Raw genomic sequence first — 57,671 nt, 5'->3', positions numbered from 1 at the left:
AGGTTATCTGCTGGACCATATCTATATCTTCTCCTCTACTAATTCGTGTGAGTGTGTTTCGTGACTGTGATGCCATTCAGATGAGTCTGCACTCAAGACTGCGTGCGCCGGATCTGAGAACTCATGAAGCGCAAGGGATGGAACGGTTTTGGGAGCTAGACGAAGCAGCGAGATGAGCATTACCACCAACAGTTTGAACCGAGTCGCGAAACGTGGCGTGGCTTCTGGGTTGCCGGAAACATATCGTCTCGCGATGGTTTCGTAGTCTTCGGCTTCTTTGCCTGTGACGGTACGAACGTCATTGGTTGGTGCATTGATGGCAAAGGCATTCTTCTGGTAGTCAAACGCGTATTGTTGGTACATGGCAAGCATGTAATTGGGGATGCCCATGCTTTTCATGACCTTCAAGAGCATCCCTATCGGCATGTTGATGTACCTGACCTTGCGCCCAAGGACGTTGGTGAATGTTGCTGCAATCTCTTGTGGAGACACGAGCTTTGAACTCGTAGGACGATAGGTCTTTCCAGCGTGACCTGCTGGTCGTGCGAGAATTTCAGCTGCCACTCGAGCCATGTCTTCGTTCGATGGAGGTGCGTTAAAGCCTGCGCCGTAGGGGAGAGGTAGAAGCCCAAATTGAGTGATCAAGGGTAAGATTTGCATTTCGTTATCTGCAAAAAAGCCAGGGTTGATGAAGGTGACAGAAGTTCCAGGCAAGAGTTCGAGCAGTCTGTCGGCGAGCCAAACCTCACGTGTGTGCAGAGCAGGGTGATTGGGATGAGAAAGCCACTGGCTCATGACGACGACTGACTCCAGTTTCTGTTCAGCGGCGACTGCTGTGAAGATCGCCGCTGCCTTGAGATTTCCCTCTGTTGGTGGCACACAAAAGTACGCACGACGTGCTCCTGCCATCGCTTTTCTCATATCGTTCACGTCTGTGAGTGAGCCGACGACGATCTCTGCGCCCTTCGCCTTGAGGCGTTCGCTACGAGCATCTTCCTTTCGTACGAAGGCGGTAACGGGAAATCCTTCGCCGAGGAGTTGAAGGGCAAGAGGCATGCCGGTTCTTCCAGCAGCCGTCAAAACGAGAATTCTAGGTGTATCCATGGACATTCGCTCCTATTCAGGAAAGTAAAGTAACTCCATTTGCAGTGTACAGTTTGACGTAACGTCAAAGTCAAGCCCCCTTTTCTGCGGCACTAACTCGCTGGAAGTGGATCACCAACCACCATTTTGTCCTCTTTACCTCGCTGAGGTGGATTGCAAAAAGAGGTACTCCTCTCCCCAAAATCCGCTCTCTCTCTGCTCACGTCTGGTACCACATGTGCTGTACCTCTGACGGAGTATCAAAAAGCCTTCGTGTTGAGAACGTGTGAAAAGGAATCACGGTGGTGCACCAACTTTATGAACAAGTGGGGCTTGACTTTGACGTTACGTCAAACTGTACACTGCAAATGTGATCAGTGAAACGATCACCGGAACACGGAATGTACCTCGTGTCTACAAAAAACTATTCGTAGAGGAGAAACATCATGAACACGCTTGAGATGCTGGAGAAGCGCAATCAGGAATTTGCTGTACATCAGTTTACGGCTGGCTTGCCCCCTGTAGGGACGTTAAAGACGATGATCATCAGCTGCGTCGATGCACGCGTCGATCCGGCTCACATCCTGGGTCTGGAGCCTGGGGATGCGATGGTCATACGTAGTATTGGTGGTCGGGTTACGCCAGCGACATTGCAGACGATCAGTATGCTGCTGTCGATAGGAGCGAATCCCGGCAACATGACCCTCATCGTGCTTCATCATACGCAGTGTGGAATTACGCGCATGGTAGGCAAACCCGACACGTTGGCCGACTACTTTCAAATCGACACGGCGGAACTGGCGACCAAAGCGATCCTCGATCCCCGAGCTGCGGTTGCCGTCGATGTTGCCGTGCTCAAGACAAACCCTTTGACGAGCGAGTGGGATATCTCTGGGCTGGTCTATGATGTGAACACTGGGCTTGTTGAAACCGTTGTCGCTCCCGATTCGCTCTAGTCGTGGAGTAGCCGTGTACAACGGCTACCTCGTAGAGGGCCGAAACTCAGAGGAAATGGGCAGAGGAATCCCGTTTCGTCACTGGAAGTTGGAGTTCCATGACCGCTTCATCCTCTTTTCCTTGAAGAGGCAGTTGCATCAGGATTTCGCGCCCCGTCCCCACGACTAGGTATTGGTTTGCCTCAAGCCACTGAGCAAGCAGGCCGTAGCTCCCGTGGCTTTCGGAGACCGGACCGGCATGCACAATCGTCGCCATCATGTCTACTGCTGGAAGTGTATGATGCGTCAGAATGTGATCCTCCGACAAGAGGACACGATCTGGAACGTTTCCCGTGAGCAAATATCCCACTTCAACATCGATTGCTTCGGGATCATACACGGGCGAATGAATCACGATGGCAATCGTGCTCAAGGAGCTCTTTCCGATGCGATGCGGGACGACGGCGACGATATTCTCGACGCGCCGTCGTACTGCGTCCATCCCTGGCAGCACGTCTCGAAGAGAGAGATAGTCCTGGGCTGGAATTGCTTTCAGGACGACGTCGGGAACCTGGAGTCCATCGAGGTGTTGCAGTCGAGATTCAATATCGCGAAAGCGGGCCATTTCTTCTTGAACGGTGCGCTCAATTTGGGCCTTTCGTAGCGTCAGCATCCCCCGAATTTCATCGGTTGACGTTTGCTGATCGAGCAATCGGGCGACCTGTTCTAGTGATAAGCCCAATTCTTTCAGCACTAAAATACGATTCAGTCGGGGGAGTTGGTACGCACTATAATATCGATATCCAGTTTGTGGGTCGGTAAATTCGGGACTGAGTAAGCCAATCTCGTCGTAATACCGTAGGAGACGGCCTGAAACCTGAGCAATTCGAGAAAACTCGCCGATACGAAACATGTCACTTCCTCCTTGAAACGTTCTGTTCTCTACAGAGAGTGTATAGTTTGACGTTACGGCAATGTCAAGCTATTCTGTCCTGGCGAGTCTTTTCCGTAATTCCTGGGGGGCATGTACCTCCAGATGCTGTACTATGAAAATGCTCCTTTCCTCTTTTATATCCTTATGCTGGTTTTTCTTCGGTTTGAACTGCTACGGCTTCCACTGGCCTGGTAAGTTCAAGGTCAATGACAAGAGTAATTTCATCACTGGCAACCAGACCCCCACCCGCTATTACCGCATTCCAGTTCAAGCCCCAGTCCTTACGGTTCACTTGTCCTCGTAAATTGAATCCGGCCGTATAGGTGTTGAAAGGCGTCATGTTTACTCCAGCAAATTCACCCTCTAAGACGACTTCTCGGGTAGTACCGCGAATAGTGAGATCGCCAATAAGGTGTCCATGATGTGCATCGGTCATCACTACTTGTTTGCTTTGAAAGGTAATCAAGGGAAAATGCTCAACATCGAAAAAATCTGCCGAACGAAAATGCTCATCTCGTTGGGAATTGCGTGTCTTCACACTTGCCGCATCGATTTGGATAGCTATTGTGGAGCGTGTGAGATCGTGTTCGTCAAAGACCACGGTTCCTGTGAATTTCTCAAACTCTCCTCGCACAGTGGCGACCATCATATGGCGGCCTGTAAAACCAATGTAGGTATGTCCTGGATCAAATTGCCAGCTCATGGTATATTCCTCTTTCATTTTGTGTAAAAGCATCTGCAATGACGAAAAATGGCTTTGCTCTCCTTGCGGAAAGTAAGATGACGTGCCTTCTGCTAGATGCGCTTCTCCTTACTTCCTGGAAGAATCCCTGCTTTCTACAGATTGTTGTACGGCGTATAGTTGCATATGCAACTATGAAAGTATATCACAAAGTCGTTGTATGTGCAATGATTGTGCATGCAACGGATTTTATGCTACACTTTAGCGATGGACCAACGAACAGATCGAACACAACTGAGAACGTGGCAAACATTTCTCACTGTTCATGGATAGAAGCGCCTAACTGATGGTTACAGATGCATGAAGCGTGGCCTATCTATGCCCAAAGTATGGTGAAATACTTTACTGACTTTCTCCCTGACCCACATACTCGAACGGGTTCTGCTGGCAGCACAAAAGCTCTGACCCACATTTCTTCCTGATCAGATTTTGAGCCGGGCAGCACCGGAGGATCACCAATAGAGGTTTAGTATATGACTCGTGACGTGAAGATGAAACCATAAGGCTTTTCATCCAAAAACCGGTAGGATCTAAGGATCTGGGCTTTACAGAATGTTTGACAGTCTGTCGTTGTTGCTTATACAATAGAAGATATGTGCGCACTTAATATTTTTATTGGACATAGGGTGTCTATGAAGGACGTAGCCCTATGAAAAACTTGTCTGGTGCCAAACAAGTTATTTGCCATGGAGACGTATGATGCGTAAAAGAATCGGCTTGTTTTCAATGCTGCTCGTCGCATTACTCGCTACTTTCTCTATTGTTGTCACAAGTGCCAGTGCCGCGGCACGAAGTGGTCAGAACATGCAAAAAGAGAGGGCGACCTCTGCATTTCCAGCTCAAACATTTGCCAATAGCACGGCAAGTGGCATCGCCATTATTTCCTCGACTGATGTCTGGGTGGTTGGTTCCTATCGAGATGCTCAATTAGAGCAGCATATTCTCACAGAACATTGGAATGGCTCGGCCTGGAGCGTTATTCCGAGTCCCTCGGTGAACTCGAGTGAGCTCAAGGCTGTCGCTGCAGTCTCTTCAAATGATGTGTGGGCTGTTGGGAATACCGCTGTCACACACGATGACTATCCGACCGCTCTCGTGGAGCACTGGAATGGTACACAGTGGAGCGTGGTCTCCAACATTGGTTTGCCAAAAGGCTCGTATGGTAGTCAGCTTGAAGCCCTGGCAGTTGTCTCGCCCACTAATATCTGGGCGGTTGGTACAACGTATATCAATACGATTGTCCCTTTCCAGGGTCTCATCGAGCACTGGGATGGCAAGCAGTGGAGTAATGTGCCAGCTGCTGCAAATACAAAGGTACTGAACGGTGTCTTCGCGCTGTCTGCGAATAATATCTGGGCTGTGGGATCGCAAGTGGTCTCCGGTCATAGTTCACGTTCCAATACGAATATCATCCATTGGGATGGTACGCAATGGAGCAACCTTTCTGCTGGTGCATTTCCTTTTATTGAAGGAGAGTTGACCTCAATCACAGGTACTGGCGTGAACAATCTCTGGGCGGTTGGTTACCAGGTAGCCAAACAGGCCCCGATCATTGTGCATTGGGATGGCTCGACCTGGAGTAACGTTGACAGTCCATCTAGTGGAAATGGTATCCAGCAGACGCTCAGTAGCATAACGGCAGTTGCACCCAATGATATCTGGGCCGTTGGTGCGTCCGTCAAGAACTCTGTCTCGACCGGGCTGATTGTGCACCGGGATGGCGCAAAGTGGAGTATCGTGTTCTCGCCCACATCTGTAAGGGAAGCTCCCGTTGGCTCCATGTGCTCTGGCCTGATCCAGGGGAAAGCGTCAGGATGCCCAATCGGGGTTAGGCGATCCAGATCGCTCTCTCCTTCATGTATGGGCTCTCCGCGCCCTGCTCGGCGCAACGCTTTCTCTCGTCCTTGACGAATAATAAGGAGCAGGTAATGGTTTGTCAGCGTCACATGCTCAAGAATGGCTTGGATCGACCAGCCGCCATCTTGTGGATGATAGCAGTGACTCTCTTCTGATTGTTCAAACCATTTCTCCAACTCGACTAGCGCTTCCGACAACGCCTGTCGAACTACCTGGATCGTCTTTTCGTATGGCATTGTTCTCTCCCGCTCCTCCTTCTTCTCATCAACTGGCTTTCTGGGAACGCTCATGTTCTTCCACGTTCGCATCCTGTGCTTCCTTTGGTCGAGAGCAGTCAGGAGCGCTCAGTTCTTCCTGTCATTGAAGCTGTTTCAACAGTCTAGCAGGATGCTGAACTGTTGTCTATCTCTTTACACAGGAGCTTTTCTGGGCCTGCACTAAGCCATTTGAGACCTCCCCCAACCAACTTGCGCCATACAGATGTCGGAAGCCAACTTCCTGTTATCAACAAGTTCGTCAAATGTCACAGTGGCTCGATCTCATTTTGAACCATGCCTAAAGAATAAGCCTGTCATTACTGCTGTAGAGATGGCCACGAGTATCAAAACCATATTTTTAATGCTCATGAATGAAGCGGAATTTTACGGCTGGGATTGTGTGAAGATGCTGTTTGATGAAAGATGAGCCTGGGAAGCAGGAAGTGAACGCAAACGCCGTGGTGCGTCTCCTAATTCGCGACGAATGATTTTATTGAAGTGGTGGAGATCGGGTATGCCTACAGCAGTTGCGATCTGCTTGATTGGCTGGTTGGTTTGGGTCAGCAACATCTGTGCACGCTCAATGCGCCGGTGGCGAATATAGCCTGTAATAGTTGTGCCTAACGTATCGTGAAAGAGGTTGGAGAGTTGGCGGTGGGAGATATGCACGTCCTCGGCGAGTGAAGCGATACGAATAGTATCGCTCAAACGTAGCTCAATGAGTTCCAGTGCCCGGCGCAGGGCAGGATGGCGCGTGGTCGATGCATGCTGTTGAATTGGAGTACGCTCTGTCAATTGCCACAGCAGGTCCCACAGCAGCATATTTGTACGCTCGGGACTACCAGGATAAGCGCAAATAGCAGCTTCATACTGCTCCTCAAAGCGTGCAAAGTCCGTTCCCAGATCGGTTATCGCGGCAATGGGAACCTCTGGCTCACCACGCCCACCAGGGAGCGTAAGATGGGCATAATGATGTGTTGAGCGCCCCTGGTAGTGAAGGGTCAGCGTTGCGTCAGGCGGAAAGACACCGCAATAGCCTGGTTGGACAGGCAACACATAATCATCGACCGCCAATTCACCTGCATACCGAAAGAGCAGGAGCACCCACACATTTGAATGATACTGCTCCATCAATGCTTGCTCACCGTGGGTTGCGGTACCGATAATCATCACTTTTGGGGGAGATTTCAATGAAATACTCCAGCAGACCTGCTGCGCCTCTTTCCGCTGCATTGCCAAATTATACCACTCATTTCAGATAGAGGCAATTGATTCTCTACGGATTTCACGGTATGGTTTGGATAGTCATACAAAGAAGAAAGGATTCTTTTAGTGGTACAGCAAACTATTCCAACATGGCCGGTCCTGACACAGTATGAACAGGACCAACTGACTTGTGTCGCACTTCCGCTAGGCGGAATTGGGACTGGCAGTGTTGCGCTAGGCGGACGTGGAAATTTGTGCCAATGGGAAGTAATGAACCGTCCATCACACCATTTCATTCCTCTCAATACCTTTTTTGCCCTGTACACACGTACAGCAAGTGGTAAAAGTTGCACAAAAGTACTCGAAGGTCGCTTACAACCTCCATACGGAGGACCTCATGGCACACCAACACCAAATGCAGGCCTGCCACGTTTCCGTTTCTGTCAATTTGAAGCAGCGTATCCCTTTGGACAGGTTCTTCTCTCTGATCCTCATATGCCAGTCAACGTACGGCTTCAGGCATTTAATCCTTTCATCCCTACCGATGCAGAAAAAAGCGGACTCCCGGTTGCTATGCTGCGTTTTGTTCTGACAAATGCAAGTGATGAAGTTGTTACAAGCGCAATCTGTGGTAACATGCAAAACTTTGTTGGTTGGGATGGTGTTGCCGGAGCCCCTCAACAAAATAGGAACGACTATCGAAGAGGAAAGAGTATTCAGGGAATATATTTTTTCTCTCGTGGTGTCCATCCACTTGCCGAACAATTTGGATCACTGGCGCTAACAACGACAGCAAGTGAAGGTGTCAGCTATCGTACCGCCTGGGCGAAACTGGGCTGGAATGATACGCTTCTCGATTTTTGGGATGATTTCTCAACTGATGGTCAATTGGATGAGCGTGAACCGTCAGGTGTTGAAGATCCTCAGGGCTCACTTGCGATACGGCTCGATATTCCTCCCCATGAAGAACGTGCGATTACCTTTCTACTTACCTGGCATTTTCCTAATCGACAGACCTGGACACCACATATCCCGGCTGAAAATGACAAAGAATCAAGGAATGCGAATCATATTGGCAATTATTATACCACCCTCTCTCAGGATGCCTGGGATGTGGCTGTGCGTACTGCCGAACAATTACCCGTGCTGGAGGCCAAGACAGTAACCTTTGTGCGTACCTTCTGCGAAAGCTCGTTGCCTACCGTCGTCAAAGAAGCGGCCCTCTACAATCTAAGTGCCTTGCGTTCCCAGACCACATTTCGAACCGAGGATGGCTACCTCTTTGGCTGGGAAGGGTGTAATGATACCAGTGGAAGTTGTTATGGTTCCTGCACCCATGTATGGAACTATGAGCAGGCGACCGCATTTCTGTTTGGCAAGCTGGCACAAGGAATGCGAGAAGTCGAATTTCTCCATGGGACAAATGATGCGGGCCTCATGAGTTTCCGTATTAATCTCCCATTGGACCATGCAACGGAACACGGATTGGCCGCTGCTGATGGACAGATGGGCTGCATTATGAAACTCTATCGCGATTGGCAACTCTCTGGCGATCATTCCTGGTTACAGAAATTGTGGCCGAAAGCACGGCAGGCTCTCGAATTTTGCTGGCAACCAGGAGGATGGGATGCCGATCAGGATGGTGTAATGGAAGGGTGCCAGCATAACACTATGGATGTGGAGTACTATGGGCCCAATCCGCAAATGGGTCTCTGGTATCTGGGAGCATTGCGGGCGGCCGAGGAGATGGCTTATAGCCTCAAAGAACTTGAGTTTGCCAGGCGGTGCCACAAACTTTATAGTCAAGGCAGCCAATGGATCGATACGCATTTGTACAATGGAGAGTACTACGAACAAAAAGTGCACCCTCCATTGAATGAGGAAAGCATTGCACCCGGGCTACGTCTGGGTACAGGTGCACACAACCTGGCACATCCTGAGTATCAGCTGGGGGCTGGCTGTCTGATAGATCAACTGGTGGGTCAGTGGATGGCCCACATCTGTAACCTTGGCTATCTCGTTGAACCCAGCCATGTAAGAACAACATTATCCAGTATTATGCGTTACAATTTCCAAAAATCACTTGCTCAGCATCCTAACCACATGCGCACCTATGCTCTCAACGATGAGGCGGCGTTCCTGATGTGTAGCTACCCACATGGGGAACGACCCCAACAACCATTTCCATATTATAGTGAGGTCATGACTGGTTTTGAGCATACGGTCTGTACCCATATGTTATACGAGGGGTTCTCTGAGGAAGGTATTCGTGGAATAACTGCGGTCCGAGCGCGCTATACGGGAGGAAATCGTAATCCATTTGATGAAGCGGAGTGTGGTTCATATTATGCTCGTTCCATGGCAAGCTGGGCTGCAGTGCTTGCGCTTAGTGGCTTCCACTATTCGGCACTCAACGGAGGGGCAGTATATTTTGGCCAACCACAACGGGATGCAACATATTTCTGGTCAAACGGGTACGCCTGGGGCAATTGTACACTCCATCCTACTGAGAAAGAAGTAGAGGTAGTACTCAATGTTCTCTATGGGGAAATTACATTCCAACGCCTGATACTCACAGATTTTGGCGAAGGAAAGGGACCTGAAACTGGTATGCTGAAGCAAGGAGAGTCAATAGTGCTACAGGTAGCAAGAAACTAATGGCACCGACACACCGAAGGGTATACTTCATTTTTTGCAGACGTGAAAGAAAGAGCGTTGCGAGAAAAAGGTTGCCTTCTCCAACGTTTTTGCGTTTCACTATGAGTGACAAGGATGAGAAAGATGACAAAAGCGTAACCCGCCGCAAGCTGCTGTAATTGAAACCCAGGCGGAGAGGCGGGTTTTCGCCCTTGCTTGTTGCCCTACCGTCTTTTCTCCTGTATACTGCACCTAGTGCATTCTCAATAAAGGTGATCCGGGATATGGTATACTCAGAGCCATGAAAGCACACATTTTTGTCCGTGATCTGTCCGAACAGGAACAGAGGTCGCTCACCAGCGGGCTGCGTTCCTCGGATGCCTTTGTGCTTCGTCGCAGCCAGGTCTTGTTGGCCTCAGCTCGTGGGGAAACCGCTCCCGGCATCGCAAAGGCGCTCTCCTGCGACGAACAAACAGTTCGCCGTGCTATCCACGCGTTCAATCAGCAGGGGCGTTCCTCCCTGCAAGCTGGATCGAGTCGTCCCCACCATTTGCCAACTGTTCTGCGAGAAGATGTCACGGCCGAGATGTTCAAAACGGTGTTGCATCGTCCGCCTCGCGATTTTGGCTTCGAGACGAGCCTATGGACGCTCGATTTGCTCGTCCAGCAGGGTGTGCGCCTTGGCTGGATGGCACGGGAAGTCTCCATCGAGACGATGCGCCAAACGCTCTTGCGTCTGGGCATCAACTGGAAGCGAGCGAAGCATTGGATCACCAGCCCCGATCCGTTGTACCAGGAAAAAAAACGGCTCGCGACCGATTGTTGAGCTGGGTCTCGCAAGAGAAACAAGCCGCCAACTGGGCCATCGGTTTTTTGGACGAGGTGTGGTGGTCTCGTTTTGCGTTGCCTCGCACTCGTGCCTGGCAGACGAGCGATGACCCTGTTCACCTGGTGGAACAAACCTGGCAAAAGGCCGATTCCGATGCCAAAGCTCTGGCCTGTTATGGGGTCCTGTGGCAACGAGGTCCTGCCCAAGCCCCCATCCGCGACCAGATGTCCTTGCGCTTCGTCGATGGACGTCCAGTCAGTGACATCACGACGCAGTTTTTGGCCTCTTGCTGCACTGAATTGGAGCGCCTGGGCAAAACGGCGTGGTTGTTGATCTGGGATAATGCTCCCTGGCACTCCAGTAAGATCGTGCGCACATGGATCAGAGAGCAGAACCAGAAAGTCAAGAGCAAGGGCCAGGGCGTGCGTATCCTGCCACTGTTTCTGCCCAAACAGAGTCCCTGGCTCAATCCCATTGAACCCAAATGGGTCCATGGCAAGCGTGCCGTTGTGGAACCCAACGGGCTGCTCTCGGCCAAGCAACTGGCTGAGCGCATTTGCGCCTATTATCACTGCTCGTATGAAGCTCATTTATCACTCCCGGCAAAGGTCTCTTGAGAATGCACTAGGGAAAAGACAAGTGCATTGCAGTATCAGCGTGACGAGCACCGTGTCCATCTCATTATGTCTTATCTCATCTGGTGTCCTCGTCTCGGGAGGGGACAGTCAGAAAAGGAGCGACGTATGAAACCACTTATTAATTTAAGCAGGCCTGAGCACAATCGACACCTTGCTGGCTGTCTACCCTCCTTTGATGTCATCACCGCTCACGAGCAGGTGTTGTTGCTCCCCGCGCACGAAGCCTTGCATAGTTCCGAAACTCTAGCGAATCCTGACACTGTCAGGATTCGCTAGAGTTTCGGAACTATAATCACCCATATACACACTATTTCAACTATCTAGTTCCATCTCCCTCATGAGCCCAACCCCAGGGTCGCATCGCCGAGGATGGGTTGGTCACGTGGCTCTGCAACGCCCCCCAGAGGTGCGGTTTCCACCAGCGATGTGGAGAAGCACGCTTCATCTGGTTTGAGCACGCGCCCATGCAAGGTTGCTAGCCATTGCACCTGTTCGTGGGTCAAACACTTTAATCGTCTATCCAGAGGGTGCACCTGGAGCGACATGCCAGCGTGCTGCAGCCAGCGACGCAACGTTTTGGGGTCAATGGTCAACTGTTCACAACACGCAATCACAGAAAACAACGTCATGATAAAAACTCCTTTCAAATCACACAACAGACAGAGGGAATAGTCTTCAGGAATTCCCAGGGATATCCCCAGGATGCAAGGACATCACCCCACAGGGAGAAGTTGGTCCTCAAGAGCAAAGCGAGAGGATACTCTTTCTCGACGACGTTTCGTATGGTAGTAACAGGCCAAACTCCGATGGCACCTCCTCCAGCAGGACCAGGCCAACAGAAGTGGAGCATTGTGAGGGTGAGGCCAGAGAAGGTGCCCCAAAAGATGACGCACTTCTTGCCTGGTCAAGGGCAGGTAGCGTTCGTAGGGCATGGTGTTGTTTTGTCGCACCATCTGGTCCCCCTGGTTTTGGGCACAGATGCCTGCAAGAAAGGCTTGAGCGACCATCGCAAGCGTGATTGATCGGTACCATGCAGTCCAGGTCCGTACTTCATACTGATCCATCCTACTGTCTTTGGCGGTTTCAAAATCCTCTTCAACATGCCACCGGGCAGCAATCGCGTTGACCAGATCGGCTAAGGTGGTCCCGACCGGACCAAAGGCCACAGAGAAAACCGTATCCCGTGGATCGGTCACCAGGCGCCGAATGAGCATCCAGTGTTGTCCATCATCTTCACCGTGGTGTAATATCGGCAGGCAGACCCAGTCAAACCAGCGAGGCCCTTTCGTTCCGTCTCCCATTGAGAGGCGCTGCCACTCCTGAGGTTGGATGAAGCGCGCTCCTGCTTCCGCTACGGTCATGCGCATTCGTCCCGTAGGCGTCTGGATCTCGATGGGCTCTGTACACCGCACAGCCATGACAGAGAAGTAATGATGGGCCTGGAGCCAGTCCCGTAACGTTGCATTACTGCCATAGACACAATCTGCCACGACCCAGTTGACTGAGATCTGAGCCTGCCACACACGCTCAAGCATCATGCGTGCAAGTTCACACTTGGTGTGAAAACGCGTCACCTCAGGAATTCCCGCCTCACGACAGCGCTCGGGATCATCACACCACCGTTTGGGAATATACAGCTCACGATCCAACAATGTATGACCTTTTGCGCTCACGTAGGAGAGAAAAACGCCAACCTGGCAATTTTCCCGCTCGCCAGTTGTTCCACAATGTTGAATGTGCACGCCTGCTGATTTCTTGCCTCACTTGGGAAAACTGGTTTCATCGATCACCAGGATTGCTTGAGCCGTACCGATTTTCTCCAGAATGTACTCACGCAGGTCATCACGTACCAGATCAGCATCCCAGACGGCGCTGGCAAGCAAACGTTGCATGCCATCAGGTCGGAGTTCTCGAGCGTGTTCAGTCAATTGCCAGCCAGCCATTTTTGCGTGGGATATCACTCAGAAGTCCTTGGAGATAGGCGAGGACACGACGCCGGGGTTGCGGGCGGGCAAAACGAGGCGCAATACGTGCATGCAACCGTGCTAACTCTTGGGACCATCGCACCAGATCGAAAACGGTTGTTTCCTCTCCATGTCGTGTGGTATGGTGAGAATGCTTCATGATGTTCATCTTTCAGGAGTGACGCTCTGGGATGTTTTTCTACACACAGCATGTCACATATGTAAGAAGATGATTTTGGAGCTTTTTTTGTCCTCTTCAGAGTCATTCCTGCAGCGCTCAAACAAGTGCGGCTGTAGTGTGCATGGAAGCGTATCAGCATCTCTGCCTGGTGCAGGCTCAGATCTGTGAATTCTTCATGCTTTTGGTGGCATGGCGGCAATTGAACATTATATTTTACGCTGGTATCTTTGGCGATCTGGAGTGCTCCCTCTGAACGTTGTTCACTTTCTTGATGATGCTGCTGCCCATATCTTGCTCCGAAAAATCGGGGGCGGATATATATTCATGTATCGATTGTTCCTTGAATATTTTAATACTCTTCATTATCATAGATCCTCAGAAAGCAGTCAGAAAGGAACATGAGGCTGCATCAACGTATTGATTTCTTTTGGTCGTAAGAAAAGATGTGAATATGTTATGATCACACGTAGACAGAACAAAGAGAAAAAAGGAATGTGATGGTGAGAAGGAAGCAACAAAGGGGTCATGCAATTGTTATTGGAGGAGGCATGGCTGGCTTGCTCGCTGCCCGTGTCCTGGCAGATACCTTTCAGCAAGTAACAGTGCTAGAACGCGATGTGTATCCACACGATAGGCCCAACTTTCGACCAGGAGTACCACAAAGTCGACAACTTCATGTCTTACTCAGGTCGCTCGCTTGATAATCTTCGCCTATTGCGCTGCCAGGGCCGAACGTTCGACATAATTTCCAATTCTTCGCTTCCTGGCGAACTTTCAGCCAATGTACCAGGGTGACAGACAATCAAGCACGGTGAGGAATCCCTCCCGTCTCAAAGCTCTTTGACAAGGCGTACCTCGCGTATTGCAGTGCCTCTAAAGTCTGACTGGCGGATTGATCCGTCGGGGCGATAGCCAGCGGCCTTGTAAACCGCCAGCGCCCGGCGGTTCTGCTCGTGAACGAACAGGAATGCCTGTTTGCAACCGGCCGCGCGTAGCCCCTCGTGGGCAGCGCTCAGTAGCATGCGCCCAACGCCACGTCCTGCAGAGGCGGGGTGGACGAAGAGCAGGAACATCTCACCATCTTCGGGGTGCGCGGCGGTAAATCCCAGGACGCGCCCGGTCTTGTCTGCCGCGACGAGAAGCACATTCGGCGGGGCATGGTCAGCTACGAGTTGATCCCAGTCATGCGACACAAACATCGGCTTCTTCGCAAGTTCACCCAAGTACGTCCAGCCTGCCTGCACAGCCGCGTCGAACACAGCACCGATCGCTTGTGCGTCGTCGCTACGGGCGTGGCGCACTTCGATATCCAGTGACTCGAACTGCATGGAATCCTCCTTAGAAGGTGCGACTAGTGTGTAAATAACATCCGACAAGAACGATAAAGCATAGTAACCTTTCGTATTATACCGCTTCTGTTTATTTGAGTTGAAAAAATCCGCCCAGGATCGAACGTTCAGGCTCCTCTTCGCCTCGCCACCCGCATGCCAATGGATAAATCGTTGAGGAAAAAAGCAAGGTGAGGAGCAGCTTCTCAAACAATCAATGGGTGAATTACCTGCTCTTGGTTTTAGAACTTGCTACAGCTTGACCTTATTTCATACACATTCAGCGTGCTTGCTACCAGGGTGCGTTGGATCTTCCATGCCAGTGCCGCCTCAAGCGCATTCACAAGACCAACCATGTTGTCCTGGATGTCCTCAAATAATTCTCGCACACGGGAACCCGGCGCCCTTGTCCAGCTAACCGCCAGTTAAATGATCCCGGTGATAGGATACTTCTCACCAAGTTTCAAGAATGCATTGTCTCATTCGTCATATCAAGGTGTTCAATGAATAGACGAGAACCAATGTCCTCCTTGATAAACTCGGGGATACGCGTCAGGCGGTGGTGCGTGAGTACGTACGTTTCACCCATAGCCAGGAAGTAGCGCACGTGCCGTATGCAGACCGATGAAGCCTGCTTCACCAGTAATAAGGATCATCATGCTCTTCTCCTTACAATGAGAACTCGGTCACTTTTTCTGGCGTAAAATGTAGCGAAACCCGACCCTGCCCAAAGAGGAGTTCAACTGTTTGTGGGCGAGCGGCTTCATCTGGTACATAGCGTTGCACCAGTTGCTCAATATCCCGGCGCACTCTGCTCTGCTCCTCACAAATAGAGGCTTGTCCAGATAAGCTAACATAGCGATTGCCGTCAGGTACGCAGATCGCGATACGGGCGTCTCGACGTAGATTCTTTACTTTGCGTACATGAGTCAGGGTACTCATAATAATCGTGGCATCATCGCCTAGGACATACCACATCGTCGTCAATTGGGCACTCCCATCCGGGTTAAGCGTACTTAGCACCGCGTAATGTAACTCGTGCAAAAATTGTCTGGCCCAATCAGAAAGCTGACTTGTCATCGTTCTCTCTGCCTTTCATACTCGGTTCTCGTAACAAGCTACTACAAGAGTATAGTTGAAAGCAGGTAATCAGGGAATACAAAATATATCGAAGATATGCTATACTGCTTACAAAAGAGAAGGAATATTGGAAATATGGCTTTACAATCAGAAAGGCCACTTGATAGCACCGACTGGAAGCTTCTCCATGAGTTACAGCAGGACTCACGCCTCTCGGCGAACGAATTGGGACTTCGGGTCGGATTGTCTGCGCCGGCGACAGCAGCGCGCCTGCGTAAGCTGGAGGCGGCAGGGGTGATTACCGGTTACAGCGTCCAGCTCGATCCTGCAAAGCTAGGTATGCCCCTGCTGGCTCTGATCCATCTGCACTGTAACCACGGTTCATGCCTGCTACGGACTTCTACCCTGGAGGAATTTCCAGAAGTGCTGGAGTTGCATAAGCTCAGTAGCAGCCATTGCGTTGTCCTAAAAGTGGCTTTCTCTTCTATGCAGCATCTCGAAGCACTCAATCATCGCTTGAGTGCTCATGGGGCATTGGTTGTCCATCTCGTCACCTCCAGCATCTTGTCCCATCGCGTTATCGATTGGGAGATGTGCGACACCAACTTCGATCTTCCAAGCTATCCAGGGTGGAGCAAGTAAGAGAGGCACTGATCCGTGATCGGCTCGTTCCGTTTCTGAGGCTTCCCATATTCGACCTTCTTTATCCAATGCAGCACAACGAGCCTCGCCCTATGCCTATCAATATATTTTTCTGTTACGCTCACGAAGATGAAGCGTGGCTGAACACACTCAACGCTCACGTGATATCACCTTGTGGTGAAGCCAATCGTGAACGAGAATAACTATTTCAAGGAGATGGAGGCATTGGTATGATCATTATCCCTGAAGAACGCTTTGTGGAGTCGCCCTATATCGAGTGGGTCGCTCATGGATATACGGTTGCGGATGGTCTCACAATGCGTCCGGCAGGATATAACTGGCATCTCATCTTTACACGACACGAAGGTGTCCTGCGAACCCTGGTCGTGGGTGCATTGGAGGCGGCAAGGCCGCTCAGTTATGTGGCAGGTGCAGAGACCCTGTGGATAGGATTCAAGGTCGGGACGTATCTGTCCCATTTGCCTGCAACAGATACCCTCAATCGGGAGGTAACCCTGCCAGAAGGCCGTGGGGACCATTTCTGGTTGGAGGGTAACGTTTGGGAAATCCCAACCTTTGAAAATGCAGAGACCTTCGTGAAACATCTGGTGCGAACAGGTGCGCTGACCTGTGATCCACTCATAGATGCGGCGCTCCGAGGCGAACTGGCTCCCACTTCGGCTCGTACCCTACGATACCGCTTCCAACACAGCACCGGGCTAGGACAACATCACATCCGTCAGATAAAACGCGCTCAACGTGCCGGGGAACTCCTCCGCCAGGGGAATCCCATTGTCGACACTGCCCATGAACTGGGTTACGCCGATCAATCTCACCTGACCCACTCACTGAAGCGCTTTCTAGGCTCTACCCCGGGTTCGATAGTGGCTTCTCATGTCCTGCCAGGATAGTTTGCCGTTTTTTTCAAGACGTGAGTACCTCCCCTGGTGTAAGATGCAGATCCTGCTGACAACACTCGATTTCAGCAAATGAAAGAGATCAGTAGCAGGGAAATGTTTGTGTCGTTGGAATCCAAGGTCTGCTTCATCACACGCGGATCTCCGAGCGTCGGAGCCAGAGTTTTTCTGGCAGATCGCACTCAATCGAAACGCGATCGGGGAGTGGATGAATGGCTCCGCCCTACACGGTCGAATGCCAGGATCACTGTTCATCTCGTGCATGATTGCACTACTATGGAGGAAATACATGTCCGATCTTGTGTGTGAACTCATCATCAGTCTCGACGGCTTTGCCCGAGGGCTGCGTTCACCTGCTTATTATGGCTATTTTGGTCCCGATTTTGCCGACTGGATCAAGGCCAACACGGCGCTTCCGCATCGGATGCTCATCGGACGCCGGACCTACGAGGCACTGCAGGGAGTACCCGCCGAAGTACGAGACGAAGGATGGCAAAGGATGGCAACAACGCCAGGCTGGCTGTTCTCGCGCTCGCTTTCGGCGACAGACTGGCCAGAGTTGAAAATCGTCCGCGATGATGTGGTGGGCTTTGTGCGCGAACTGAAACGCACAGAGGGCCCCGAGTTGCGGACCCTGGGTAGCATGTCGCTGGTCCGGCAACTGCTCACGTCTGGCCTGGTGGATCGCCTCAAACTTGTCGTCTGCCCCCTGGTGCTCCCGCAAACGGGCAGTGAACCGACCTTTGACGGACTGCCAGACACCGGCTTCGACTTACTTTCATCCAGGGTTCTTGATGGGCGCGTCCTGCTTCTAGAGTATCGGCCAACAGGGGCACCGCCATCTACCCCTTAAGGAAAACTGCAACTCTTCTAGCCATCTTGTCCTGTTTGCGACCTCTTCCATGGACAAAATGACACCTATCCTGACCTCTTAGTCCACTTGAGACGAGAAGCACACGTCGGCAAGCGGATTGTCAGGGACAACAGCACTTGCGGTCAGGATAGGTGTTATAAACGTTTCTAAGAAATGAAGTCAAACGTTGACACATGGATGTTTTTCTGTGATGGTTCTGGCATGAAATGAAGTCAGTATGCAAGGCAACAAGGAATGAGCTATCGGACGGCGTTACGTCGGTTTTGAGCTGGAACGATCCAGGGCGATCAGGCTCCCTCCGGGAAAATAGTGGAGTGAGGTCAGAGACCCTGGAGCGGAGGCATGTGGGATCTCAACTGTTCTCTGGTCGTGTGTAGTCGGGTCCCCGACAGCCTGGTCACCATCTCCCCGTTGGCAATGCTCCGCTCGGCGAGATCGAGCACCACTACGAGATACACGCACCATAGAGGCTGGCGAATGTGGGCATCCGCGTCCAGATAAACAGTTCACAACCACCAGTCGCACACAGCAGAAATCCTACATTCCGCCAGATGTCAGTGAATGAGATGTTTCTGGTACTTGCGCCAAAGCAATTACACGTGGTTTCTCTCTTTTTTCTTAGCACCCAGGCAAGTGCACCGCAAAAGATCAATAGTAATAGAATAGCTAGTATGAGACCAGAAAGGAGGAAAGCTCCCCCAATAGCAACCAGGAACACCACACTTATTTCTCCGCATAGGAAAGCAAAAGCAGCAAAATTACTCAAAGACGGTGGAAGGATCTGGAAATCTAAAATAGTCTGGCGGAACTGGGAGATATTTAGTATCTTACTCATACTAGAAAGGGTAAAGACCAGGCCAATGACCACGCGACCAAAGGCCAGAAAGTAGAATGCAATCATATTCTAACCTACCTATGCAGAAGAAATGTGATAAGAAAAGTATACTTGTAAACTACAAAAAAGCATACATCATTGTGTATACATGTAATGTACATGTGGTAGACAAGATGAAGCCGGGCAGCTTTTGTCGATAATGTGGCCAATCAATAATGGAAGAGTCGAGGGGCGCGTGACCACATTGAAGCTGATGTCATATAGAGAATACGAACCAACAAGAAAGATGAGGGAGACCTATGTCTGTACGAAGAGCTGAAGGCCGTGATGTGACGGCAATGGTTGAATTAGCCGAACAACGACGGTTGCACTATCAGCGTTATCAGCCCACATTCTGGCGAAAAGCGCAAGATTCGCGCGAGCAACACATCCCCTTTCTAGAAAGTCTACTTAAGTGTGAGGATGTGCTCCTCCTGGTACATGAGAGCGCGGGAGAGATTGATGGTTTTATCATCGCCGATTTTGTCGCGGCACCTCCTGTCTACAATCCTGGTGGACCAACCTGCCGGGTCGATGACTTTTGCGTTGCGGAGGAGTCCCTCTGGGAAACGGTGGGCCGAGCACTGCTTGGTGAAGTGCTCAGGCTAGCCAGAGCGCGCGGTGCGGCGCAGAGCGTTGTCGTGTGTGCCCACCTTGACCAACCCAAGCGCGCCATGCTTGCTCAGTCAGGCTACAGCATTGCCTCCGAATGGTACGTGCGCGATCTTTCGCAGCTTTCCTGAGCTTGTCTCAGACATAGATGCTCACACTTTTTATTTTCTTCCAGAAGAGGTCGTTTCCTGCCTTTGGAGAACCTTTTGTCATTTGCGATGCGCCACATACAGGATAGCAAGATAACCTTTGGTGATGTGCCCATGATAGCGGGTATTGATCAAATCAGCGATATCGTGAAAGAGACTGTCGTGTTGGTGTTTCTCCAACGCCCTGTGGTTGGAATAGGTGTCTAGCAAGCGAAGATAGCTGGCTGCATCGTAGGTGATATCCCAGTGATATCGACGTACTGCCACATCATGAAAGAGACCTGTCTGTTCTATTTCTGTCTTAACTGTTTCCTGGACCTCATGGGGCCACAGTAATGGATTATAGCTCTCTCCCTGTTCAGGGACCAGTCGCTGATAGATCTGTTGCACTTCCTCAAAAAAACCTGCAGAAGCCTCATTCTGGACATGCAGATGCCAAAACAAGGCGATGGCTCCAGAAGGCTTGAGGGCTTGTGCTGTTTTCTGATAGGAGATAGCGGGGTCGATCCAATGGAAAGCGGTGGCGGAAAATACGAGATCAAACGCTTCCTCTTCCAATTGCCAGGCTTCAAACGCCCCTGTGTGTATGCTGATGAGAGGATACGCCGCCAGATTGTGGCGGGCAAGAGCAGCTAGATTGGCCCCAAGCTCAATGCTGAGTATGCGGTACCCCCGCCGTGCCAGAGGACGTGTTGCCTGCCCTGTTCCGCACCCAATTTCGAGGAGACGCCCATCAGGTGGGAGCGCTGAGAGCGTCACGATATCGTCAAAAAGGGTTTCAGGATAGCCTGGCCGAGCCTGATCATATAACAAGGCATCCTGGTCGAATGTGGTTCGCAGATATGTTTTGTCTTGTGTCATCTTGCCTTTCAGCTCCTGTTGATATCCAGATATTCTGAGAAGCGGCAACGCCTGCTTCTCTCTTGCGAAGGATTGTTTATGACAAGCGTACCGGATTTATGAATGAAATACAAGGTTTTGACGCATTGAGCATGCTAGAAAGAAACATGAGGCCGCATCAGAAAATTAATCTCTGGTGGTAGTAAGAAAAGATGTAAATATGCTATTATCATACATGGATAGAACAAAGAGAAAGAAGGGATAGTTGCGGGGAGCCGCATGGATGTTTTGTAAAGTGCTTCTTCTGGTATCGCACGGGTTTCAATCCGTTTATTGATTGTGCTGAGAAGCAAGGAGGGCCATAGATGGATCAACATTGGGATGATCTGGTTCACCAGTTTTGTGCTGTCTCTGATGGGCTTGGTATGCCTATTGATGACGAGATTTTTGAGATGGTCGTGGCGTTGAATGCGTTGGGAATTACCACCACAATGTCGTGTGCGGGTCATATTACCAGGGATGATGGCGATGTCCGCTATCCCTGGGTCGATTTTTCGGCGTCAGATGCCACGATTCAGCACCTTGATGCAGAGGAGCAGAAACTCCACAAGAAGGCGATGAAATGGCAAAAAAAGCTAACACGGGTGCGAAAGAAGGACGTAGCACGCGCAGAGAGGCGGGCATGTGAGGAGAAGTCCCATGCGGCCTGGCACGCGTATCATGCACTGGGACATCAACAGCGCAAGTTGCAGGTTCCTCTGCGCCAGCAAGTCGTTGCTTACCTGGTTCAGTTTTATGATGGTCGCAACGTGCCGTTTGACCGGCGTTTAACACTACGCGTGCTCTCAACCAATACGCGCATAGAGAGCCAGGGGGCGGCTGATTTCCATCTCTGTGAACCCCGTGACAGGCAAGTGCAAAAGCTGGCAGAATACCGGGATGAAATGCGTGACTTTACCGAGTTTCTGAAGAAAATATATATCTCACAACGCGCTGAAGGGGCTTCTGAATTGGAAAAAGCGGAAACTGCATCTCCTCACGCCTGAGAACGTGATGGGGTGTTTCATCACTTGACTTCTCGATCGCTTGCCCAGGGGTAGCTGGGAAGGTCTCCTTCACAAGATTGAAGCGACCTTCCCAGCCGTCACATAGAATGATGATTATCTCTCTTCGTCCAACCTCCATTGAGCAGGGGAACAGTTCCACTGCCGGTTCCGGCGATCCGGGCGACAAAAAGAGTGGTTCCCGCTACCGTATCGATCTCGTCCCATGTGACCATGGGGAGAGGAATTTTCAGTCGTCTGATCCAGGAAGCTTGTTCACCTTCCAGACGCTTGAGACTCAGATAGAGAAAAGGAACCGTTGGAGTGCCATGAACATAGGGACCTCGAAAGCGAACGCTATCGGTCTGTAGTGTTCGTTCCACTGGGACCTCAATGTCATAAGAGATAGAACTATCTGGATTCTGTTGCCCAGAATGAACGTTCTGTTGCCGATCCTGGAGGCCGAAGATCGTCGATTCTGGGAGATACGAAGTATCTGGTGGCTGCATGCAGGTCAACTGGAGCCGTACCGTCGCTGTCTCTGCCCTGGTTGCTGTCATGAAGAGTTCTCTTTCCTGGTTATTTGCGTGGTAAAACCTCCAGCAACGCTCCCAAAACACAGGAATGGAAATACCGCTGAAGATCAAATATTCCCTGCTCTACTCTGGTTCGTTAACAGGGCAAGCTCAAATTCCCCTCTCTTCTCTAGAGCGAAAGTATTGCTTTATGCCATGTATCACCTTAGTATACCACTCAGGTCGTGGTAATTAGCCGCAGGCTTTTTTGCTGTTCGTATCCTGCCAGGACGGCGGGAAGATAGCAGATCGGTGGCCCTGTTCTTCGCAAGATAATGGGGATAGGAAATGAGTATTGAGCTAGCCCTGGGTAGCGTCACATATATGACAGAAGGTGTCATCATTGAGCATTATACTGAGAAAGATCTCGGGTAGGTTTTGACTCATTTCAGTGGACGTGAGTGAGTTCCGTTCAAATAGTGCCTTTAGTGAAAGGAATGTGATATGGGCCATGCGGAGAGCAGAAAAATAGCTCTGGTGGCTGGTGCGACACGGGGGGCTGGTCGTGGCATTGCTGTTGAATTAGGGGCGATTGGAGCCACGGTGTATGTGACCGGTCGGAGTACAAGAGCCCGGCGCTCGGAGTACAATCGTGCAGAAACGATTGAAGAGACTGCTGATCTGGTCAATAAAGCGGGAGGACAGGGGATTGCTGTTCCAACTGATCACTTGGAAGTGGCGGCGGTGAAGGCTTTGATAGATCGTATTGAAGAGGAGCAGGGCCGCCTGGATATCCTGGTAAATGATATCTGGGGAGGGGAGGATTATATCGAATGGAATGTGCCGGTGTGGGAGCATTCCCTGGAAAAGGGGCTACGTATGCTCAATCTCGCTATAAATACCCATCTCATCACTAGTCACTTTGCCTTACCTCTTTTAATCAAGAACAAGCATGGATTAGTGGTGGAAGTGACTGATGGAACAGCCGAGTACAATCGAACGCATTATCGTCTGTCTGTATTCTATGATTTAGCCAAAGCCTCGGTAATTCGTATAGCCTGGTCTCTTGCAAAAGAGCTTCAGCCATATTCCTGTACAGCCGTTGCACTCACTCCTGGCTGGATGCGTTCAGAGATGATGTTAGATCATTTTCAAGTGACAGAAGCCAATTGGCGTGAAGCGACAAGGCAGGAGCCACATTTCATCATTTCAGAATCCCCTCATTATATCGGTTATGCGGTTGCTGCCCTGGCTCAAGATCCCAATGTTGCTCGTTGGAATGGGCAGTCGTTATCCAGTGGCCAGCTGGCAAAGGTCTATGATTTTCGCGATCTGGATGGATCACAACCCGATTGTTGGAAGTATGTGGTGGAAGTTCAAGACGCGGGCCTGCCTGCCAATGCCAACGGCTATCGATGAGGACAAACGAGGGAAGGGAGAACAATACGGGAACACTGGCCATCAACCGGTTGAGCCAGTGTTCCCGTATTGTTCTGTTATGATCATGTGTATCATGTGACAAGAGGTATCCACACATGCCATTTCGCTGAATTGCCTTCAGTCGGGTAATAAATTCATAGGCCAAAAAATAGGTTGACAGCGTAGATCAATTAGATTTCTATCTGTTCGCGTCTTATCAATCTTCAGAAACGCCACGATTAGGCAGGAGTAGACAATGCGTGACCACCTGTAAGCCCGAGAGGAGGACTCCTTATGAACTGTAGCTCTTGCAACACCGAACTCCCACAGGGAGCATCCCATTGCCCTCGATGTGGGGCTGCTACGCCATCCTTTTATGCATCATTGTCTAATCTTGATGATCCTACGGTTGTATCAGGATCAAACAATGAGGCATCGCAGTTCCAGTCAATGAATGATGCCTCAACTTCTCCTTATCAAAGTCCTGACATGCCTTCTACCATTCCCCCACCTCCACCAGGTAAGCAAACAAAGAACCGTACTGGAATGATCATCACAGGAGTTGTGCTCGTTTTACTGATCATCGGTGGGGTGCTTGCATGGCGGGTGTATTCGACACCTGGCCAGCTTTCCCCCTCAACTGTGAGCTCAACCAACACGACACAAGCTGCCCCCCAACACTTTCCCGCCCGAGGGAATGCGAAGCAGATCAATTACACGACAACTCATACGCAACAAGAGGGGAGCAATAAGATCGATAACCTCACGCAACACTGGACCATCTCTGGTGATATTGTGGGATCGTTTACGGCTGAAGAAGTGGTGACGACTTACAGGATAAGACGGCGAGTTTTACCGGCAAAGTGACCTGCATATGTACGGTCGCGAACAAAGCAGGGACAATCTTCTGGTCAGTGAAGGGCACGCAAAACGCTGATGGGAACTTCCAGGGCCAATTTTTCGATGTCTTGGGAGCCGGCGATCTCGCAAAGTTGCATGGTCAGGGAACCTTCCAGGGCCAGAAAAATGATTTTACTTATATCATGGATCTGTACTTTGATTTGTGAGTCTTGCCGTTCATGCATGAAACACGCAAGCCGTTCTTCTAGGTCTTGCGGTCTTCCCTTCGCCAGACAAGCGAGCGCTTCCCTATATATGGACAGGTGTCAAGTCCCAGACATAAAAATGCTAAGGGCCCATTTCCCTTCGTTACTGATGGTATTCGAAAGTGCTCTTCGGCAAGCACAGGCAGCCGCTTCGTCTCATCCATTAAGGAGTGGAAAGATCATCTCATCTTAGCAATCATGGAAGCGATGGACCAAACGCGCGTGATCCCGTGGGATGATCGAGAACGCGGACGGAAGCTGGCTGCCCAGCGTGATCCGTCCCTTCTCGTCATCACCACGTATCATCAAGGCGATGTATGCTCGCCCCCTGAGCTGTTCAATGGCTCAAGCTATCAAGCCCTTTTTGCGCATCAGGCGGATCGCCAGCAGAGCGACCCAACACCCGCTAACAATGAGGCCAATCCGTTCAATGAGTCCTGTTGGTCCTCCGTCTAACAATTTGGCAGTGAGCACGAAGGCGATATAAGAGGCGGCGACCAACAGACCAGTGGCAACCGAATACCAGGACCAGCCGCGCCTTCCGAGTGCCGCATCGCGCCGTGCCTGCACAAAGCAAGCCACAAGCAGCGAAGTGAACTGAAGCAGGCCAAAGAGGATATGAATGGTTCCGTGAATGGTTCGCGCGCTCGACGCTCCTGGTGGGTAACCGAGCTCCGGGTCGGGAAGGATAAACCCGATGATGATGAAGGTGAGGCCATAGATGCCGAGCAGAATCGGTCCCCAGGTGGAACCACGTTCTGTACGCAGGGCACGCCTCATCCCGATGGCAAAAGCGAGCAGGAGCGCTCCGGTGATGATGTAGTTTGTGATTTGCATCCACCCACCATTCCCCAGTTCGAGGTTGCTGTCAGGGACTATCCAGGCGTTGTAGCCGGGGCGTATAGCCCCAAGGAGCGCATATGCCCTATCCACCCGAAAAGATGGAGAGCATCTTCCAACAACTGGCGCTGCCCGGAGTGTGGGCCATGCTCAAGGAAACGTGAGCTCTCTCATTATCATTCCCATATGGTGAACAGTGATCGACGAACTTGCTTCAATGTTTTCAATTTCAATGTATAATATTCTTTTTATTGTTTTGTTTTTTTTGAATTTAGCTCTATGTAAAAAAAAGAAAATGACACTGGAAGTGCTTCATACATCCTAAAAAGCCGCTGAAATTGACAAGTGCAATACCATCTTGTATAGTGAGGGTACAACGTTGTACCTGTAGGTTACTAGCAATGTAATGCGGTGGTAAATACCTATAAAATGCGGTAAAGGAGTACCTCATGTTTACCAGACAGCGGATTCTCTGCAAGGCTGCTTTGAAGCACGTTCGCCGGACGTTTACCCTCACCTCTATCCTCTTTATTATCTTCAGTCTATGTATCATAGACACTGCACGAGTGTATGCAAACACTGGGGGTACGGTCGTATATACACCCACCTCCTCCAATGAAAGTATTGCCTATGCGCGTGTGCTACGTTTGCAGCATAGTGGCTCGGCCAATGGAACGCTGCTATCAACGTTTGAACACTGGACCACTGATGGTTCACCGGCCTCCTTCATCATCGAACAAAGTACAAATGATGGTCAATCGTGGCAGCAGATTGCTACTGTCGGTGATGGCGAAACGGGTGGCGACCATCCCTGGTCGCATATGTGGCAACCGGCACTGTTCGAGTTCCCACAGACGCTCGGTTCATATTCTGCTGGCACCTTGCTCCTGGTCGGGAATGTGGTGAATCTCGATGCATCTTTCACTCATTTTGAGAGCTGGCGCAGCACCGATCATGGAGTGCATTGGAGTTATGTTAGTACATTCCAGACGGGGGGAGCGGTAGGTAACCCGCAGGGAAGTGGCATCTGGGAACCCAATCTGCAGCTGGACAAAAATGGGAATCTGATCTGCTATTTCTCCGATGAGCGTCAAGCTTCAAGGTATAGCCAGTTGCTCGGTCATATTGTCTCGACTGATGGTGGAGATAGCTGGGGTTCAGAAACGCTGGATGTAGCCAGCGCCAACCAGAGCGATCGACCTGGCATGGTTACGGTTGTGAAGCTCCCGAACAGTACATACATTATGAGCTTTGAGATGTGTGGCTATGTCAATTGTGAAGTTCATATCAAAAAGTCCAGCGATGGCGACACTTGGGGATCGGATCCTGCCGACCTGGGAACACGTGTCCAGACCAGTGATGGCCGCTCCTTTGGGCATAGCCCTTATATGGTATGGAGTCCGGCGGGTGGCTCCAATGGAGAGCTCATCCTCGCAGCCCAGCGTGAATACTATACCAGTAACAATGGCACCACCCCTGAAGATTATCGAGCGCTGATGATCAATACCAACCTTGGCAATGGTGACTGGTCCTGGATGCCGGCGCCAGCTGTGCCTGCCAACACCTCATCAAACTGCAACACGAATTATAGTCCCGGCCTGGCCGTCTCTCTGGATGGAACAACGGTCCAACTGGTGACTCCTTCAAGCATTGGTAGTTCAGGCACCTGCGAAATTCGCTCGGGAAGCAGCAACGCGGCCATCATTCCTTATAGGGATCCCTTTGGTGGTGGTACTGATGCTGGTTGGAACACCTATCAAGGCATCTGGTCCGTCTCTAATGGCATCTATACTGAACAGTCTAGTTCCACAAATGGAGATAAATCACTGACCGGCTCCACTGGCTGGACCGATTACACGCTCCGCGGAGACGTCGAGCTTACAGACTCCAATAACGCCGGCTTTATGGTGCGAGTCAGCAATCCCTCCAATGGTGCTGATGCACAGAGTGGCTACTTTGTTGGGCTGGATAATAACAATGGGCAGCTCTTACTGGGCAAGCAAAATGATGCATGGAGTACCCTGCAAAGTGTTGCTGTCGATGGTGGTGTGTCACTCAATACCTGGTATCATGTCACCATCAAGGCATCTGGGTGTACATTTACCGTCTCCGCGCAACCTGATGGGGGAAGCACAACCTCGTTTAGCTATACCGATAGCAACTGCTTCATGTCAGGGCAGGTAGGTGTCCGTACCTGGAACACGAGTAGAGCAGCCTGGAAAAACATTTCGGTCAGTAGCATTTAGACGTCCAAGAGATATATTGTACTGTGCGCACATGAGCGTATTTGTCATCGTCTGAGAGTGTGTCTTACTCCCATGAAACCCATGGACCGCTAAGCATTGGTTTCGCGCCTTTGGCGCTCCAACGGTTTTACGTGTGGTGTCAAAAAGTGTTCTGTGAACACTTTTTGACACCACACGTAAAACCGTTGGATGGGCTCTTCAGGGCCCGAGTGTGGCTGTCTGTACGGAGAGTAAGACACATCCTAGGACAAAGGCATTGTTTCCTTTGTCCTAATTGTTCTTTCTTGTCCTGATCAACGATATGCCTCTGCCTGGAGGTTAAAAAGCTCTGCATACTGCCCATCAAGCTTGAGCAAATCCTGATGGGAGCCACTTTCAATGATCGCACCATTATCAAGCAGAAAGATACGATCAGCCAGGCGAACAGTACTGAAACGATGGCTGATAAAGAGTGTGGTTTTCTCACTGGTCAGACTGTGAAAACGGGTAAAGATATCATACTCCGATTTTGCGTCAAGCGCACTGGTTGGCTCATCAAGCACCAGGATAGGCGCGTCACGGATAAAAGCGCGCGCCAGGGCAATTTTCTGCCACTCCCCTCCGCTCAGTTGAACGCCATTGCCAAACCAGTGTCCAAGTAGTGATTGATAGCCATCGTCCAGCCGCGAGATGACCTCATCCGCTCCGCTTTTTTGCGCTGCCGCCCTCACGGTTGAACGATTATCAAATTCAGAAACCTTCCCAACACCGATATTCTCTTGTACCGTGAGGTTATACTTGACAAAGTCCTGGAAAATCACGCCAATATGCTCACGCAGCTCGTAAATACTATATGCTTTGACATTTTTGCCCCCGATGAGAACTTCTCCCTCATCAGGATCGTAAAGCCGGGTGAGGAGCTTGACCAGCGTCGTTTTTCCGGCACCGTTGCGACCTACCAGGGCAATTGTTTCCCCGGCCCTAAGCAGAAAGCTCACATTTTTCAGCGCTGGCTCCGTTTTACCTGGATACGTGAAACTCACATTGCGGAACTCGATACTCAACCCACTCTGTTGCACGGGGACTGCGATTGGCTCAGGATCGAGGGGAGAGACAATCTTGGGTTGGTAGGTAAGAAATGTGAAGAGGTTATCAATATACAGAGTGTGTTCGTACATACTGGTAAGACCATTCAAGGCATTTTGAAACTGTTGCCCCGCTTGGGTTACCGCCAGCGTGAATTGCGAGAGGGCGCCAAGTGAAATGATACGGAGTACGGCGAGATAAGCAATGTACAGATACATTATTGAGTTGGCAATAACGGACAGCGCCGTCCAGAAGAAATTGCTGAAACTGCGCACCGCCTGTAAGCCTCTGTTCTGGTAATAGAATTTATCCGCCAGGTCTTTGTAGCGCTTGGTAAAGAACGCACCAAGATTGAACAATTTGACCTCTTTATTATATTCATCCGTCGTCATCACGGAGTTCAAGTAGAGCTGCTGACGTTTTTCTGGGGATTGCCAGCGTAACATCCAGTAGTTTTTCAAGCCAAAATACGCATTTGCGATGAACGAAGGGATAGGGATCACAAGGCCAACTAGAGCAATCCACCAGGATAACCTGAACAGGAAGGCACAGAGGGAAAGGAGTGTCACCACTGTTTGGCATAAATTGAAGGTCTGGGTGATCATGGTGATCGGTCTGTTTTGTGATTCCTGAGAGGCATAACGTAATGTATCGTAAAAGTCCGGATCCTCAAAAAATGAGAGATCGAGAGTATCAGCTTTCTGCAAAATCATCAGTTGAATATGACTGGAAACGCGATCTTGCAGCAATGCCTGGATAAGTGAATCCAGATTCAGAAGCAGTTGATTGAGTAGACTTATAATTAATTGTAAGATCACAGGAAACCAGATCGGATCAAGTGTTTGATGCGTAATGGCCTCAAGCGTTCTATCAATCAAGAGGCCTACTAGAATGACCTGAGCAACAGGAACGAATGCACTGAGCAAGGTGACGAATGCCATAGCGAGGAGTAGCCACGGATGGGCATCCCAGACCAGGCCCAGGACACGAGGTAGTATCTTGAAAGATGTAAAAAGCTTTTTGAGGCGAAATTTCTCATCATCTTCTATGTGAGGAGATCGGCGTGGTGGGCCTCCAGGATTAATGATCATCATCGTTCGGGCTCTCACTTTCTGTTTGTAGGAAGATCGTTACTTCAATGATCTCCAGGGTGTCAGGCCGGGCCAGGATGATTAACTGATGTGCTTTATCAAGGTCAGTGAAACAAAAACGACAAACGTTCACTCCCCGGTAGTACACTATCAGGTCTGGTTGAATGATGCGACGCTTCGCCTGAGCAAGAAATTGGCGAATGACCGGGTGAGAAGAAACGGTACAAAGAAGCTCACCGGCACCAACCGAGAAGTGACATCCACAATAGGAACAGGTCAGCTTCAACTGGATTGAGCAGGGTTGCCCGATAGGCGTGTCTCGCCCAAGTAACGCTACCTGAATGGGTTGTGCACAGAGAAAACAAGGATATTGATCTGACATTAAGGCTTGAAGTAAATAGGGCCCTAGTTGCTGATGATGGTGCCTATTGAGCTGTTTTATGGCTGGCTTCAGGGACCGACGCCCTTGCAGGAGTTCATCCGATGCAGGAGAGATATATCTCATAATATCCTTTCCACTTTTCGTTGAGCACCTGGGACAACGCATTCTCAACGCCCTTTCCCCTCCTGGTTCACCGTTTTCAAGAGAGCCGCGAAGCCGATGTAGTCCACAAAATGGGCACCATTCACCGGTTTCTTGCCAGCCAGCCGAAAGGTCTGGATCGATAGGAAAACCACATGCTTCAGCCTCATGCCGCAGTTGGGTATTGAGAATTGCTCGTAGCTGTTGGCGCACACGATGGAAGCGTACCCGCAACGTTTTTACTGAGAGACCCAGTCTTTGCGCAACTTGCTGTGCCGAGAGATGAGTAAAATAAAGTAAAACAAACATCTCTCGTGTTTTTTCGGGTAGCATTGCTAATGCTCGATTGAGAAGTGCAATTGTCTCCTTACGACATAGTTCTTCCCACGGATCGAATGCGAAGGAGTCAGCTTCAAGATTGCTGTTCTCTCGTTCAAAAATATCGGTTCTGAAAGGAGAGAGAGAATAGTCTCGTCGCTCGCCCTGGTAGTGTCTTCGCAAATATAGAGAGCATTGGTTGCGACAGATGCTTTCCAACCAGCCTGAAAGCTTTTCGGCATCACGTAGCTGGTGAATATGCAGCCATGCAGCAACAAAGGTATCCTGCACAATATCCTCACAGTGATCCTGGGGAATTCCGTGTTTTCTCGCTATCCGTAAAAGGCGAGGCCAGATGAGTGTAAAACAGCTTTCCAGATGAATACATAGGGCTGAGGAGCTTTCTTTGTGGAACGATGTTTTTCTATGCTGAAGCTCCTCGTTGAAGTATGCTATGGATCCTACCTCTGACATAACGATTTGTATCCTTTCTGTACTCTTTCTCTTTGTAAAGATGCATCTTTATATCATTTGATTACAAAAAATTAGAAGAAGCTTGAATATTGGGAAATGGTAAGGAAAGGGCCACATCCAAGCAACCTTTGGGTGCTCGCTGTGGCCTTTCGCGAAGATGGGGTATGTGGCGCAATGGAACAGAAAAGTGGTTGAGGGGATAGTGGTAAAAAAGAGTAAAATGCAAAGGAACAAATGAATTGCCTGCTCTTTTTGCGCAAGTGTCACGATGTATGGTTCTTTGTCAGGTCGACCATTGTCCGAAACGGGTGATGCTGACTAGTTAAAAAAACTGGTAATTTGTAATGTGAAATGATACATGCCATATAAATAAATATTTGTAGTGTACCAGGGGAGATAAATGGGTGATATTTGTAGTACGGATATATTGATGTTCCTTAGAACGAGAGAGGGATGGAGGACCACTCCAACCCTGATCATTCTTCGCTTGCTTTATCGTACCTTCCTCGCACACGAACTGTACTTTACGGTGCTCGATCATGAAGACAAAATAATCCTTTGGTTTCGTTCTTGTATATCCTATGCATTTTTACACGCGGATAGCATCACTACCATTGATCTATGGTAGACCCTTACGTGCTTTGTTTGATGAAATCCTGGAAGAAGCGGAGACAAGCAGATCTTCTACAACGATCATTGTTTGTGGCCCATGTTCATAGAGAGGTGGCTGAAACAGTTCGTTAAGAACTAAACTGGCGGCACCACGAGCCCACTGCTCTTCTCTGATGGAGTCCCCTTCAACAATAGAGAGAATATTTGAGGAAATTTCCTGATCGAATAACATGCTACTCATCGTATTGCGCATAGCTTCTGCTACATGAATATTTTGCGCAATATGCCCCATCATAAATACGCGATTGGGGTCAAAGATATTAATAAGATTGGCCAGCGTAATACCAAGCATTGTTCCAATGTATGTTAAAGCAGTGTCTGCCTGCTCATTTTCTGAAGCAACTTTTGTTCGCAATACTGCTGGATCTTTATCTGCATTCGCGTTCGTTGCTGTTTGACGAGGAGCAACGTGCGTCTGGTCATAGCTCGAAACAATTGCCTCTAGACATCCACGTTGTCCACAACGACAGTGGGGAGCCGTGGAAGAACGATCTATGATAACGTGTCCATATTCACCAGCAGAGCCATGGTGGCCATGATAAATTTCATTAGCAAGGACCACACTTAATCCAATATCGCGACCAATTACCAGCAAAAGAAAATTTGGACTTGCTTGCCCTAAACCAAAGTGTTGTTCTGCCACAGCAAGCGTGTTGATGTTATTATCGATTCTTACTGGTATGTGTAATACTTCTTCGATTTTGGCTGCTAGAGCAACGTTACGCCATGGAAAGCTCGGTGAGGAATGACATATGCCTCGTTCAGCGTCTATACGTCCACTGAGCCCAACTCCTACTCCTAAGATGTCATGCACTGTCATATGCGCTTGAAGCAGACAATGTTGAATAGCCTCTACAACAGTGGAAAGTGTCCGCTCGAATGGTGTGTTGCTCTCAAGAGAGACTGTACTGCTGTGGATAATAGTACACGATAAATCACAGATAGCGACCAGAACAGAGTCTTTGTCGAGTTTGACACCTACTACGTAACCTGCAGTGGGATTCAACTGCAGGAGTCGCGGTGGACGCCCTCCGCTCGATTCGTCAAAACGCTCCTTCAGGATGAGGCCTGCTTCCAAAAACTCATTCGTAATCCGTGAAACGGTGGCCTGAGGCAAGCCACTCTGGCGCACAACTTCCACACGAGATAGGGGTCCTTTTTTCGCAATAATATTGAGAATAATATTGAGGTTAAGGTCACGTAAAAGACCTATTTTTCCAGAACGAGGATCAGCCATGACATGATGTGCCTTTTTAGGTATAAGAAAATAGAGAGGTTGTGTGATGTTGTGCTATGAGATAGCATCCTATAATTGGTAGACTAACAGCTTTTTCCCCTGTTGTCAAGCAAAGGATGAGCTCTAAATCTTTCCATCGCATCTACCGCCATCGTTTCTTTTCGTGATTGCCTCAACAGGACCTTGCTTCTGTCAAGGCGGCTTTCTTCACAATAGAGTAATAGTAATGAAAATTTTGTTGGCCACTAACTGATGGCTTTGTTGCATTGGATTAACAAGAAATAGTTCAAATAATGCATTTTAATCCTTATTCTAGCCATAAAATGACGACAAATTTGCGATTAACATGTGTAAAGGGCAAAGAAGCCTTGACAAATTCCCTTTTGTCGATTATGCTTTTCTCATGTTATTTCACAAAAGGAAATAAGTCATGAAACGCAGGAATAAGGAGAGTATGAGGCAATGATGGCTCACCGCACTGGAAGTAAACAGTTACTACGCGACCTCAATAAAAACATCGTACTCAATCTCATTGCCCATGGGAAGTCTATCTCTCGTAGTGAACTTGCTCGGCGTAGTGGTTTGCCCGGAGCTACCATTACACATATTGTGAACGAATTTATCTCTGCAGGACTCATTAACGAAGTAACAGAAGGCACCTCAGGCAATGGACGTCCTCCTCTCTTCTTGCAACTGAATGCAGAGGCTGGTTACGTCATCGGTGTTGTCATCGACGTGAAACTGCAAGAACAACGAGCACAAATTGTCGTATGTGACTTATCCTGTACCATTATCCATTCGTATGAAAAAGTTATTGGAGAAGATTGGACTCCCTACAAAGTCGTGGAGTCCATCGCAGAGGGGATCAAACAGTGTGCACAGGAGGCGAATGTGCCTCTGAAACGAGTACTTGGTGTCGGCGTCGGATTGGCGGGTTTAATTGATTCGCACCGTGGTATTTGTCGCTATTCGCCCTTTTTTAAATGGAAGAATATCGAACTTGGACCCGCTTTGGAGTTCCTTCTTCATATCCCAGTACGCATCGACAATGACGTTAATACCTTAACCGTTGCCGAACGACAGTTTGGTGTGGGGCGTGATATGACGAACTTCCTCATGGTGGTTGTGGGAAGGGGTGTCGGCTTAGGAGTCGTCGTTGGCGGTGAGATCTATCGTGGTGCACGTGGTGGTGCTGGTGAATTCGGTCATATCAAGGTTGACACACGCGAACAAGCACCCCTTTGCCATTGTGGCAGGAGGGGGTGTCTTGAAGCATTCGTCTCAGAGTATGCTCTCGTGCGCGCAGCAACAGGCATCGATGAAGAGTCCCAAACAGACGCCCTCCTTCAGCAACTTATTACGCGCGCAGACGCTGGCGATGCAGCAGCGTTGAAAATCTTTACAGATGCTGGGAATATACTTGGATCATCTCTTGCCCATCTCATACACCTCTTCGATCCAGTGTGCATCATGCTCGGCCGGTTGCCAGGAAAAAATCTGCTTCTAGACCCAATGAAAGCTGCCATTGCGTGTTCCCCATCGTTGTCACAACGAGAGGAAGATCCAGTCCAGATGATACAGAGCATCGAAGATTCAAATACGCAATGGTTACGTGGAGCCGCGAGTCTCATTGTGCGTGAGCTATTTCAACCACCATTGTATGATAGCCAGCCCAGAATTCTTATAGACGATATTCTGGCTCGGACAGGCCGCACACCCACTCGCAAAAGGAGGTAGGATTACTGCTAGAAGTGTACAAGAAAGATCTCTTCATTCTAGATGCTCTACATACTGCACACATATGGACAACCGTTGGTCATGCCCACTGGTTTTCATATGCGAATTTTTCGATGATGGTGATAGTGTAAGCACTGTCAGTGGAAAGGATTGAACCTATGATATTTCAGCACGTAAAGATACAATCCCCATCCGGAATGGACAGGATAGGTGGGATGAAAAGGCGTGATTTCCTTCGCGTAAGTAGCTTCACCGTTTTTAGCGGTATGCTCTTTTTAAGCGGATGTGGAGAGGCCGCCGGTGATGGAGGTGGAGACACGATTACATTGAATCATTGGTACTCGGCGGCCGGTGAGGCAGGGACCAAAGAGGCTGTTTTGCACTATGCGGCTGAGTACACCAAGGCGCATCCCAAAGTCAAGATCAATGTTGTCTGGATCCCAGGGGATTATTCAACGAAATTAAGCGCTGCTCTGCTTTCACAAAATCCTCCCGATATCTTTGAGCTCGGTGCCCCAACTATCGATGGTGTGAAAGCTGGCCAGTACGCCCAACTGGATGACTTGTATACTCCCGAAGTGAAGGCGAGTTTTCACCCTGAAGATATAACGTATAACAGTATTGAAGGCCATATTTATGGTGTGAAAGATCTGGAGGACTTTACCGTCCTCTATTATCGTAAGAGCTTGCTGCAAAAAGCCGGTGTACAGCCCCCAACCACGCTTGACGAGTTAATTACTGCGTCTAAAGCATTAACGACAAGTAAAATGAAAGGACTCTACCTGGGCAATGACCTGGGCAATTTTCAGATGGCTCTTATGCTGCCATGGAGCGCCGGCGCCGCTTACCTGACAGAGGATAATAAGGATGTCGCATTCCAAACGCCAGAGTTTGTTCAAGCCTTATTGAAAGCTCGTACGCTCTATCATTCTGGCTCTTTACTCAATGGTGCGCCCACAGAGTGGTATGATCCGGGCGCCTTTATTAATGAACTCTGTGCAATGGAGTTTACAGGCCTCTGGGCATATCCAGCAATCAAAAAAGCCTTTGGGGACGATGTTGATGTGCTCCCCTGGCCAGCTTCCAGTCGCAATGGGAAACCCGCTATCTGGTGGGCTGGATGGTCCCAGATTGTGAGTGCCAAAGGTAAGCATATTGAAGCCTCGAAAGCCTATGTCAAATCACTCTGGATAGAGAATGACGCAGTACAAAAAGATTGGAATACAGCGTATGGCTTTCATGTCCCACCTCGCTTGAAAATTGTACAAGAAGCGGATGTCCTTCGGAGCGGTCCTCCAGCTAAAGCTGCTAACTACCTCGCCACATATGGAAAGTTCCAGGGCCCTTACTGGAATGGTGCTATGGGGAATGCCTACACCAATGCCTACACCAATATTGTCCAGAAAAATGCTGATCCTACGACGGAGCTAGCCCGAGCAGTTGACATCGTCAAGAAAGAGTTGAGCAAAGAATAAAAAACAAGGCACGTTATTCTGGGGGCTGGGCTGAGAAATGTTCAGCTCCTGGTAACCCTCAACCGTATTCCTACATCTCAGGGAGAAGGAGCACAATGCAGATACCCTTATCAACAAAAGCAAAGGCAATACGCAAAAAGGATGTACGCAATAATCTCGCATTCCTCAGTCTTGTAGGGCCTCTGGTCCTTGGACTTATCCTATTTGTGTACCTTCCTATTATCTGGGGCTTGTCCCTCAGCTTCTATCAGGCACGTTACTCAGTCACTCCAACGACTTTTGTTGGACTGCAGAACTATGTTGATCTCTTACAAGATCAAGATTTTCTCAACTCGTTAGGAACCTTTACCATATTTGCGGCTTTTATTGTTCCCATCACGTTAATAGGCGCTCTTTTATTAGCGCTTCTTGTCAATACTATTCACGTTGCACGCGGCTTTTTTCGTACGGTGTTTTTCATTCCTTCGGCGTGTTCCGTGGTGGTTGCCGCAATGATCTGGCGTGATAGCCTCTTTTTAGGCACAACGCAAGGCTTTGCGAATATCGTCCTGGATAGATTTCACATCGCACCAATTGTCTGGATCGGTTCCATGGGCATTCCCTGGCACTGGGTCGTCCTCATTTCCTGTCGTCTCTGGCTTGGCCTGGGATATAATATGATTCTTTTTCTCGCAGGTCTCCAGCAAATTCCACCATCGCTTTATGAAGCAGCCTACGTTGATGGCGCAAAGCCCGGTTGGAGCACTTTCTGGAATATTACCTTTCCCTTGTTACGTAACACCACTGCTATTGTCATCTCTCTCAATTTGATCGCCGCCTTTCAAGCATTTGATGAGTTTTACAATATCCTGGGAGGAACATACGGCGGTGCAAATCTCAACCTTGCAAAATCCCCCTTGATCTATCTATTTAAGGTTGCTTTCAGCGATCAGGATTATGGAAAGGGTGCTGCAGGAGCCTTTATTCTTGCCGCTATCATTGTAATATTTACTGTCGTCCAAACACGCTTCTATGGCTTTGGTGATACCGAGGTCAAGTAAACAGGAAGGAGAGGCTCCTATGGCAGTACTACCATCTTCCAAATTCGCGCCTTCAAGGGGAAACATTGCTCACGATCACAGTAAACAACTCTCTCAGATTGAGCGGGCAGTACGCACGGTTGCCCTCTATGGTCTTTTATTCTTTCTAGCTTTCCTTTTCTTACTCCCTTTTTACTTGCTTATACGTAACGCACTCCTCACAGAAAAACAGTTCAGCGGCTCAGAAGGGTGGATCTGGTTCCCTCTTCCTCCACAATTTCAAAGCTGGTACGATGTCTTTCACGATGATGCTGCATCTATGATTGATGGCTTGAAAAACTCGGGTATCATCGCAATTACGCAGGTCGTTGGTCAAATGCTCTTTGCATCACTGGCTGGCTATGGACTTGCCCGCGTTCCGTTTCGCTGGAATAAAATGTTCTTTTATCTTATTCTCTTCACCCTGATGATCCCGAGCGCAGTCACCTTTATCCCTACCTTCTTAGTTGTTGCCAACCTTGGCTGGGTGAATACATTGCAAGGGTTGATTGTACCGGGACTCTTTAGCTCGTTCTCGGCTCTTCTCTTCCGCCAATACTTTCTGGACTTTCCCCGTGAATTAGAGGAAGCGGCACAGGTAGATGGATTGGGGTATTGGGGTATTTTCTGGCGCATTCTCGTTCCTAACTCCCAGGCAGTTTTTCTCTCACTGGGACTCCTCTCCTTTATGACGAGTTGGAATAGCTTTTTATGGCCTCTCGTTATTGGACAGGACTCCTCAATGTGGACAATCCAGGTGGTTATCTCCACATTTATTACCCAGCAAGCTGTCAATTTTCCAGCTATCTTTATGGGGGCCATCATCAGCATCGTTCCGCTTTTGATCATTTTCTTCTTTTTCCAGCGCTACATTGTGGCGGGTCTTGCCCGAACTGGAATTAAAGACTAAGGAAGAAAGCGTGAAAGATAGTCTTGTTGTTTTCGTTTTTCGAAGTTGAGAAAGAAAGAGATGGTTTGTACATGAATCTACGTCGTTCATTCTTCCGCCATAGAAGGCTCTTCCTCGCACTCGTCGTAGTGTGTGTAGGGATGATGACCGTCTTCTTCCCCTTCATGGGCAACGTTCCCAAGGCAACGGCTGCCAATGAGAGCGTCAAGGTATGGTTAACTACTCCCAATCTGAGTTCCAAGTTATCGCCGCAGCCCGATCTACAACTGTCTTCTGCCAATGTTCCCGCAGACACAACCGTTTCCGTTGACGAAACGGACATTCGGCAAACAGTTGATGGGTTCGGTGCAAGCATGACTGATGCATCAGCCTATCTTATCTGGAACAGCCCGTACAAAGATGATATTATGACGCGATTGTTTAATCCCACAGATGGGATTGGCATGAGCTTTCTCCGTCAGCCTATTGGCGCATCCGATTTCATTGCTGCACCACAGACGTCTGATTATTATAGCTATGATGATAATGGAGGGAACCCAGACCCCGATTTGACCGGATTTACGATTGCCAAGGATGCCAGTTATGTCTTACCACTGGTAAGTAAGGCGATCAACTTAAACTCAAATGTCAAGGTTATGGGAACGCCCTGGAGTCCGCCTGCGTGGATGAAAACAGGTAATACCCTGAGTGGATCGGGAGGCGGCACATTAAAAACGGAATACTATGCCGCATACGCCCAGTATTTTGTGAAATACTTACAGGCATATCAGCAGCAAGGTATTCCCGTCTTTGCGATCACACCACAAAATGAGCCTGGGACAGCTCCAGGCTATCCAGGCATGATTTTTAGTGCAGCAGATGAGACCAATTTTATCAAAAATAATCTGGGCCCAGCGATTGCCAATGCGACGTTGGATACAAAACCAAAGATTCTGGCGTACGATCACAACTGGGACGATACCGATTACATAACGACCGTTTATGGTAATGCTGAGGCCAAAAGCTATGTAGCAGGATCCGCCTGGCACCATTATGCGGGTGATCCTTCCGCAATGTCAACTATTCACAACGCCTATCCAGATAAGGACATTTATGAGACAGAGGGTTCTCCCGTCTGCGCCTCAGGCCCCAGACCTGCCACCACCTTTTTGCGCTCGATGAACAATTGGTCGAGAACAGGTGTTGCCTGGAACATTGCGCTCCGTCCAGATGGAGGTCCCTGGTCTACAGAAGGTCTCGGTACTGATTGTACCGCGTTGGTACAAATTGACCTTCCCAATAATACCGTCAATTATACCCTGGATTATTATCAGATTGGACACTTCAGTAAGTTCATTGTACCAGGTGCGGTTGTCATTGGTGGACAGGGCAGTGGCAGTATAGATGCAGCTTCTTTCAAGAATCCAGATGGCTCCAAGGTTGTCGTTGCGCATAACACAGATACCTCGAACAGTAAGACGCTTAAGATCTCCTGGAATGGACAATCCTTTACCTCAACGCTTCCAGCCGATGCTACAGCGACCTTCACGTGGTCGGGAACACAGTCGAATGTCATCAATGCCGCCACCTACTCTGACCAATCGGGTACCCAAAACGAAGCCTGTACCGATGTTGGTGGGGGACAGGACGTTGGTTTTATTGATAATGGCGACTATCTCGGCTATCAAAATGTGGATTTTGGCACTGACGTCAATACTGTACGCCTTCGCTTTGCCACCTTGACAACAGCAACCAATGATCAGGTTGAGTTTCACCTGGATAGTACAACGGGGCCGCTTGTCGGCACATTAACGTTGCAGTCAACAGGGGGGTGGCAAAATTGGAAAACGCAAACAACATCCATCTCTGGGGCGAGTGGGATACACAGCATCTATCTGGTCTTTCAAGGTGGGAGCAGTATTGGGAATGTGCATTGGGTAAGCTTCCTCCATACGTAATTATTGCCAATATGTAAATTTTATCTGAGGCAGTAATCTGGAGTTTATTACTTGATAAGCGAGAGATGTATTGTGCATAGAAAGTACATCTCTCGCTTATCATCCTTCTATGTAGAGCTCTAAGCCATGGATTCAACGAAAGGATACTTATGTCACTGTTTGCACTCCCACATGACTATACTGAACGTGTTTATGCTGGTATTCTGGGAAAGATGATAGGCGTCTATCTGGGACGGCCTTTTGAGGGGTGGACGTACGAGAAGATTCGTGCAGAGCTAGGTGATATTATGGGATATGTTCATGAGAAACTGGGGGTGCCCCTCATAGTTACAGATGATGATCTATCTGGTACCTTCACCTTTGTACGAGCGCTTGAGGATTACGCCTACACACCTGATCTGACTCCAGCCCAGATTGGTCAAACCTGGCTCAACTATATTATTGAAGGTCGTACCATATTATGGTGGGGGGGAATGGGCAACTCAACGGAGCACACAGCCTATTTGCGCTTGAAGCGAGGTATTATCGCGCCTGCAAGTGGATCGAGCCGCCTGAATAGCAAAGAAGTTGCAGAGCAGATCGGAGCACAAATTTTCATTGACGGATGGGGAATGCTCTCACCAGGAAACCCCGCGCAGGCGGCGTCCCTGGCTCAAAGAGCGGCGAGTGTGAGCCATGACGGAGAAGCAATTTACGCTTCGCAGGTTCTTGCCGCAATGGAGGCGCTTGCATTTACCGAACACGACCTGCATAAACTCCTTGATGTTGGAGTTTCGTTTATTCCTCAAGACTCGATTACCTCACAGATGATTCAGGACATCCGCGCATGGCATCGTGAGGAACCAGATTGGCGAAAGACGCGCTTACTTCTCGCTGAAAAATATGGGTATCACAAATATGGAGGCAATTGCCATATCATTCCCAACCATGCCTTGATCATTCTTGCCCTCTTATATGGTGAGGATCAGTTCCAGAAAACGTTAATGATTGTGAACACTTCTGGCTGGGATACTGATTGTAACTCTGGCAATGTTGGCTGCCTATTGGGGATTAAGAACGGGCTGAGTGGTTTATCAAGCGGGCCTGACTGGCGTGGACCACTTGGGGACCGCCTCTATATTTCCAGTGCGGATGGTGGACGGGCCATTACGGATGCCGTGAATGAAACATATCACCTTGTGAAGGCTGCTCATATACTTACCCAAACCCCATTCACGCCACCCAAAGGAGGGGCCAGATTTCACTTTTCATTGCCAGGATCTATACAAGGATTTCAGTTCGAAGCGAGTACGACCTCTGCTCTCACTCTTACCAATGTCCCCTATCCCAGGAACATGCATCAGCGTTGCCTGGCAGTACAGTACAACGAGTTAAGCGCGAATCAGCCCGTTTGTATTGCCACACCTACCTTCATTCCAGCAGATGCAATCAACATGCCAGGTTACTCTTTGGAGGCTTCACCAACCCTTTATCCAGGTCAACACGTACAGGCCAGGCTCCTGGCCGATCAAGAAAATAATGTGCCGGTCACCTGTCAGCTCTTCATTCGTGTGTATGGTGCGAATGATCAACCGAAGGTGATACCAGGCTCAAAGGTTCTGCTCTCGGCGGGAGAAGAGAGCACCATCACGTGGAGAATACCTGATACAGCTGGTGCACCAATAGCCGCAATAGGATTGCAATATAAAGCAGAACAGGCGGCACAAGGATGTATCTATCTCGATTTTCTGACCTGGAGTGGCGCTCCAGAGGTAACCCTGGCTCGTCCAAAGGAGAAAGGAACGATGTGGCATCGAGCATGGGTAAATGGCGTCGACCAATTTGAATGCTGGTGGCCTGAGGAATCCTATCGCCTTATGCAGAATAGTGGACGAGGATTGATTATTCAAGGAACACGTGAATGGATGGATTATCGCGTGAAGGCAACTTTGACACCACATATGGCACAAGCAATTGGCCTTGGAGCACGTGTGCAGGGTATGCAACGTTATTATGCCCTGGTGATGGGACAGACGAATCATGTTCGTTTGATTAAAGTACTTGACGGTGAAATTGTGCTTGCTGAAAGCTATCTTGTTTGGGTACCTGACCGTCATTATGCCATAGTTTTGCAAGTAACAGGTTCAAGCATCAAGGCATGGATAGATGGGCAACAGGTATTTGATGTGCAAGATTACACAAATCCGCTACTGGATGGTGGCGTTGCTTTAATTTGTCAGGAAGGAAGGATGGGGTGTGATGGCGTCACGATACAACGAATAGACGATGTATAGTAGCTGTCCGTTGGTATTTTCGATAGGCATTATTGGGGAGGGGCCTCCAATGTGATCAGCTCCAAGCCGCATAGTTTCCAATGATCTTTTGAGATTCGTCAAGAGGGAGTTTCGCGCTTGCGAAGGTGATGCGTCACCACTCTAAAAATAGACCTATACATCTCATTGAACGGACCAGCCTGTTGAAAAAGGCCTAAATGAGTGGTAGAAAGGAGGAGAGCAAGACGAGGCCGGAAGGAGGGCTATTACAATGATGGGAACGAAAGAACGGCATTTTGCTCCGATGACGCATATCTCGCTGGAAGAGTTAGTCCCACAGAACTATTTTTATCGCTCCCTTGAGCAGAAGCTGTACCTCCGCATTGCCTCACGAAAAATCTTAGTAGAAGAACGCTGGCTCCTCTCCATATTCTTCATCTCTTTTCTTGTTGGGAAAGAAGTCCTTAAGGTGTAGATTTTGAAATTTCGTGGGAGAAATTTCGCACATTATGCGGGAGGTTCGGTTTCTTTGACGTAGCGATACAATGTGGCGCGAGAGATCCCAAGGGCTGCACAGCTTTCTGGTATTGGGTGCTCTTTGGAGGCAAAAAGTTGACGAGCCAGGGCTACCTTGGCATTGGACTGGAGCTTGCGGGGACGGCCTCCTACGTTTCCTCTGGCTCGGGCTGCTGCTAGTCCCGCGTTGGTGCGCTCCCGAATCAGATCCCGTTCAAAATCGGCCAGGGCTGCCATCAGATGGAAGATCAGCTTGCCAGAAGGAGTGGTGGTATCAATCTGCTCGGTAAGACTGACAAATGAGATCTCGCGGTTTTGGAGGTTCTTGAGGAGTTCTATGAGGTGGGCAAGAGAACGTCCGGCTCGATCCAGTTTCCAGACGACGAACGTATCTCTAGGGCGCAGATACGCAAGCGCTTCTTCCAAGCCTTTGTGCTGGCGCCGTGGCTCTGGAGAGCTTGTCCATAAATATTTCTCACACTTGGCCGCAGCGAGCGTATCTCGTTGGAGATCTTCATGTTGCTCATGTTTAGAAACTCGAATATACTCGACTTTCATGACATACTCCTCTCTATGTCTTACCTTTCCCGTCAAAGAGGGAGGTTTTGAGATTCGTCAAGCAACATCTCATGCTCGCGGTGATCGTGCGGAGTCACCCTGGAAAAGTACAGGTAATTGGCACAGAAAACGGACGGTTTCAAGACTCATTACCAGTTTCACAGGTCTGGCATTTGAGAGCAAAGGGATGGAAGCAGGAATGAAAGAACTTGTGGATACTCTTCACGTTTCCCGATCAGGCTGATAATCCTGGGCATTCATTCCAAAGGTCCAGGCAATGGCTTCATCAGCGCTATTAATCAAGGGGGTACACGCAGATAGTATTGCCTCTTGGTGGAGGAGTCCTGGACCTGAACAAAGCGGGCGACGCGCTCGGGATCGCGGTACCCCAGTTTGATCTCGATGAGCTTACCACGTCTGCCTGTGTCGATCTTCTTGCCGCCAATCATCTCGACAAAACGCTCGTTGCCAAGGCGCTCCTGGATGGCATGCCGTACCTCCACATTCCGCTGCTGTATCCAGTCCCGTTTCGTCAAGCGCTCAGGGTGTAGGATGATGTTCTTCGGCACCGTGACCCCATGCCAGGCATACCAACCCCAGCCATCGCGATACTGTAGACATGGACCTGATGCATTATGCTAACGTTCCTCTTCGTCACGTTCCAGAAACACTGGCTTGCGCACCAGCACAGCTTCCTGGTCGTGCAACTGATACCCCCAGACGAGTTCGCTGAGTCGCATCAAATTGAGATACTTGTTTTGTATGATGTGGTCGATGGGGGCTTGCACATCCTGTAGCTGTTGCTCAGGAATCCGTTCCAAGACTTCGTGTAAGAAGCGAGCGCAGGCAAGGTTAGGGGCATATCCGTAGGCATTAGCGCTATTAGATACACAGAACTCTACTTCTACCCGCCACCATCTATCCCCCCATGTGTTGTCCCCTGTATATAGCCTTAACAGATATTCCCTCGCATGCGCCCATGATATGTTCCTCACATTCTCTTTCACACGTGATGCTACATCTTCTTTTATACCACCGAGAAGAGAATACACTTCAGTACCTATAGCATAGAGAGGAATCAGTGACCACAATAAAGTGTAGGCTCTGACCCGAGCTGGTAGTGGGAGCCTGTAATGCCAGCGCGGATCACCTCTGCTTCCACTGGGCGCGTGAGATCAAGACGTTTGCGCACCGAGCGCGTCGTGGTCAGGAGTTCATCTATGGAAAGATCGAGCATGGATATCACACGAGTCCTTTCTTTTGTTTCTTATGGGTGAAGGATGCTTTGTCGCGAGCAACAAGGCAACCAGAGTGGAACGGTGCGTATTTTGAGACAAACGAATCCTAGCCTCCCGCTTTCTTAATTTATCACATTTCTCTTCTCTCGCTCCCTAAAGAGCATCAGAGGTCACGCTGTTAAGCTATGTGAAGGATGCAGCACGCCTAAGAAGATAGGGGATTATCTGTCGATGGATTACCCCGACAGCCGTCCAAATGGGCCGGGCCAGGGGATGTGTATAGGAGACGTTTGTGCTCCAGACGGCTGTCGATCTGGTAAGATGCAAGGTTAGTCGAGCATTCATGAGTAGCGAGTGCAGTTCGAGATGGACCTCTTCGATCTCCCTTGAGACGATCCGCCAGCCGAGAATGTGATCGGACGACAATCGTGGTCCAAGTTGGAAGCCCAAGACTCCCCTCCATCCTAGAAGAAGAAGCCAACGCACCTGGCGTGGAGCCTCCTCGAAGACGGTGCGCAACCATTGCTCGGCTGTACGCATGTCTGTCTTGGGGATCGTAACCTCAAACCTATCGCTATATTCTACTGAGACGTGCTCATTTGATATGGGATGTGACAACTTTACCTTTCTCCTTTCACACGTATTTCATCACATGCGACTTTTTTCAGCAGAGCGAATACAATCGTTATAGCCAGGAAGGTCATCCTGTGCCAGACACCGTTGAAGATGCCCCAACGATGAAAGCAGTAGATTGTTCTAGCCACCTCGTTTTTTGTTTTTGCCGAGTTGCCCTGTATCCCAGTCAACGGACGAGAGGTATGAGTAGCTTGCCGATCTCGTGCTCTTTGAGCGTGATCCTGCACTGTAAGCCAGAGGCATGATAGTGATATGGGGAATGGCCCTGCCTGGTCCATTGAACGGGCAATCCCGACCGATGTTCAATACATAATTTCTCCTGCTATTCGTTTGTCGACGTTTCCTTTTATTTAAGAATGTGTATGTGCCATGTCTGACGCCTGGGTAACCGGCTGGCTGGAGATCTTGATAAAATGTCGAGCCCCGTTTCTTTTTAAGACTTGTTTAATAAATGGAGGAAGCGCAGCCAGAGCGATTGATGCATCAATATATTCTGGCTTTTGAAACACATATTCCTGCTTATGCCAGCGTAAGCTTCCATGACTTGCGGCCTGGAGATTGCGCAGCCAGTCGACATGTGGACCATAGGTTAATACGATGACAAAGCCCCCCTCCACCGGCCAGACCATCATCGGGATTTCATATGTTTTTCCACTATTTCTCCCAACATGACGTAAAAGCGCAAATGGACCATGCGAAGAGAACGCGAAGTTGCGCATGATGGGATTGATAGCACGCTTGACGAAGGTGCGTAATCTTTTATTGTTTTTCTGTTGCATAGTGGTCTTCCTTCTTGCTAGGAGATCATAGCCTTTCAATCAACAGCTCAAGGCTCACATACCCAAAGCCCGCAGATAGCGATCCGCCGAACGGATTACGGCATTTTTGGCATCTTCGACAACAATACTTTCAAACCAGCCACCATACAAACGCTCGAAGTCGTACGGCATGATGGCAGCGCGTATTCTGCTGATCTCAGAGGCTGGGAGAGGAAGCATATTCGGATAGCTATACATAAAGCTGACCCAGCGGCGGTCTGCCGCGACTGCGATGGTATCGCCGCTGAGCAGGCAGCCCCGGCCATTTGCACCGCTTTTCCAATGCAGCACCGTGCTGCCTGGAAAATGGCCGCCCAGGCGCAGCAGCAGTGCCTCGCTCGTCAAAGGCAAGGTATCGCCCGACCAGAAAGTGATGCGCTCGCTTGGCCGCATTACCCACGCACGGTCTGCTTCATGGAGGTAAATACGTGCGTCAAAGTGTTCGGCCCACTCAACCATACTGCCGTAGAGGTGTGGGTGCGAAATGGCAATTGTCTTGATGCCACCGCGTTGTTCAATAGCAGCGATGGCTTCATCGCCAAAGTACCCCATGCAGTCCCAGAGAATGTTTCCCTCCTTCGACTGCACGAGGAGTGGACGTTGCCCGATGGCGAAGGACGGCTCTGTGCCGATGCCAGTGAGGTGTAGCTCATGGTCTCTTATGACGTTACGGAACCCATCGGAGTGCATTTTCGCCAGCGTTGTCCACTGCTGTCCTTTTTCGCCAACATACTCGCGCTCATCTTCACTGATGAGACACATGTGCGGCGGTTCTGCGTTTTCTGCAAATTGTACACCGCATGTGGCACAAATCCAAGCAGCCATTTGTTGTATCCTTTCGCGCCTCAACCTGGAACAGAGAGATACTCCTTCATTTTTGAGTATTCTGCTCAGGCTTTGGCCCTGATTTCTCTAGCTAAAGCATAGCGTACATATTGTCTTGTGAAAAGAGCCACTTTTTGCTAAGCTATCTATGCCATTTAAAATGGAGTGGATGGATACAACACAAGAGGCTGACCAGGAGGAGTATAATCATGTCCAGACGTGCCCGAGCCATCAAACGGCCAGAGATCAGACTGGATGCTACATTACCCGTGCCGCTCTACAAGCAACTTTATGAGCGCTTACGCGGTGCTATCCTGACTGGACAACTGGAACGTGGGGCGCGTTTGCCTTCTACACGCACCCTCGCCAGTGAACTGGGCGTAGCGCGTATGACAACGGCTCAGGCCTATGAACAGTTAGTGTTGGAGGGCTATCTGGAGAGTCGCGTAGGACAGGGAACAGTCGTGGCACGCTCGTTGCCAGTGACGCTTTGGCGTTCCGAGATCGCGAGCCTGGAAGGAGAGCGAACTAATGAAGGTCAAACTCCCTCCATCCCACTGGCTTCATGCCTGGACTCGCTCAAGGATATCCCATGGCCTTCGCACCTGGGGGGGCACGCTGGCGGGCCGTTTTCTGGAGGCGCGCCAGGGCTTGATCTGTTCCCTTACGAGGTCTGGGCGCGTTTGATCGCACGCCATGCACGGCAGTCGGTGCGTGCGTTTGCTCACTACCAGTCACCTGCTGGCTACTTTCCGCTGCGGGAGGCCATTGCCGCACACGTTGGAATCACACGGGGAGTACGCTGTACCCCCGAACAAGTGATCATGACTGCTGGTTCCCAGGGAGCGCTTGATCTGGCGGCACGCACGCTGCTGAATCCGGGCGAGGCAGCCTGGCTGGAGAATCCTGGCTACTTTGGTGCGCGGAGCGCCCTCCTCGCCGCAGGAGCACGCGTGATTGCTGTACCTGTTGATGAGCAAGGACTCGTGGTAGAGATCGGGCGAGATCGGTGTGAGTCGGCACGCCTGGTCTCCACAACCCCCTCACACCAGTTTCCCACAGGGGTAACCATGAGCCTTTCCCGCCGGATGATCCTGCTTGACTGGGCCAGGCAGGCCGGGGCATGGATTCTGGAGGATGATTATGATAGCGAATACCGATTTCGTGAGCGCCCGTTGGAGGCTCTTCAAGGCTTGGATCATGACGGGAGGGTACTCTATATCGGCACCTTTAGTAAAATGCTCTTTCCCGCACTACGCCTGGGTTACCTCATTGTGCCTCCTTCACTGATGGAGCCTCTCCTGCTCATGCGGCGCTCACTCGATATACACCTTCCTCTGCTGGAGCAGATGGCGCTATTCGACTTTCTGCGCGAGGGCCATTATGCGCGCCATCTGCGTCATATGCGTCACCATTACCAGAAGCTTCGCGGTCTGCTCTACCACGAATTGCAAGCCCATCTGGGTAGTGTGCTCGAAGTGCAAGCTCCCGACGTTGGGATGCATCTGGTTGGATGGCTCCCACCTAGAAAAGATGATCGGCGCGCCGCTCGTCTTGCCGCGCAGGTAAATATTCAGGTCCTACCCATCTCCACCTATAGCTTGGAGCCGCTATCTCGCGGGGGACTGGTCTTTGGCTACGCCAGCACGAACGAAGAGACTATCCCTCACGAGGTAGAACGACTTCAAGCGGCGCTTGAAGACCTCTGACCACGCGGCATGTGAACCCGATCACGGGCACACGTGTGGATCGCTTCGGTGGCAAGCCGCTGGTTGCGTCAAGCTAGCTTTTTCAGGCAAGTGGTTTCCTGAGTAATGACAATCACTAGCGTCCCCAGGATAGAGTGCGTGGTGTACTGGCTCGTACACTGTGGTATGATTTTCTTATATACGTCACATCCAGGTCCTATTCATCGTGGTGGTGGAGGATTTGTAGGGAGTGTTTTTGTAATAAATGGTGCATGGCGAGAGAGAGGGGATTCGACAAGAAAAAATTGTCCAATCCTCGAAATTTTGAACACTCCACGAAGGAGATAGAAGGAGCCAAAGGAAGCTCATGTTCAGAAGCAAACTGATCAGGAGAACAATTGCCTGGTCCTTCATGTGGCCTCACTTGATTGTAGAAATTACTCTATTGTTCTGCAGCGCAAAGAAAATTTTCTCCCGTTCTTTTTTCGCATGAGTCAGACCCCCTTTTCCTGAGTGGGAGAGGAAAAGGGGGCCACAAATGAGATCCAGGGCGGTATGGATGCTCAGGAAATGTTAACGCTATACGAGTCGGTAGAGAAGGTGCCATTACCATACCAGATCTCGCTCCCCGCCTGGATACCTGTGAGGCTGAGCGCATGAGATATACGATCCGATGTGTTTGGCAGGCTCCATTGCAGGTACATCAAAAAATCTTTGATGTTGAGGTTGTCGAGTTGGGTCGTTTTCTCCTGACGGATGAATTTCCAGAAGGTCCAACCACCATATGGGCTCTGTGAATTGGAACTCCATGACTTGTAGAGATCCCAGTTGGCTCCATTCGCGGATAAGGTTCCAACATAGGTCCCACTGCGGGCACCTGTATCTTCATCCGTGTACCAGGGCCAGATCATAATCTCGTCCGTGGGCCAGTAGGTATCAACATCGAGATTGTGCACCCAGAGATCATAGGCGACATCAGCCCGATAGGAACTGCCCCCATCAGTCCTGAAATGCCAGCTGGTGGTGATGTCTTTGTTATCCCACAGTTTCACGGGCAAGTCGGTATTGGCGGACCAGGCTCCCCATTGCCAACCATCAACGATACTGGGCCAGGCCTTGATATGCCAGGCGTCGTCAGAGAGCACGTTTGACCAGTTGAATGAAGCTGACCAGGCGCCTGAACTGTCCTGGCTGCTATCATGACTGATCGTTTGAGAGCCACTCCCCCAGCCATTGTACTGATTTCCCCACTGATTGTTTTGAACAAAGTACTTACTGAACGCAATAGTGTCGTTCACACCGTATTTCGTCTCAGCAAACGCCGCTCCGGGAGCGAAGACAAGAGCAATCACCATGGCCAGACAACTGACGAGAAAGAAGCGTGTTCCATACCACCATACAGACGTACGTTTGTGTGCCAACGCTGCTCTACCAGATGTAAAAATCATCGCAACAGAATCCTTTCTGTCATCTTTTGTTCCATCTATGATGGAACGATATACAACATTGTATGTGCCTATCCTTCCCTGAACATCCTCCTTTCCTGTGTTATTGAGTCCATACGAGCCTGGGGGTATTGACAGGCAAAGAAAGCCCAGGCTTCTAGGAGAAACCAGCGATGCGATTCCTCGCAAAGCTCTCTTATCACAAAAAGAATATTGAGAGAGAGGGAATACCGTTTCGAGTTGAAGGGGATTCCCTCTTTTTTTAGACAAAGGTGCATGCTGTCTGTCCATGACGTGCAGTGACGTCTTTCTCGGTTGTCACCCGTATCTTCCCTTCTTAAAGGTTGATGTAGACGTTGTTCTTGATCCCACAGGAAATATGTTCCTCTGCCGTATGAAAAAAGCAGTCATTCTGCGGACACCTATCATCCATCACCTACGACCGGGCACAGATTCATCTATACATGTACTGAACACCTTACAAATGGTCATCTGGATAACCGTCTATAAACACGCTGGATGAACGTATATGGTATGAAGAACAAGATTGATCTTTTTTATGCGTGAATGAAAGAGGCCATTGAGTGGTGGTCTCTATCCTTCTCGCAGGCGAGGTGGAACATAGCTGGTGTTCGCATCTGGGTGTTCACCATTCATCAAAGATTCCAACAACGAAAACATTGCTTTGACAAGACTTTCAGGATCCTGCTCTAACAATGTCATATGCTGTGTACGTCCAAAGAGAATGGGTGAGTCAACATTTGAGATCGAGACAATTTCAACATCTCTTCCAATATGTATTCCCAACTCATCAAAGGCTACCAGTGCACCATCGGTTACCAGGTCATCAGCGATATAGATCCCATCAGGCTTTTCCATGTGAGAGGAGCCAAATATTTCCTTCACCAACAGGTATCCTCGTTCCTGGTAGGTCAGTGAGCGACGCATTGGGGTGGTCATATCAGAAATAGAGCGAAACAAGGGAAGGTCGACGGGAACATTACATGCTTTTAATGCCCGATAGAAGTAATAGGCCTGAAAAGAAGGGTTGTCGATATGTTGTTCCTGTGCAGACCAATATGCAATACGCCGACAATGCTTCCTTATGAGTACATCAGCAGCCATGCGTGATGCAACTGCCTCATCATATTTTGCCATCCAGTCACCACCTCCCGCAAAGACCACATGGGGCTGAGAGAGTAATGAAACATGATCCATCGTATGAGCGTTAAAACCGATGATCAAGCTGCCATCAGCAGCAGGTGAATTGAGCAAAGCAATGTGTTCATCTGAGAGTTGTTGTGGCATAGCATGCCAGGGAAAATGAAATGAAATCTGCTCATTTTTGGTTTTTGAACGGTACTCTGCGATCTGTACCAGCCGTCCCCAGAGCAAAGACCAGAATGGAGAGGATGCATTACTGGCAATCATCGAAATATTAAAGACAATATGAATCGAACGCTTGAAGAGTGAATCGGAGACAAAAATCCCTTGACGATCTTTACGGTAAAAAATTTGCTCATTCTCGAGCAGATCCAGAGCTGTCGTGACTGTTGCACTGGACGTGTTGAATGTATGACACAGTTCACGAATTGTTGGCAGACGACTCCCCGGTCCCAACTCTGATGCGAGTACGCGCAAACGCTCACACACCGTCACCACTTTGGCATTCACGCGCCTCATCTGCTTCGAACGACGCAGTTTGGGTTCCCGCAGATCATTCTCATCAATACTTTTGATACTCACATCCATAAATAGAGCGACTCACTTTTCACATTTGCATCTCTCGTGTTCTAAAACAATACTACCAGTAAATCAGCCAATTGTCAATATATTTTTGGGAAAACACATTTTTTTCTATGTAAATCTCTTAATTTACTGAAAATCAGCCTATTGTTTTAGAACAGTCTGGAGATAAAGATGAGCTCTGTTCTAAAACAAAGCATGAAGATAGACAGAAGTATCCACTTTTTCTCAAATATCCATTGCATTGCGCGTGGAATCCTTTTACCTGAGAAGGGCTCAGGTGGCCTTGGTATTTTCCACCCCTCTGTTTTTCCTTTTACTTAGACCGTGAACGCGAATGGGTTGGTCTTGGCTAAAGAAACAATGAACCCACCACGCGGAGCCAATACAAAGCCGCGTGGTGGGTTCATTGTGGGGAGACTGGAGTGTTTCGCGCCATTGGTGCCTCTTTTCTTGTTGTTGCTTTGGAGGAGAGTGCATGCCTCACCCCCAAAATCGTCGGAAAAGTTCTGGCAATGGCAGTTTGAACAAAAATGGAACGTATGATGCTGGTGAATGATGCACTCCATGCGTCTGAGAAGGCTCTCCGGCTTTGGCTGACCAGTTTCTTACACTACAGCCGATCAGAGCAGGGGAGCGCTGTATAGCGCGCAGATAGCCAGCAGCCACCGTCTCATCACCATGAAAGGTCTCTGCTACGCCATCGTACCATTGTCCTTGTAACAGAGCCGAAACCTGTGTATTCCCGTGTGGATGGTGTGCCACAGATTGGGCAGCAAGGGTAGGCGTACCATCATTCGTCTTGGTCTCCGTGATGGTGAGTCCTTTCGTGAGGGCAACAACTTGCTTTACTTCCATCTCTATCAGGATCCTTCTACAAATATCTTTTCTTGCTGTAGAACGATCCATTAATGCGTCAAGCGGAAATTTATCTCAAAATTTCTATGAAAGCAAGCGAACGGCATCACCAAAAGTGAGACAGATCTCCAACGTGAGCAGATGCCCTCAATATTGAGCACGGGGACAAACGTAGCTGGGCACACTACTGCCCATCTCGTGTGCTAGAATGAAGAGATGTAAATAAAACCGTCTTTTGATGGGTCCCGGAAGCGGGATCATACCATTTTTCGTTCACGTTTTTTCCAACTTCGATACCATTGCGTGCATAGGAGTGGAGGCAATGTGAAAAATTGAAGAGAGTTTCGTCTATTCATGAGAGAAACAGAATCTCCACGATGAAAGGAAAACCTATCAATGTCAAGGAACGTCATTGGAAAACACGCTCCCATAAATGGTATCAATCTCTACTACGAAATTCACGGCACTGGCACTCCATTCATCATGCTCCACGGTGGCATGGGTTCCTTTACTATGCTCAACGCCATCTCCTCCGACCTCATCGAGAACTATCAGATCATCGGTGTGGACCTCTACGGGCATGGTCGCACTCCTCTGACAGACCGACCGATCCGCATTGAGGATATGGCAGACGATATCGCCGGACTCATCGAGTATTTAGGGTTCCCAAAAGCAGATATGCTTGGCTATTCGCTTGGCGCAGATGTCGCCATCCAGACAGCGATCCGCCATCGTGAGCGTGTCAACAAACTTGTCGTCATCTCCACAGCCTTCAAACGAAGTGCCTGGTATCCTGAAATTCAACAAGGCATGTCCTCTATGGCTCCCGAACAGTTCATTGGCACTCCCATGTACGAAGAATATCAGAAGGTTGCTCCCAGACCGGAAGACTTCGCCAGATTTGTCGCGAGCATGACACAAGCCTTGAGCCAGGATTACGATTGGACCGACCTTATCCCAACCATTACCGCTCCTACTCTCATCATCGCTGGTGATTCCGATAGCTTCCCGCCATCTCATGCCGCAGAATTTTTTCGCCTGCTCGGTGGTGGTCAAAAAGACGCAGGCTGGAACGGGGAGAACCTTATCCCATCCCAACTTGCTATCCTTCCCCACGCCACACACTATAATATCGTCTTCCAACCCGCGCTCCTGCTTCCAATCATTACCTCCTTCCTTTCCTGATTTGCCCCTCCATTCATGCTATAGACGTGAGTCATCCCGAATTGGATACCGTTGGGAAACCCTGCGCATTAGTGAACAAGCGAAACAGGAGCGAAAGTGGCAAAGACGCGAATCTCACGCTTTGTCACTTTCTTTCCCAAAAGGTGGGCATTAGTAAATACCCTACCAAGTGAGCAAGTGTGGCCTGTACCTGTGCTTATGTGGGAGGGCACGTGCTCACGTCGGAGGGCAAAACCTGCTCATATCGGGATCTGGCACACTTTTGGTGATGATCGCTGACCCATAGATAGAGAAGTCGTTCTCCAATGGTTGCGGGCTTTCTGCCATAGTGCTCCACAAACGTCAAGCCGAGAGGTGCAAGCGGCATTGCAAGAACAATTCGGCATCCAGGTGAGTAGCGGCCAGCTCAATCGTGTCTGTGCCCAATTGGGCATCGGTAATCACGTTGGACGTCTGAAAAAAACAGCAAACACCCTGTTCTTCACAGGAATCCTAAAGGCAAGAGGATGCAGGTGCATTGTTGCTTGTCGCCGCTGCACACGAGACAGGATTGCTGGAAACCTTAGACACAGCTCTTTCCTCCTGTGCTTCTCAGGATGTTTCACGTCTTGCTCACCTCACTTCTTCATCGTGTCTGAGCCTCTTGCGTACTTTGCTTTTTCTTGGAGTGGTTGGACTCTCGTGTACTTGGGACTTACGCGGTTACACAGGTGATGCCCTCGGTTTACTGACTGGACGTTCTTGTGCCTACGGGTATTTTCACACTGAGCAGTTTCTTGCAGAAGTTGCCAGATCCAATGGTGCCGAAGTCTTGACGAGCACACTGGCTAGGTGGACCACGTGACGATGGATCGCCAGCGCCACGAGGAATGTTCTTTGCGACCAAAGTGGCATAACTATACTTCAAGGTTTTCTAACCAGGAGATCTATTGCCTCTAGGAGGCAAGCTGCATCGATATATTGAATCGTATGATCGTACTTCTTGTTGAATGAACGGAGCAGCATCGGCACGGTACTGTTCCTTTTCATTGCTCCTTGTTGGAACGCGTACAGAGGGCCGATCCCCATCTGATGTAGGCTGGGCCAAGAGCTGTTTCCGTGGGATGTGTGTGGATGTGCCGATATCTTGCAAATGGAACCCATCGTTATGCTTTACCAACTGCCAATGCTCCCCTGTATTGCCCTCACTGCCTTTTTTCCAGTGTGTTATCGCTGTATTGCGTGTAGAAGAACGTGTTGGGGGAAGTTCCCATTCATCCATATGAATGAAGTGGAGAAACGATCCGTCAATCACGCCACCGTGACAAACAAGAACAATAGTTTTTCCCTCATGCTCTCGCACAATTCGATCCAATGCTGTTCTCACGCGCAACATGAATTGCGCCCAGCTCTCGCGCTCATTGCTTCCCCATGGCGGATAAAATACAAGTGAGTCATCTATGGTATGCTCCCTCTCTCAATTTAAAAAACGCTTGAAACAATTATACCTGAATGCTAGCTGAGTACATTTAGATATGATTGTCGTTGGTCGGGAGCATTTATGTACACAGTACAGATCCGGCCAAGTGATGCTTGGCACAGATGTGCAGTATCCATTGCAAAAAAACTTGCAAATCACTGGCTGCATCTCTTTGCTCCTTACCGTTTCCTTGAGAATGACCACAAATAACAAACATTTTTGACATTTCTGTTATTTGTGTTATCATATGTGGGAGGGAGATCACTCCATATCAGCGAACTGGAACGCTCCATCTAGAAGCGGGCTCTCTGTTCGAGATGAAGAAAAACTTCTTCAGGAAAAGAGAAAAATTGAGGAAAGGTATTTTGTTCGTATGAATAAGGATGAGCAGTTACAGTATGCAGACCACATCAGACATTTTTACACCCTGCGGTATGGTTTTCCTCCCATGGTCGGTCGGCTGCTTGGCTATCTCTTCGTCTGTGTTCCCGAGAAGCAGTCCATGAACGAGCTTGCTGATGCGCTCATGGCGAGCCGCAGCGCCATTGCTGGTGCGGTCCAGACACTGGAGAATTACCACTTTGTCAACCGAACTCGCGCTGCCGGCCAACGAAGCGATGCAATCAGTCTCAATCCAGCTGGTATTGAGGGGAAAGGATTTGACGCGACTGTTTACCAGGAGCAGGCTGCCCTTTTCCGTGAAGGTCTAAATGCTTTGAAGGACGAGGGGCAAGATCCGCGCATCTCTCTGTTAGAAGAAGCCGCCGCACTTGCCGAGTTCTTATCCGAGCAAATACCCGCCCTCCATAAAGAATGGGAGAAACGGCGCGATGCGCTCCGGCGCAATCGCGCGCTTTGAAATAAGGAAAGATGCTGTTTAATAGGGGGATGATCATGCTGAAAAAGAAGTCAAAAAAAACCATGGGTGTTGAGGAATATGTCCTGATCAACGGAATTTATCAGTATCTGTTTCATTCTGGAACAACCGATGAAAATCCAGTCTTGCTGTTTTTGCATGGTGGACCTGGAAGTGCAGCGTCCCTGTTTGCCCACGCTTTTCAAGAAACATGGGAGGATCTGTTTACCGTGATCCATTGGGACCAACGGGGGACGGGAAAAACGCTGACGAAGAATCCGGAGAACTATCCGACTCTTGATGTGCTCCTCCAGGATGTCTTGGAAATTGTTCACTACCTCAAGAACAGATATCACAAACAGAAAATCGTGCTCCTTGGTCATTCCTGGGGAAGTGTTTTAGGGAGCCTTTTTATCAACGGCCATTCAGAAGAAGTTGCCTATTATATTGGAGTAGGACAAGTGATTCATAAACGTGCAAGCGAGCGTCTCATCTATGCAAAAGTGAAGCAGGCCATTGTCCAGGCAAACGATCAGGGCGATCTGAAAAAGCTTGAAGCTCTTGGTGACTATCCAGGGAAGCAATTCGATTCGCAATGGCTGAAGAAATCGCTTCAACTTCGCAAACTGCAAGGGAAATATCAGCTCACGAGCAAGTCACATGTCTCCCCATTGAAAACACTTTTGACCAGTCCTCTTTTTCAATTCTCCGACCTCTCTGCATTGATAAAAGGGAATAAAGCAAATAAAGAATTGATGACCTTTTTAGGAAGTTTTGATTTAAATGCAGAGCCAGCAGAATACAACGTTCCTCTCTATTACATTGTCGGCGAACATGACTGGCAGACGCCCGTTGCTCTTACTCAAGACTATGTTCAGAGAATCAACGCCCCAGAAAAAAAGATCTACATCATACCAAATGCTGGACATATGACCATGGTTGACCAACCTGCCTTGTTTCTGAGCATCCTCCGAGACATTAAAAATAGACAGGAGAGTGAGAACGAAACAGAACAGGAATAGGAGATGAATCACGTCACTTTCGTCATTTGAAAGAGATGGAATTGAACTCAGCGTATCCAAACAGGTGCTTGAACTACTCTCTCTCAATGAAACAGCACGCTATCAACGCTATGATTGGGGCACAAAACACCTGGAGGAGTGGCACGAATTACAACCCACCGAGTATCTTCTCCTTGAGGGAGTCTCTTCATCAAGAGAAGCTTTTCGACCCTACCTGACATTCGCGATCTGGATTGAAACGCCGCGCCAGGAGCGGGTGCTTCGAGACCTTGAACGTGATGGGGAAACTGCTCGTCGCCAGTGGGAGGAATGGATAGCGAGCGA

The 57,671-nt window shown here is 49.4% G+C and carries 53 protein-coding genes and 3 pseudogenes (2 of these 56 running past the window's edge); 28 read left to right on the top strand and 28 right to left on the bottom strand.

Annotated features, from left to right (window positions below; genetic code table 11):
* Positions 1 to 19, bottom strand: the 5' portion of a protein-coding gene (locus EL633_RS24125) for an NmrA family NAD(P)-binding protein (RefSeq protein WP_126629846.1). 935 nt of this gene lie to the left of the window's left edge; the window shows 19 of its 954 coding nt (coding positions 1–19); the start codon lies at positions 17 to 19; its stop codon lies off the left edge, out of view.
* A 2-nt stretch (positions 20 to 21) separates the two neighbouring features.
* Entirely contained in the window at positions 22 to 1,104 is a 1,083-nt protein-coding gene (locus tag EL633_RS24120; RefSeq protein ID WP_161982394.1) for an NmrA family NAD(P)-binding protein, read from the bottom strand.
* Between the two features lie 425 nt (positions 1,105 to 1,529).
* Here EL633_RS24120 and EL633_RS24115 point away from each other — a divergent pair, with 425 nt between their 5' ends.
* Complete coding sequence (locus tag EL633_RS24115) at positions 1,530 to 2,039, top strand: carbonic anhydrase (RefSeq protein ID WP_126629844.1); 510 nt, start codon at positions 1,530 to 1,532, stop codon at positions 2,037 to 2,039.
* A gap of 46 nt (positions 2,040 to 2,085) precedes the next feature.
* On the opposite strand, the gene EL633_RS24110 is transcribed toward EL633_RS24115, so the two are convergent.
* Together EL633_RS24110 and EL633_RS24105 are read right to left on the bottom strand one after the other, a co-directional pair.
* Positions 2,086 to 2,931: a MerR family transcriptional regulator gene (locus EL633_RS24110; RefSeq protein WP_126629843.1), complete on the bottom strand. Its 846-nt coding sequence runs from the start codon at positions 2,929 to 2,931 to the stop codon at positions 2,086 to 2,088.
* Positions 2,932 to 3,094: 163 nt separating this feature from the next.
* Entirely contained in the window at positions 3,095 to 3,655 is a 561-nt protein-coding gene (locus tag EL633_RS24105; RefSeq protein ID WP_161982393.1) for a YceI family protein, read from the bottom strand.
* A 735-nt stretch (positions 3,656 to 4,390) separates the two neighbouring features.
* On the opposite strand from EL633_RS24105, the gene EL633_RS37650 reads away from it, so the two are divergent.
* Together EL633_RS37650 and EL633_RS37645 are read left to right on the top strand one after the other, a co-directional pair.
* Complete coding sequence (locus EL633_RS37650) at positions 4,391 to 5,602, top strand: beta propeller repeat protein (RefSeq protein ID WP_246039244.1); 1,212 nt, start codon at positions 4,391 to 4,393, stop codon at positions 5,600 to 5,602.
* 25 nt (positions 5,603 to 5,627) lie between these two features.
* Positions 5,628 to 5,915, top strand: coding sequence for a hypothetical protein (locus EL633_RS37645; protein ID WP_246039243.1), 288 nt, complete (start codon positions 5,628 to 5,630; stop codon positions 5,913 to 5,915).
* Between the two features lie 277 nt (positions 5,916 to 6,192).
* Here the strand turns inward: EL633_RS37645 and EL633_RS24095 are convergent, their stop codons facing one another.
* Positions 6,193 to 7,041, bottom strand: a complete 849-nt coding sequence (locus tag EL633_RS24095; protein WP_246039331.1) for an AraC family transcriptional regulator — start codon at positions 7,039 to 7,041, stop codon at positions 6,193 to 6,195.
* Between the two features lie 99 nt (positions 7,042 to 7,140).
* On the opposite strand from EL633_RS24095, the gene EL633_RS24090 reads away from it, so the two are divergent.
* The 4 genes from EL633_RS24090 to EL633_RS36725 all read left to right on the top strand — a co-directional run bounded on the left by EL633_RS24090 (position 7,141) and on the right by EL633_RS36725 (position 11,394).
* Positions 7,141 to 9,672 (top strand): GH116 family glycosyl-hydrolase, encoded by a 2,532-nt coding sequence (locus tag EL633_RS24090; protein WP_126629839.1) that lies wholly within the window; start codon positions 7,141 to 7,143, stop codon positions 9,670 to 9,672.
* 280 nt (positions 9,673 to 9,952) lie between these two features.
* The gene (locus EL633_RS24085) at positions 9,953 to 10,477 is read left to right on the top strand and encodes a helix-turn-helix domain-containing protein (RefSeq protein ID WP_126626405.1); all 525 of its coding nucleotides are present in this window, start codon (positions 9,953 to 9,955) and stop codon (positions 10,475 to 10,477) included.
* Complete coding sequence (locus EL633_RS24080) at positions 10,417 to 11,097, top strand: transposase (protein ID WP_246039092.1); 681 nt, start codon at positions 10,417 to 10,419, stop codon at positions 11,095 to 11,097. The genes EL633_RS24085 and EL633_RS24080 overlap by 61 nt, the downstream gene beginning before the upstream one ends.
* Before the next feature lie 126 nt (positions 11,098 to 11,223).
* Positions 11,224 to 11,394, top strand: coding sequence for a hypothetical protein (locus tag EL633_RS36725; RefSeq protein WP_161982392.1), 171 nt, complete (start codon positions 11,224 to 11,226; stop codon positions 11,392 to 11,394).
* A gap of 59 nt (positions 11,395 to 11,453) precedes the next feature.
* On the opposite strand, the gene EL633_RS24075 is transcribed toward EL633_RS36725, so the two are convergent.
* From EL633_RS24075 to EL633_RS37640, 3 genes and pseudogenes are all read right to left on the bottom strand, one after another.
* Positions 11,454 to 11,747 carry a hypothetical protein gene (locus EL633_RS24075; protein WP_126629838.1) on the bottom strand — a complete coding sequence of 98 codons (294 nt, stop codon included), beginning with the start codon at positions 11,745 to 11,747 and terminating at the stop codon, positions 11,454 to 11,456.
* 84 nt (positions 11,748 to 11,831) lie between these two features.
* Positions 11,832 to 13,010 (bottom strand): annotated as a pseudogene (locus EL633_RS24070) (IS701 family transposase).
* A gap of 28 nt (positions 13,011 to 13,038) precedes the next feature.
* Positions 13,039 to 13,242, bottom strand: a complete 204-nt coding sequence (locus EL633_RS37640; protein ID WP_246039242.1) for a hypothetical protein — start codon at positions 13,240 to 13,242, stop codon at positions 13,039 to 13,041.
* 518 nt (positions 13,243 to 13,760) lie between these two features.
* Between EL633_RS37640 and EL633_RS24065 the strand changes: the two are divergent.
* Positions 13,761 to 13,949, top strand: a pseudogene (locus EL633_RS24065) (NAD(P)-binding protein); the annotation flags it as partial.
* A gap of 144 nt (positions 13,950 to 14,093) precedes the next feature.
* Here EL633_RS24065 and EL633_RS24060 read toward each other — a convergent pair.
* Together EL633_RS24060 and EL633_RS24055 are read right to left on the bottom strand one after the other, a co-directional pair.
* Positions 14,094 to 14,591 carry a GNAT family N-acetyltransferase gene (locus EL633_RS24060; protein ID WP_126629836.1) on the bottom strand — a complete coding sequence of 166 codons (498 nt, stop codon included), beginning with the start codon at positions 14,589 to 14,591 and terminating at the stop codon, positions 14,094 to 14,096.
* Between the two features lie 669 nt (positions 14,592 to 15,260).
* The gene (locus EL633_RS24055) at positions 15,261 to 15,671 is read right to left on the bottom strand and encodes a pyridoxamine 5'-phosphate oxidase family protein (RefSeq protein ID WP_126629835.1); all 411 of its coding nucleotides are present in this window, start codon (positions 15,669 to 15,671) and stop codon (positions 15,261 to 15,263) included.
* A 135-nt stretch (positions 15,672 to 15,806) separates the two neighbouring features.
* Between EL633_RS24055 and EL633_RS24050 the strand changes: the two genes are divergently transcribed.
* The 3 genes from EL633_RS24050 (at position 15,807) to EL633_RS24040 (ending at position 18,083) form a co-directional block, all read left to right on the top strand.
* A complete protein-coding gene (locus EL633_RS24050; RefSeq protein ID WP_126629834.1) occupies positions 15,807 to 16,313 on the top strand; it encodes an Lrp/AsnC family transcriptional regulator in 507 nt (168 codons plus the stop codon).
* A 230-nt stretch (positions 16,314 to 16,543) separates the two neighbouring features.
* Positions 16,544 to 17,224: a helix-turn-helix domain-containing protein gene (locus EL633_RS24045; RefSeq protein WP_126629833.1), complete on the top strand. Its 681-nt coding sequence runs from the start codon at positions 16,544 to 16,546 to the stop codon at positions 17,222 to 17,224.
* A gap of 295 nt (positions 17,225 to 17,519) precedes the next feature.
* A complete protein-coding gene (locus EL633_RS24040) occupies positions 17,520 to 18,083 on the top strand; it encodes a dihydrofolate reductase family protein (RefSeq protein WP_161982391.1) in 564 nt (187 codons plus the stop codon).
* Positions 18,084 to 18,549: 466 nt separating this feature from the next.
* On the opposite strand, the gene EL633_RS24035 is transcribed toward EL633_RS24040, so the two are convergent.
* The gene (locus EL633_RS24035) at positions 18,550 to 19,005 is read right to left on the bottom strand and encodes a MauE/DoxX family redox-associated membrane protein (protein ID WP_126629831.1); all 456 of its coding nucleotides are present in this window, start codon (positions 19,003 to 19,005) and stop codon (positions 18,550 to 18,552) included.
* Between the two features lie 233 nt (positions 19,006 to 19,238).
* On the opposite strand from EL633_RS24035, the gene EL633_RS24030 reads away from it, so the two are divergent.
* On the top strand, positions 19,239 to 19,721 hold the full coding sequence (locus EL633_RS24030; protein ID WP_126629830.1) for a GNAT family N-acetyltransferase: 483 nt from the start codon (positions 19,239 to 19,241) through the stop codon (positions 19,719 to 19,721).
* 78 nt (positions 19,722 to 19,799) lie between these two features.
* On the opposite strand, the gene EL633_RS24025 is transcribed toward EL633_RS24030, so the two are convergent.
* Positions 19,800 to 20,600, bottom strand: a complete 801-nt coding sequence (locus EL633_RS24025) for a class I SAM-dependent methyltransferase (protein ID WP_126629829.1) — start codon at positions 20,598 to 20,600, stop codon at positions 19,800 to 19,802.
* A gap of 344 nt (positions 20,601 to 20,944) precedes the next feature.
* Between EL633_RS24025 and EL633_RS24020 the strand changes: the two genes are divergently transcribed.
* Positions 20,945 to 21,625, top strand: a complete 681-nt coding sequence (locus tag EL633_RS24020; protein ID WP_126629828.1) for a hypothetical protein — start codon at positions 20,945 to 20,947, stop codon at positions 21,623 to 21,625.
* Between the two features lie 98 nt (positions 21,626 to 21,723).
* On the opposite strand, the gene EL633_RS24015 is transcribed toward EL633_RS24020, so the two are convergent.
* A complete protein-coding gene (locus tag EL633_RS24015) occupies positions 21,724 to 22,182 on the bottom strand; it encodes a DUF5990 family protein (protein ID WP_126629827.1) in 459 nt (152 codons plus the stop codon).
* Positions 22,183 to 22,641: 459 nt separating this feature from the next.
* Here EL633_RS24015 and EL633_RS24010 point away from each other — a divergent pair, with 459 nt between their 5' ends.
* Both EL633_RS24010 and EL633_RS24005 read left to right on the top strand, forming a co-directional pair.
* The gene (locus EL633_RS24010) at positions 22,642 to 23,556 is read left to right on the top strand and encodes an SDR family oxidoreductase (RefSeq protein WP_126629826.1); all 915 of its coding nucleotides are present in this window, start codon (positions 22,642 to 22,644) and stop codon (positions 23,554 to 23,556) included.
* Positions 23,557 to 23,850: 294 nt separating this feature from the next.
* A complete protein-coding gene (locus tag EL633_RS24005; protein WP_126629825.1) occupies positions 23,851 to 24,423 on the top strand; it encodes a flagellar basal body-associated FliL family protein in 573 nt (190 codons plus the stop codon).
* A 584-nt stretch (positions 24,424 to 25,007) separates the two neighbouring features.
* On the opposite strand, the gene EL633_RS24000 is transcribed toward EL633_RS24005, so the two are convergent.
* Complete coding sequence (locus tag EL633_RS24000) at positions 25,008 to 25,595, bottom strand: DUF998 domain-containing protein (RefSeq protein ID WP_126629824.1); 588 nt, start codon at positions 25,593 to 25,595, stop codon at positions 25,008 to 25,010.
* A gap of 356 nt (positions 25,596 to 25,951) precedes the next feature.
* On the opposite strand from EL633_RS24000, the gene EL633_RS23995 reads away from it, so the two are divergent.
* On the top strand, positions 25,952 to 27,748 hold the full coding sequence (locus EL633_RS23995) for a 3-keto-alpha-glucoside-1,2-lyase-like domain-containing protein (RefSeq protein ID WP_126629823.1): 1,797 nt from the start codon (positions 25,952 to 25,954) through the stop codon (positions 27,746 to 27,748).
* A 293-nt stretch (positions 27,749 to 28,041) separates the two neighbouring features.
* Here EL633_RS23995 and EL633_RS23990 read toward each other — a convergent pair whose 3' ends face one another.
* The 3 genes from EL633_RS23990 to EL633_RS23980 form a co-directional block, all read right to left on the bottom strand.
* The gene (locus EL633_RS23990) at positions 28,042 to 29,907 is read right to left on the bottom strand and encodes an ABC transporter ATP-binding protein (protein ID WP_126629822.1); all 1,866 of its coding nucleotides are present in this window, start codon (positions 29,905 to 29,907) and stop codon (positions 28,042 to 28,044) included.
* Positions 29,894 to 31,219 carry an RNA polymerase sigma factor gene (locus tag EL633_RS23985; protein ID WP_126629821.1) on the bottom strand — a complete coding sequence of 442 codons (1,326 nt, stop codon included), beginning with the start codon at positions 31,217 to 31,219 and terminating at the stop codon, positions 29,894 to 29,896. The genes EL633_RS23990 and EL633_RS23985 overlap by 14 nt, the downstream gene beginning before the upstream one ends.
* A gap of 619 nt (positions 31,220 to 31,838) precedes the next feature.
* Positions 31,839 to 33,128, bottom strand: a complete 1,290-nt coding sequence (locus tag EL633_RS23980; protein WP_126629820.1) for an ROK family protein — start codon at positions 33,126 to 33,128, stop codon at positions 31,839 to 31,841.
* Between the two features lie 462 nt (positions 33,129 to 33,590).
* Here EL633_RS23980 and EL633_RS23975 point away from each other — a divergent pair, with 462 nt between their 5' ends.
* From EL633_RS23975 to EL633_RS23945, 7 genes are all read left to right on the top strand, one after another.
* Positions 33,591 to 34,865 carry an ROK family transcriptional regulator gene (locus EL633_RS23975; protein ID WP_126629819.1) on the top strand — a complete coding sequence of 425 codons (1,275 nt, stop codon included), beginning with the start codon at positions 33,591 to 33,593 and terminating at the stop codon, positions 34,863 to 34,865.
* Between the two features lie 215 nt (positions 34,866 to 35,080).
* A complete protein-coding gene (locus tag EL633_RS23970) occupies positions 35,081 to 36,340 on the top strand; it encodes an ABC transporter substrate-binding protein (RefSeq protein WP_161982390.1) in 1,260 nt (419 codons plus the stop codon).
* Between the two features lie 95 nt (positions 36,341 to 36,435).
* A complete protein-coding gene (locus EL633_RS23965) occupies positions 36,436 to 37,380 on the top strand; it encodes a carbohydrate ABC transporter permease (protein ID WP_126629817.1) in 945 nt (314 codons plus the stop codon).
* A 19-nt stretch (positions 37,381 to 37,399) separates the two neighbouring features.
* Positions 37,400 to 38,308, top strand: a complete 909-nt coding sequence (locus tag EL633_RS23960) for a carbohydrate ABC transporter permease (RefSeq protein WP_126629816.1) — start codon at positions 37,400 to 37,402, stop codon at positions 38,306 to 38,308.
* Positions 38,309 to 38,379: 71 nt separating this feature from the next.
* The gene (locus EL633_RS23955; RefSeq protein ID WP_126629815.1) at positions 38,380 to 40,245 is read left to right on the top strand and encodes a carbohydrate-binding protein; all 1,866 of its coding nucleotides are present in this window, start codon (positions 38,380 to 38,382) and stop codon (positions 40,243 to 40,245) included.
* 149 nt (positions 40,246 to 40,394) lie between these two features.
* The gene (locus EL633_RS23950) at positions 40,395 to 42,518 is read left to right on the top strand and encodes an ADP-ribosylglycohydrolase family protein (RefSeq protein WP_126629814.1); all 2,124 of its coding nucleotides are present in this window, start codon (positions 40,395 to 40,397) and stop codon (positions 42,516 to 42,518) included.
* Between the two features lie 250 nt (positions 42,519 to 42,768).
* A complete protein-coding gene (locus EL633_RS23945; RefSeq protein ID WP_126629813.1) occupies positions 42,769 to 42,972 on the top strand; it encodes a hypothetical protein in 204 nt (67 codons plus the stop codon).
* Between the two features lie 32 nt (positions 42,973 to 43,004).
* On the opposite strand, the gene EL633_RS23940 is transcribed toward EL633_RS23945, so the two are convergent.
* The 7 genes and pseudogenes from EL633_RS23940 to EL633_RS23910 all read right to left on the bottom strand — a co-directional run bounded on the left by EL633_RS23940 (position 43,005) and on the right by EL633_RS23910 (position 47,088).
* The gene (locus EL633_RS23940; protein WP_126629812.1) at positions 43,005 to 43,571 is read right to left on the bottom strand and encodes a recombinase family protein; all 567 of its coding nucleotides are present in this window, start codon (positions 43,569 to 43,571) and stop codon (positions 43,005 to 43,007) included.
* A 299-nt stretch (positions 43,572 to 43,870) separates the two neighbouring features.
* A pseudogene (locus EL633_RS23935) lies at positions 43,871 to 44,197 on the bottom strand (DUF6745 domain-containing protein); the annotation flags it as partial.
* Between the two features lie 12 nt (positions 44,198 to 44,209).
* Positions 44,210 to 44,392, bottom strand: a complete 183-nt coding sequence (locus tag EL633_RS23930; RefSeq protein WP_126629810.1) for a hypothetical protein — start codon at positions 44,390 to 44,392, stop codon at positions 44,210 to 44,212.
* A 257-nt stretch (positions 44,393 to 44,649) separates the two neighbouring features.
* Positions 44,650 to 44,808 (bottom strand): hypothetical protein, encoded by a 159-nt coding sequence (locus EL633_RS23925; protein ID WP_218027567.1) that lies wholly within the window; start codon positions 44,806 to 44,808, stop codon positions 44,650 to 44,652.
* Positions 44,809 to 44,992: 184 nt separating this feature from the next.
* Positions 44,993 to 45,427: a DUF2867 domain-containing protein gene (locus EL633_RS23920; protein ID WP_126629809.1), complete on the bottom strand. Its 435-nt coding sequence runs from the start codon at positions 45,425 to 45,427 to the stop codon at positions 44,993 to 44,995.
* 368 nt (positions 45,428 to 45,795) lie between these two features.
* A complete protein-coding gene (locus EL633_RS23915; RefSeq protein ID WP_126629808.1) occupies positions 45,796 to 46,224 on the bottom strand; it encodes a PNPOx family protein in 429 nt (142 codons plus the stop codon).
* A 54-nt stretch (positions 46,225 to 46,278) separates the two neighbouring features.
* Positions 46,279 to 47,088, bottom strand: a complete 810-nt coding sequence (locus EL633_RS23910) for an MBL fold metallo-hydrolase (protein ID WP_126629807.1) — start codon at positions 47,086 to 47,088, stop codon at positions 46,279 to 46,281.
* A 209-nt stretch (positions 47,089 to 47,297) separates the two neighbouring features.
* On the opposite strand from EL633_RS23910, the gene pdxR reads away from it, so the two are divergent.
* Positions 47,298 to 48,797, top strand: coding sequence for a MocR-like pyridoxine biosynthesis transcription factor PdxR (gene pdxR / locus EL633_RS23905; protein ID WP_126629806.1), 1,500 nt, complete (start codon positions 47,298 to 47,300; stop codon positions 48,795 to 48,797).
* Positions 48,798 to 49,339: 542 nt separating this feature from the next.
* On the opposite strand, the gene EL633_RS23900 is transcribed toward pdxR, so the two are convergent.
* The 3 genes from EL633_RS23900 to EL633_RS23890 all read right to left on the bottom strand — a co-directional run bounded on the left by EL633_RS23900 (position 49,340) and on the right by EL633_RS23890 (position 52,825).
* Positions 49,340 to 50,224: a glycoside hydrolase family 12 protein gene (locus EL633_RS23900; protein ID WP_126629805.1), complete on the bottom strand. Its 885-nt coding sequence runs from the start codon at positions 50,222 to 50,224 to the stop codon at positions 49,340 to 49,342.
* Between the two features lie 591 nt (positions 50,225 to 50,815).
* Positions 50,816 to 51,973 (bottom strand): GntR family transcriptional regulator, encoded by a 1,158-nt coding sequence (locus tag EL633_RS23895; RefSeq protein WP_126629804.1) that lies wholly within the window; start codon positions 51,971 to 51,973, stop codon positions 50,816 to 50,818.
* A gap of 477 nt (positions 51,974 to 52,450) precedes the next feature.
* Positions 52,451 to 52,825 (bottom strand): hypothetical protein, encoded by a 375-nt coding sequence (locus EL633_RS23890; RefSeq protein WP_126629803.1) that lies wholly within the window; start codon positions 52,823 to 52,825, stop codon positions 52,451 to 52,453.
* Positions 52,826 to 53,221: 396 nt separating this feature from the next.
* Here EL633_RS23890 and EL633_RS23885 point away from each other — a divergent pair, with 396 nt between their 5' ends.
* Positions 53,222 to 54,010: an alpha/beta fold hydrolase gene (locus EL633_RS23885; protein WP_126629802.1), complete on the top strand. Its 789-nt coding sequence runs from the start codon at positions 53,222 to 53,224 to the stop codon at positions 54,008 to 54,010.
* Positions 54,011 to 54,923: 913 nt separating this feature from the next.
* Here EL633_RS23885 and EL633_RS38275 read toward each other — a convergent pair.
* Positions 54,924 to 55,451, bottom strand: a complete 528-nt coding sequence (locus EL633_RS38275) for a histidine phosphatase family protein (protein WP_371865597.1) — start codon at positions 55,449 to 55,451, stop codon at positions 54,924 to 54,926.
* Between the two features lie 391 nt (positions 55,452 to 55,842).
* Here EL633_RS38275 and EL633_RS23875 point away from each other — a divergent pair, with 391 nt between their 5' ends.
* The 3 genes from EL633_RS23875 to EL633_RS23865 form a co-directional block, all read left to right on the top strand.
* Positions 55,843 to 56,328, top strand: a complete 486-nt coding sequence (locus EL633_RS23875; RefSeq protein WP_126629800.1) for a MarR family transcriptional regulator — start codon at positions 55,843 to 55,845, stop codon at positions 56,326 to 56,328.
* A gap of 35 nt (positions 56,329 to 56,363) precedes the next feature.
* On the top strand, positions 56,364 to 57,347 hold the full coding sequence (locus tag EL633_RS23870; RefSeq protein ID WP_126629799.1) for an alpha/beta fold hydrolase: 984 nt from the start codon (positions 56,364 to 56,366) through the stop codon (positions 57,345 to 57,347).
* Positions 57,348 to 57,411: 64 nt separating this feature from the next.
* Positions 57,412 to 57,671, top strand: partial view of a uridine kinase family protein gene (locus EL633_RS23865; RefSeq protein ID WP_126629798.1) — the 5' portion only. The gene runs 166 nt beyond the window's last position; the window shows 260 of its 426 coding nt (coding positions 1–260); its start codon is at positions 57,412 to 57,414; its stop codon lies off the right edge, out of view.

This window comes from Dictyobacter alpinus (genome assembly GCF_003967575.1).
Lineage (GTDB): Bacteria > Chloroflexota > Ktedonobacteria > Ktedonobacterales > Ktedonobacteraceae > Dictyobacter > Dictyobacter alpinus.
Note: the sequence above shows the minus strand (reverse complement) of the source record. Positions and strands in the feature narration are given on the sequence as shown.

Excerpts from the sequence above, each read along its gene's own strand:
- EL633_RS24120 (WP_161982394.1), bottom strand. The coding sequence starts at position 1,104 with ATGGATACACCTAGAATTCTCGTTTTGACGGCTGCTGGAAGAACCGGC.
- EL633_RS24115 (WP_126629844.1), top strand. The coding sequence starts at position 1,530 with ATGAACACGCTTGAGATGCTGGAGAAGCGCAATCAGGAATTTGCTGTA.
- EL633_RS24110 (WP_126629843.1), bottom strand. The coding sequence starts at position 2,931 with ATGTTTCGTATCGGCGAGTTTTCTCGAATTGCTCAGGTTTCAGGCCGT.
- EL633_RS24105 (WP_161982393.1), bottom strand. The coding sequence starts at position 3,655 with ATGAGCTGGCAATTTGATCCAGGACATACCTACATTGGTTTTACAGGC.
- EL633_RS37650 (WP_246039244.1), top strand. The coding sequence starts at position 4,391 with ATGATGCGTAAAAGAATCGGCTTGTTTTCAATGCTGCTCGTCGCATTA.
- EL633_RS24095 (WP_246039331.1), bottom strand. The coding sequence starts at position 7,041 with ATGCAGCGGAAAGAGGCGCAGCAGGTCTGCTGGAGTATTTCATTGAAA.
- EL633_RS24085 (WP_126626405.1), top strand. The coding sequence starts at position 9,953 with ATGAAAGCACACATTTTTGTCCGTGATCTGTCCGAACAGGAACAGAGG.
- EL633_RS36725 (WP_161982392.1), top strand. The coding sequence starts at position 11,224 with ATGAAACCACTTATTAATTTAAGCAGGCCTGAGCACAATCGACACCTT.
- EL633_RS24075 (WP_126629838.1), bottom strand. The coding sequence starts at position 11,747 with ATGACGTTGTTTTCTGTGATTGCGTGTTGTGAACAGTTGACCATTGAC.
- EL633_RS37640 (WP_246039242.1), bottom strand. The coding sequence starts at position 13,242 with ATGAAGCATTCTCACCATACCACACGACATGGAGAGGAAACAACCGTT.
- EL633_RS24060 (WP_126629836.1), bottom strand. The coding sequence starts at position 14,591 with ATGCAGTTCGAGTCACTGGATATCGAAGTGCGCCACGCCCGTAGCGAC.
- EL633_RS24055 (WP_126629835.1), bottom strand. The coding sequence starts at position 15,671 with ATGACAAGTCAGCTTTCTGATTGGGCCAGACAATTTTTGCACGAGTTA.
- EL633_RS24050 (WP_126629834.1), top strand. The coding sequence starts at position 15,807 with ATGGCTTTACAATCAGAAAGGCCACTTGATAGCACCGACTGGAAGCTT.
- EL633_RS24045 (WP_126629833.1), top strand. The coding sequence starts at position 16,544 with ATGATCATTATCCCTGAAGAACGCTTTGTGGAGTCGCCCTATATCGAG.
- EL633_RS24040 (WP_161982391.1), top strand. The coding sequence starts at position 17,520 with ATGTCCGATCTTGTGTGTGAACTCATCATCAGTCTCGACGGCTTTGCC.
- EL633_RS24035 (WP_126629831.1), bottom strand. The coding sequence starts at position 19,005 with ATGATTGCATTCTACTTTCTGGCCTTTGGTCGCGTGGTCATTGGCCTG.
- EL633_RS24030 (WP_126629830.1), top strand. The coding sequence starts at position 19,239 with ATGTCTGTACGAAGAGCTGAAGGCCGTGATGTGACGGCAATGGTTGAA.
- EL633_RS24025 (WP_126629829.1), bottom strand. The coding sequence starts at position 20,600 with ATGACACAAGACAAAACATATCTGCGAACCACATTCGACCAGGATGCC.
- EL633_RS24020 (WP_126629828.1), top strand. The coding sequence starts at position 20,945 with ATGGATCAACATTGGGATGATCTGGTTCACCAGTTTTGTGCTGTCTCT.
- EL633_RS24015 (WP_126629827.1), bottom strand. The coding sequence starts at position 22,182 with ATGACAGCAACCAGGGCAGAGACAGCGACGGTACGGCTCCAGTTGACC.
- EL633_RS24010 (WP_126629826.1), top strand. The coding sequence starts at position 22,642 with ATGGGCCATGCGGAGAGCAGAAAAATAGCTCTGGTGGCTGGTGCGACA.
- EL633_RS24005 (WP_126629825.1), top strand. The coding sequence starts at position 23,851 with ATGAACTGTAGCTCTTGCAACACCGAACTCCCACAGGGAGCATCCCAT.
- EL633_RS23995 (WP_126629823.1), top strand. The coding sequence starts at position 25,952 with ATGTTTACCAGACAGCGGATTCTCTGCAAGGCTGCTTTGAAGCACGTT.
- EL633_RS23990 (WP_126629822.1), bottom strand. The coding sequence starts at position 29,907 with ATGATGATCATTAATCCTGGAGGCCCACCACGCCGATCTCCTCACATA.
- EL633_RS23985 (WP_126629821.1), bottom strand. The coding sequence starts at position 31,219 with ATGTCAGAGGTAGGATCCATAGCATACTTCAACGAGGAGCTTCAGCAT.
- EL633_RS23980 (WP_126629820.1), bottom strand. The coding sequence starts at position 33,128 with ATGGCTGATCCTCGTTCTGGAAAAATAGGTCTTTTACGTGACCTTAAC.
- EL633_RS23975 (WP_126629819.1), top strand. The coding sequence starts at position 33,591 with ATGATGGCTCACCGCACTGGAAGTAAACAGTTACTACGCGACCTCAAT.
- EL633_RS23970 (WP_161982390.1), top strand. The coding sequence starts at position 35,081 with ATGAAAAGGCGTGATTTCCTTCGCGTAAGTAGCTTCACCGTTTTTAGC.
- EL633_RS23965 (WP_126629817.1), top strand. The coding sequence starts at position 36,436 with ATGCAGATACCCTTATCAACAAAAGCAAAGGCAATACGCAAAAAGGAT.
- EL633_RS23960 (WP_126629816.1), top strand. The coding sequence starts at position 37,400 with ATGGCAGTACTACCATCTTCCAAATTCGCGCCTTCAAGGGGAAACATT.
- EL633_RS23955 (WP_126629815.1), top strand. The coding sequence starts at position 38,380 with ATGAATCTACGTCGTTCATTCTTCCGCCATAGAAGGCTCTTCCTCGCA.
- EL633_RS23950 (WP_126629814.1), top strand. The coding sequence starts at position 40,395 with ATGTCACTGTTTGCACTCCCACATGACTATACTGAACGTGTTTATGCT.
- EL633_RS23945 (WP_126629813.1), top strand. The coding sequence starts at position 42,769 with ATGATGGGAACGAAAGAACGGCATTTTGCTCCGATGACGCATATCTCG.
- EL633_RS23940 (WP_126629812.1), bottom strand. The coding sequence starts at position 43,571 with ATGAAAGTCGAGTATATTCGAGTTTCTAAACATGAGCAACATGAAGAT.
- EL633_RS23925 (WP_218027567.1), bottom strand. The coding sequence starts at position 44,808 with ATGCTCGATCTTTCCATAGATGAACTCCTGACCACGACGCGCTCGGTG.
- EL633_RS23915 (WP_126629808.1), bottom strand. The coding sequence starts at position 46,224 with ATGCAACAGAAAAACAATAAAAGATTACGCACCTTCGTCAAGCGTGCT.
- EL633_RS23910 (WP_126629807.1), bottom strand. The coding sequence starts at position 47,088 with ATGGCTGCTTGGATTTGTGCCACATGCGGTGTACAATTTGCAGAAAAC.
- pdxR (WP_126629806.1), top strand. The coding sequence starts at position 47,298 with ATGTCCAGACGTGCCCGAGCCATCAAACGGCCAGAGATCAGACTGGAT.
- EL633_RS23900 (WP_126629805.1), bottom strand. The coding sequence starts at position 50,224 with ATGATTTTTACATCTGGTAGAGCAGCGTTGGCACACAAACGTACGTCT.
- EL633_RS23895 (WP_126629804.1), bottom strand. The coding sequence starts at position 51,973 with ATGGATGTGAGTATCAAAAGTATTGATGAGAATGATCTGCGGGAACCC.
- EL633_RS23890 (WP_126629803.1), bottom strand. The coding sequence starts at position 52,825 with ATGGAAGTAAAGCAAGTTGTTGCCCTCACGAAAGGACTCACCATCACG.
- EL633_RS23885 (WP_126629802.1), top strand. The coding sequence starts at position 53,222 with ATGTCAAGGAACGTCATTGGAAAACACGCTCCCATAAATGGTATCAAT.
- EL633_RS23875 (WP_126629800.1), top strand. The coding sequence starts at position 55,843 with ATGAATAAGGATGAGCAGTTACAGTATGCAGACCACATCAGACATTTT.
- EL633_RS23870 (WP_126629799.1), top strand. The coding sequence starts at position 56,364 with ATGCTGAAAAAGAAGTCAAAAAAAACCATGGGTGTTGAGGAATATGTC.